Raw genomic sequence first — 57,671 nt, 5'->3', positions numbered from 1 at the left:
CGTTTGAAGAGCTTGTCCATCGCAAGGAAGAATTTGACCTTGATCCCCCTGCGCTTCAGGTCCGGCATCATCAGTTCGACCATGTTGGCCCCGCCGCAGAACCCCCCGACGATGATCTCTTCGCCGGGTTCGATCAGCGCCTCGATCTCGTCGCAGTAGATTTTCGCCATCGGTTTGAGATAGCGCCGATACCGCTCCCCCCGGAACTGCCAAGAGGTGCGCATCGCGTAGATCGGGTTGTGCTTGGTGATGGTGCGCCCGAAGGTGTTGATCGTCATCTCGTCATGGGTGCCGATGAACACCTTGGGCGCTGGCTGCACCGTGTTGCGGGCGATGATGAGGCCCATGGGGCCGACCCGTTCGCCACGCCACCCCGAGGTCGCCTCGCGCACATGGCGCAAAAGCTTGCCTTCGCCCTTGCGCGGCGGCACCGGCTGCTCGGCCAGCACCTTGACCAGCGGGCCGAAGCGCGGGGCTTCGAACAGGATGTTGGGCGGGATCGGTCGCCCGAGGCGCTTTTCCAGAGTGGCAAGGAAATCCATGGCCGACAGGCTGTCGCCGCCATCGTCGAAGAAATCGGCCTCGTCATGCGGCGGGCGCACCGAAAGCGTTTCGGCCCAGACCGCCTCGACCGTCGCGGCGAGGCCGGTGCGTGGGGCGCGATCCTCGGCCGTCTCGCGCGCCATGCCCGCGACCGCGCGACGGTCGACTTTGCCCGAGGGCAGACGCGGCATGTCCGCCAGTCGCGCGATCCGGCGCGGCATCTCGAATTCGGCCAGCACGCGCGCGAGCGATGTCAGGATGTCGTCCTCCGACAACGCGTCGTCGGCCACGACCGCCAGACCGACCTGTTCCCCGAGGCTCGGATGGGGCAGGGCGAAGGCGACGGCGTCGCTTACGCCCTCGATGGCCTTGGCGGCCCGCTCCACCGGAACCGGGCTTATCTTTTCGCCGCCCCGGTTGATGATCTCCTTCACCCGCCCGGTGAGGAACAGGTAACCCTCCGCGTCGATCCGGCCCAGATCGCCGGTTCGCAGCCAGTCGCCGTGGCGCGGCGTTTCCGTGTCGCCCTCATATTCCGCCATGACCGTTGCGCCGCGCACGCAGACCTCGCCCTCGCGTCCCGTCGGCAGGATCGCGCCGTGGGCGTCGATAATCGCGATATCGGGGCCCGCGACGGGGCCGACCGACAGCGGTTTGCGCGTGCCCGGTGGCAGCGGGTTGGCGGTGATCTGGCCGGCGGTTTCGGTCATGCCATACATCTGGATCACCGGCAGGCCGAGCCGGTCTTCGGCCTTTTGCCGCAGGTCTTCGGGCAGGTCGGCGGACACCATGCGGATGAACCGGAGCGTCTCGCCAAGCCCCTGCGCGTCGTCGTCGGACAGGTCGTCCATCAGGTGAGCGAGCGCGGTCGGCACCAGTTGCAGCCACGTGCCGCCCGCTTGCGTCGCGTCGGTGACCGCCGGGGCCGACAGGTCGCGGGCCAGCACCACCTCGCCCCCCGCCATGAGCGGGGCGGCGAGCAGATCGACGACCGCACCGATATGGAACATGGGCAGGGCATGGATGGCCCGGTCCGAGGGGCCGAGGCCCAGATGCGCGATGATATTGCGGGCCGAGGCGACCATTTGGTCTGCCGTCAGCGGCACCCGTTTCGGCAGGCCCGTGCTGCCCGACGTTTGCAGGACGAGGCCGGGTTTGCGTGCCGACCGCGCCGGTCCTGCCGCCTCGCCGGTCAGGGCCGGGGCGCGACCATCCCAGTCATGGAACGCAACGCCCTCGGGCAGCAGTTCGGCGAGCACGCGCCCCGCTTCACCGCCCGCAATCACCGCATCCGCCCCCGCCGCCGCGATCTGTTCGGCAAGCTGGGCGGGCTGCGCACCGGGGTTCAGCGGCATCAGGTTCACGGCATCGACAAGGGACAGCAGCAAGACGGCGGTGCCCGCTTCGTTCGGCAGAAGGGTCGCGACGCGGTGGGACGGGCCGATACCTTTCGCAGCCAGCGCACGCCGCCAGGCCGAGACCGCGTCCATGACGTCCTGCCGGGTCCAGACCGCACCATCGGCGGCATGAAGTGCAGGCCGCGTGGGATCGTCTTCGAACGCCGCGAATACCGCACCGCTCAAGGTCAGGTCCTGTGGCTGTCTTTCGCCGTCCATACCGCACTCCCGCTCCCATCCGACATAGCCCAGACCGGTGCGGATGGGAAAGGGTCAGGTCGGCCTGTGGTTGGCAAGGAAATGCGCCATCGCCTCGACGGCGAGACCCATGTCGGCGGGGCTGGCGAATTCGTCGGGCACATGGCTGACGCCGCCCCGGCAGCGCAGAAACAGCATCGCGATGGGGCAGAGGTCGGCCATGGCCGAGGCGTCGTGTGTGGCGCCCGAGGCCAGTTCGACCCCGGCACCGCCCGCCGCCATCACCGCATCCGACAGGCCCGAGCGCATGTCCGGGTCGCAGGGTTGCGCGGTCTGGCGGTAGGTCTTGCGCATGTCGAGGGTCAGGCCCCAGCGCGCCGCGATCTCATGCGCCTTGCGGGTCAGGAGCTGTCCGGCCGCTTCGCGCTGGGCATCGTCGGGCGACCGGATTTCCAGCGTGAGCCGCGCCTCGTTCGGCACCGCGTTGACCACGTTGGGCGCGATGTCCAACTGGCCGACCGTTACCCGCAGATCCGCCTCTTCCCGGCCAAGGTGATGGGCGAGCGAGATCAGGTCCGCCGCCCCGACGAGCGCATCGGCGCGCGATTTCATCGGAAGGGTGCCCGCATGTCCGGTTTCACCGTAGAAGGCCACCGCGTGCCGCTCGATCCCGCAGATCGCGGTGACCAAACCCAACGCCTCGCCGCTTTGTTCCAGCACGGGGCCTTGTTCGATATGGGCCTCCAGATAGCCGACCGCCTGATCGGGGTCGCGCGCCAGCGCGCCGATGCCGTCGGGGTCGAGGTCGAAACACTCCATCGCGGTCCAGAGCGTCGTGCCCGTCCGATCTTCAAGCGTCAGGACATCGGGGTCGAAACGGCCCGCCAGCGCGCGTGGGCCGATGAGAGCGGTGGGAAACCGCACGCCCTCTTCATCCGCGAAGGCGAGGACTTCGACGGCGAAGGGCAGGGTGCGCCCGGTCTCGGCAAGATTCTGAACGGCAAGGCAGGCCAGCGCGACGCCCATGATTCCGTCATAGGCGCCGCCGTGGCGCACGCTATCCTGATGCGAGCCCATATAAAACGTGCCGGGCCCGTCGCCTTCTCGCCGACCGATCAGCGTTCCGGCGGCGTCGAGGGTGGGGGTCAAGCCGGCGGCCTCCATCCACCCCCTGATCTCGGCCAGCGCGGCGCGGTGCTCGGGGGTGAAGGGCAGGCGCGTGACCCCCGGTCCGGGTTCCGAACAGGCGGCGATCCGGCCCAGACGTTCGGCGGCGAGTGCGCCCCAATCAGTCAAGGGTCCGCTCCGGGTCGTTCAACGTGGGCACCTGCCGCGCCCAGAACGCGTAGTCGCCCGAGGTGGCCCGCGCATGCAGCTCCCTGAGCGCGGGGAGGGGGTCTTCCGAGTGATCGATCCTGAGCGTCAGCGGTGCGCGGTCCGGACCCACGATCAGAAGAGCCGCGGAGAAGAGCCCGCGCGCATCGCTGCCCGCGTCCTGCGCGGCGAACAGCGCGGCGATCAGGCGCTCGGCAAGGGCGCCGGATGTGCCGAGGTAGGCATCGACCATCGCGGGCACCACGGCGTGCGAGGCCAGCAGGTTGCCCGCCGCCACCCCGCCGTCGAACACCTGATCGTCGACCTTGGGGGAGTTGGAGGCACCCGAGAACACCGCGCCCGGCCCGCTGACGCCAAGGGCGGAAAGCTGACGGAACTCGCGCCCGCGATCTTCGGTCGTAATCCGGCTGACCACGTCCCGCGCGCTTTCGCCCGCCTTCATCCCGTCCAGCACGGCCTCGCCCCAAAGCGTCGAGGGCGACGCGCCCTGACTTGCCGACAGTCCGACCCCCGCACGCCCGCGCAACACCCAGCCCCCGACGCAGAGCGATCCGGTTGCGGCCGCGCCGCCGATAAGGCCGGAGTCGGGATCGCGGGCGAGAATGGAAAAGGTCATGTGATCTCCCTGTCACCGCACAATTATCATGAAAAATTGACCGATGCAATTTATCATGATAATTTGAGTCGCAATAACGAAAGAAAATTCCGTCCAACAGCCAACATGGGAGCCTTCTTATGACCCTTCTGACCTGGACCCGCCGGGGCCTTTTCGCCGCGGCCGCCAGCGCGGCGCTTGCCACCGGGATGGGCCTCGCGCCCGCGCCGCTCGCCGCCCAGACGCCGCCCGGCGTCCTGATCGTCGGCCAGATCGCCGAGCCAAAGGCGCTCGACCCCGCCGCCGTCACCGCACAGAACGATTTCCGTATCGTCGTGAACATCTACGAGGGGCTGGTGCAGTACAAGTCCGGCACGCTCGAGGTCGAGCCGAGCCTCGCCGAAAGCTGGGAGGTGTCGGAGGACGGCACCGAATACACCTTCATGCTGCAGGAAGGCGTCAGTTTCCATGACGGCACGCCGTTCAATGCCGAGGCGGTGAAGTTCAACTTCGACCGGATGCTGGACGAAGAGCACCCCTATCACGACACCGGGCCGTTCCCGCTCGCCTTCTTCTTCTCGGCGGTCGAGAACGTGGAGGTGGTCGACGATCTGACGGTGAAATTCACCCTGAACGAACCCTATGCGCCGTTCCTGTCGAACCTCGCTTATCCGACCGGCTTGCTGGTGTCGCCCACGGCGGTCGCGGAAAGCGGCGCCGATTACGGGCGCAACCCGGTCGGCACCGGGCCGTTCCAGTTCGTCGAATGGAAATCGAACGAGCGTGTGGTGGTCGAAAAGTATCCCGATTACTGGGGTGAGCCCGCAGGCACCGATGCCGTTGTCTTCCGCCCGATCACCGATGCCAACACCCGCGTGGCCGAGATGCTGTCGGGCGGGATCGACGTGATGGTCGAAGTGCCGCCCACCGCCTTGTCGGAATTCCAGAACGACGACTACAACATCGTCGAACAGGCCGGGCCGCACGTCTGGTTCCTGATCCTGAATGCCAAGGAAGGCCCCTTCGCCACCAAGGAAGTGCGGCAGGCCGCCAACTACGCGATCAACAAGGAAGCTCTGGTGAACGACGTGCTCGAAGGCACCGCCGACGTCGCCGCCGGTCCGACCCCGCCCGCCTTCGCATGGGCCTATAACGACGAGCTGGACCCCTATCCCTACGACCCCGAGAAAGCCAAAGCGCTTCTGGAAGAGAGCGGGGTGGAGGATCTGTCGCTCACCTTCTACGTGACCGAAGGTGGTTCGGGTATGCTCGACCCGATCCCGATGGGCACCGCCATTCAGGCCGACCTCAACGCCGTTGGCTTCGACGTGAAGATCGAGACCTACGAGTGGAACACTTTCCTGGGCGAAGTGAACCCGGGGCTGGAAGGCAAGGCTGACATGGCCGAGATGGCGTGGATGACGAACGACCCCGACACGCTCCCGTTCCTCGCGCTGCGCACCGAGGCGTTCCCGGATCAGGGCGGGTTCAATTCCGGGTACTATTCGAACCCCGAAGTCGACGATCTGCTCGCACAGGCGCGCGTCGCCACGGATCAGGAGGAGCGCGCGGCGCTCTACAAGGAAATGCAGGCCATCGTGCAGGACGATGCCCCGTGGGTTTTCGTCGCGAACTGGAAGCAGAACGCGGTCACCTCGAACCGCGTCGAGAACCTGATCCTCGAGCCGTCCTTTCTCTTGCAGCTCGAAGATGTGGTGAAGAACTGATCTTCACCTGAACAGGGCGGGACCGATCCTCCCCGGTCCCGCCCGACCCTTTCGCCAAACCTCAGACACATGGCCCGCGCTGGGCGCATGAGCGGAGGCCGCCATGGGCAGCTATATCCTCAAGCGACTGATTTCGGCGATCCCGGTGCTGCTTGGCATCACGATCATCGTGTTTCTCATCATGGCCATGATCCCCGGCGACCCGGCCACCGCCATTCTGGGCAGCTACGCGACGCCCGAAAACGTGGCTAAGATCAACCGTGACCTCGGGTTGGATAAGCCCCTGATATCGCGGTATTTCATCTGGCTCGGCAACATGCTGACGGGCGACTTCGGACGCTCGTTCAGCCTGAACCGCCCGGTGATCGACGAAATTCTCGAACGTTTCAACGCGACCCTCATTCTGGCCGGGACGGCCTGGGTGCTCTGTTCGCTTCTGGGCATCCTCGCCGGCGTCGTTTCGGCCTCGCGCCAATACGGCTTCGCGGACAAGGCGATCACCTTCGTCGTGCTGATCGGCATTTCCGTGCCCAGTTTCTTCCTCGGCATGATGATGATCCTCACCTTTGCGGTGAACCTGCGCTGGCTGCCCGCCTCCGGCATGTTCGCGATCTACGGCGGGGGCGATCTGCCCGACCTTCTGCGTCACCTCGTCATGCCCGCCATCGCGCTGGCCGTCGTCGCCACCGGGGTCGTCGCGCGGCTCAGCCGGTCGGCCATGCTCGAAGTGCTCAGGCAGGACTACATCCGAACGGCGCGCGCCAAGGGGGTCGGCGAGCGACGGGTGCTTTACGGTCACGCGCTGCGCGCCGCGATGGTCAGTATCATCCCCGTGCTCGGCATTCAGGCGGGCTTCGTTCTGTCCGGTTCGGTCTTCATCGAGATCGTGTTCCAGTGGCCCGGCGTGGGCCGGATGCTGGTGGACGCGATCCTGACCCGTGACATCCTTCTGGTGCAGGGTGGCGTCGTCTTCGTCGCGGCCTGCTACGTCTTTTTCAACATCTGCGTGGACGTGGCCCAGTCCATCCTCGACCCGAGGATCAAGACATGACGTTTCTGAAGCTTCTCTTTCGCAACCGTCTGGCCGCGCTGGGCGCGGTGGTTCTGGGGATCATCCTGCTCCTGGTCATCGTGACGCCGATCCTGCCGCTTCAGGATCCGGACGTGACCAACACCGCCGACCGCTTCATGACCCCGTTCTCGGACGGGCACCTTCTGGGCACCGACCATCTGGGGCGCGATCTGCTGTCGCGTCTGCTTTACGGCACGCGCGTGTCCTTGGCCGTGGGCATCTTCGCTGCCCTGATTGCGGGCACCATCGGTTCGGCCATCGGGATCGTCGCGGGCTATTTCGGCGGGCGCACCGACAACATCATCATGCGCGGCGTCGATATGTTGATGGCGTTTCCCTATATCCTCCTCGCGCTCGCGATCGTCGCCGCCCTCGGCCCCGGTCTGTTCAACGCGCTGATTGCCGTGGCCGCCGTGAACATCCCGTTCTTCGCGCGCAACATCCGCGGTGTGACCGTTTCGCTCGCCGGGCGGGAGTTCATTGACGCCGCGCGCCTTGCCGGTATGGGGCACACGCGCATCATCCTGACCGAGCTTCTGCCGAACGTGCTGTCGACCATCGTGATCGCCATGTCCACGACCGTGGGCTGGATGATCCTCGAGACCGCCGGGCTGTCGTTCCTCGGTCTCGGCAGCCAGCCGCCGCAGGCCGATCTCGGCTCGATGCTGGGCGAGGCGCGCTCGCAGCTCATCACCGATCCGCATACCTCGATCATCCCCGGCATCATGATTTTCCTGATCGTCATGTCGATCAACCTGTTGGGCGACGGGGTGCGCGATGCGCTCGACCCCCGCCTTCGGTCCGGGGCGCTGACGCGGCCGCGCGCGCAGACGCTCGTGAACCGGGGCGGCGACGTGCCCGCCGACGACCGGAAGGGCATCCTGAACCTGCAACGCCTGTCCACCCAGTTCCACATCGGGCCGCGCGTCTACAAGGCGGTGAACGAGGTGTCGCTCCACGTGAACCCCGGCGAATGTCTGGGCGTGATCGGCGAATCCGGCTCCGGCAAGTCGGTCACCGCCCTTTCGGTCATGGGGCTGGTCCCGTCGCCGCCGGGTGTCGTGACGGGCGGGGCGGTGCGCTATGAAGGCGAGGATCTGCTCGACATGCCGTTCGAGAAGCTGCGCCAGAAGCGCGGGGACAATGTCGCCTATATCTTTCAAGACCCGCTTTCCACGCTGCACCCGCTCTACCGCGTGGGGGACCAATTGAAAGAGGCGATCAGCGTGCACCACAAGGTGTCGGACAAGGAGCTGGACCGCCGCGCGGTCGAGTTGCTGAAATCCGTGCGCATTCCGAACCCGGAAAGCCGGATCAGGAACTACCCGCATGAAATGTCGGGCGGAATGCGACAGCGGGTCGGCATCGCCATGGCGCTCGCTAACGATCCCGAGGTCATCATCGCGGATGAACCGACAACCGCACTCGACGTGACCGTGCAGGCGCAGATCCTGTCGCTGCTGGACGATCTCAGGCGGGAACGCGGCCTTGCCATCGTGTTCATCACGCACGACTTCGGCGTGGTCGCGCAGCTTTGCGACCGGGTGGCGGTGATGTATGGCGGCCGGATCGTCGAAGAGGGGACGACCACAGACATCCTCGACAAACCCGCCCATCCCTATACCGCGCGGCTCATGGCCTGCGTGCCGGAACTGGGCGGCGGCAAACGCGAACTGGCCGCGATCCCGGGCCTGCCGCCCATCGTGTCGGACCTGCCGCCGGGCTGCGCCTTCGCACCGCGCTGCGACAAGGCGACCGAGGCCTGCACGCAAGGCAAGATCGCGCTTGAAGGTGGCACCCACAAGGTGCGCTGCATCCATCCCGAGGAGGAGGTCGCATGACCGCTGCACTCAAAGTCGACAACCTCGCCAAGACGTTTTCCATCTCCGGTGGCCTGTTCGGCGGGCAGCACCCCGGCGTGCGCGCGATCCGGCCGATGTCGTTCGAGGTGCAGACCGGCGAAACCCTTGGCATCGTGGGGGAATCCGGCTGCGGCAAGTCCACGCTCGCGCGGATGCTGGTGGGGCTGCTGGAGCCGAGCGAGGGGACCATCGAGATCGAAGGCAAGGCATTGGACAATGCCGACCCGGCGGCCTTCGGGCGGCTCATTCAGTACATGTTTCAGGATCCGGTGTCCTCGCTCAACCCGCGCAAGACGATCAAGCAGATCATGGAAGCGCCGCTGAAACGCCTGCACGGCATGAACCGGGCCGAGCGCGATGCACGGATCGACGAGATTTTCGACAGCGTCAATCTGCGCCCCGAATTCCTCGAACGCTATCCGCACGAATTTTCCGGCGGTCAGGCGCAGCGCATCGGCATCGCGCGGGCACTGGCGGCAAGCCCCCGGATCATCATTCTGGACGAACCCGTCTCGGCGCTCGACGTGTCGGTGCAGGCGCAGGTCTTGAACCTCATGCGCCGCCTCAAGAGCGAGTTCAACCTGACCTACCTGTTCATTTCGCACGATCTGGCGGTGGTGGAGGCCGTGTCGGACCGCATCGTCGTGCTTTACTTCGGCGCGGTGGTCGAGATCGGGCGGGCGGAAGAGGTGTTCTCGAACCCGCGCCACCCCTATACCAAGCTGCTCGCCGACAGCGCGCCGGTCGTGGGCCGCCCGCTCACCGCGCCCGAACAGAAGGACAGCGAACTGCCCGATCCGCTGAATCCGCCGCCGGGCTGCGCTTTCGCTACCCGCTGCCCGCGCGCGACCGAGGTTTGCCGCGAACGTGACCCCGCGCTAGAACAAGTCGGAGATGACCAGTTTGCCGCCTGCTTCCACCCCCTCTAAGGACGCCGCGCGCCTGAGCCGCCCGGCGCAGGTGGCCGAGGCGATCAAGACCTTCATCGTGAAGGAAGGGTTGCAGCCCGGTGATCGGCTGCCGTCCGAGCCGGAACTGATCGAGCGGTTCGGCATGGCCAAGGGCACGATCCGCGAAGCTCTGCGCCTGCTGGATGCGCAGGGCCTTGTGAAATCGCGCACCGGGCCGGGCGGAGGCACCTTCGTTCACGAACCCTCGCCCGAACGGGCCGAGGCACTGCTTGCGAATTATTTCTACTTCAAGGATCTGACGATTTCGGACATCTACCAGATCCGCCGCGTGCTCGAACCCGAGCTTGTGGCCGATCTGGCGGGCAATCTGAACCCCTGTGTTCTTGGCGAACTGCGCACCATCCTCGCCTCGTATTCCGAACCCGCGACGACGGATGACGAAGAACGGGACCAGCACATCGCGACGCTGCGGTTCCACAAGCTTCTGGCCGATCAAAGCACCAACCCGCTCCTGTCGTTCCTCATCGGCTTCATGCTGTCGATCCTGACCGACATCACGGTCTATCGAAAGCTCTACACCCCCATCAACCACGACCTGTGGTCGCGCGGCGTCGATTATCAGACCCGCCTGCTCGACGCGCTGGATCAGGGCGACGGCAAGGCCGCGCGCGCGATCATGAAGGCGCATATGCAGACCGCAGGCCCGCTCATGGAAGGGCAGGAGGCCTATTCGCTGAAACGGTTCCTGACCGACTGATCCGCCCGGCCAAACTTGCATTGCGCCTGCCGGATATGGGCCTATACCTCACGCCATGCGTATCCCTTCGCTCCGGCATAACCTGTTCACTTCGGGCCTTCTTGCGTTGGGCGGAGCGGCGGGTTTCCTGTTTCAGTGGATCGGAACGCCGCTGCCCTTCATGCTGGGCAGTCTCATCATGGCCGCCGCCGGAGCGATGGCCTTCGGTGACAGGTTTCCCCAAGGCTACAGCTATCCGCTCCCGTTCCGGCAATTGTTTGTCGGTGTGATCGGGGTGATGATCGGTGCACAGGTGTCGCCCGACCTTTTGACGCTCGCGCCGAAGCTTCTTGTGAGCATTCCGGCGATCCTGCTTTTCGTCGTCCTCGCACACAGCGCGAACTACCTGATCTTCCGAAAGGTCGGGAAGCTGGACCGGGCGACGGCCTATTACTCCGGCTCACCGGGTGGTCTGCTGGAATCCATCGCCTTCGGCGAGGATGCGGGGGCCGACATCCGCGTCCTGACCATCCTGCAATTCCTTCGGATCATCGTGGTCGTCGCGGTCCTGCCCTTCGCGATCTCGATCTACGAAGGGGAGCCGGTCGGCTCCGCCGCGGGCCTCACCACATCCGCCGATCCCGCGATCTGGCTCGACGTGGTGCTCGTCATGCTGTTCTCCGTGGCGGGCGTCTGGCTGGGCGGCAAGGTCAAGCTTCCGGCCTCGCAACTTGCCGGGCCGCTGTTCCTCGTCGGTGTGGCGACGGCGACCGGCATCGTCGATCTCAACATTCCGGGCTGGCTGGTCGCCTCGGCGCAGGTCGTCGTCGGCATCAGCCTTGGCCTGCGCTTCGTCGGCATCACCCGCCGGATGATGATCTCGGGTCTGGGCCTGTCGCTTCTGTCCGGGGCGTCGATGCTGGGGATCGGCGCGATCCTTTCCCTGATCGTCGCGCGGCTCACCGATTTCAGCCTCGAGACGCTCATCATCAGTTTCGCCCCCGGCGGCGTCACCGAGATGAGCCTGATCGCGCTGTCGCTGGCGGCCAATCCGACCTTCGTGACGCTTCACCACCTCGTGCGGATCGTGGCGACGGTGGTGGAACTGGCCGTCGTGCGAAAGATGAACTGGTTCGCGCCCTGACTACTTGTTGGCGTCGATCCAGCGGCTCATCAGCCCCGCATCGCGAAAACACTCGTCCGGGATCGCGCGGCGTTTGATCCGCGCCAGCTTCTCGGCAAAGGCGACCTGACGCGACGTGGCGACGCCCTGCGTGGCGCTGCGCTGGCGGTTGCGGTCGATCCAGCTCGACAAAGCCTGCCGCGTTTCAAGGCTGGCACGCGGGATCGGCATGTCCAGCTTGCGCGCGATGGCACGGGCATAGCCCAACTGTTTGTCGGTCGGGGGCAGGGGATTGGTCTCATACATGGCACGTTCTCCCATCAGATGAGAACAAATATAGAACATGAGTGTTCTATTTCAAAGAACAAACGCTTCAACTGGCCGTGATGTTGCACAATTTGTGGGGGTGGCCCGGAATTTCGCCACAACATTGTCCGATTTGGTGCCTAACCACGGGGCATGTCGACGGACCGAACATCGGTGCCACGCACCCCCCGGCTGCTCGCCCCGTTCGAAGGGTTTCGCGGGCTGGCGGCGCTGTCCGTGTGCCTTTACCACCTGCACCATGTGCCGGGGCTGTCCACGCTTACCGCGCGCCTGCCGGGGTTCTTCGGCTCCGGCTGGGTGTTCGTGGACGTGTTTTTCGTGCTGTCCGGCTGGGTGATCGCCCATGTCTATGCCGACCGGATCGCAGAGGGGAACGCCACGTTGCGCGCGTTCTTCGCGGCCCGCGTGGCCCGGCTCTGGCCGCTGCACATGGTCGTGCTTCTGGTCTGGTTCGCAATCGCGCCCGTTCTCTTCGGTGCGGCGGGGGCGGGTGCCTATGCGGATTGTCTGCCCCAACTCGCGACATTGAGTTTCACGTGGGGGCCGCTGGCCTGCGCGGCGCCGGTGCCGCCGGCCTGGTCGATCAGCGCCGAAAAGGTCGCCTATCTCGCGTTTCCGCTTCTGGTCGCTGCCGGACTGCTGCGCTCGACGCGCGGTGCGCTCGTGCTGATCGCGGTCGGGGTCGGCGGCTATCTGGCGATGCAGGCCCTCTGGGGCGGCTTCCACGTCTATGACGGGCGCGCACCGCTGCGTGCGCTGTCGGGGTTCTTCATCGGGGCCGGTCTCTGGCGGTGCCTGCGCGACGCCCCCTTGGCCGACCGCACTGCGACGCGATTTCAGTGGATCGCCGCGGCGGGTCTGATCGGCGGTATCGCCCTGAACCTGCCGCCGCTCTTTCTGCTCGGCGCGAGCGTGCTTCTGATCGTCGGCGTCGCTATGGGGCACGGGCCGTTGGCGCGGTTTCTGTCGACCCGCCCGCTCCTGACCCTCGGACGTCTGAGTTTCGGGCTTTACCTTTGGCACTGGTTTGCGATCATGGCGCTGGCCAGACTGGGCGATGCGGCGACGCTGCCCTTGGCCCTGATCGCGGTCGTGGTCGTCTGTGTCGTCGCCGACCTGTCCTACCGCGCGGTCGAAATGCCGGCCCGGCACGCATTGCGGCGGGGCCTGTCCGGAAGCGGCGCACCCAAACGCGCCATGGTGGAGTGACCATGCAGATCGTCTACGACGGAGACTGCCCTTTCTGTTCGCGCTATGTCGCGATGGTCCGTCTGCGCGAAGCGGCCGGGCCTGTCGAACTGATCGACGCACGCAGCGATCACCCGGCGGCGCGCCGCGTGACGCAAGCGGGCTTCGATCTGGACGAGGGCATGGCGCTGATCGACGGCGACACGATCCACTTCGGGGACGAGGTGGTGCATCGGCTGGCGCTCATGAGCACGGGGTCCGGCGCGTTCAATAGGCTGAACGCGCATATCTTCCGCTCGCCGCGCGTGGCGCGGATGCTCTATCCGGTGATGAAAGCGGGCCGAAACGCGACGCTCACCCTGATGGGGCGGCGCAAGATCGGGGGCTGACCCCGATCAGTGCGAACAGACCTTGGGGCGGGTCCAGTCGACCGGCTTGAAGGTCAGGAATTTCCGCGCCGCGATCCCATGGGAGAGGTAGGTGTTCGTCCAGCCCGATGCGGTCGAGACGGGCCCGGACGCCGTCGCGACCGTCACCTCCAGCCCCGGGGTCAGCGCCAGCATCCGGTCCAACTCATAGCGCACAAGGTCATATCCCGGTGCGATGTAGCGCGCATCGAACTGCGGGCTGTTGGATGCGATCGGGGTCACGAGGTCGGACTGATAGGACGCGCCGAAGGGCAGAACCCCGTGGAACAGATGATTGGTCTCGCCCCCTTCTGTGTGAAGGTTCGAGAACATGGCCACCGAGCTTTCGGTCTTGAGACCCAGATAGGGGCTCCACCCGTTCGCGAAGTACAGAAGCGGAATAAGCACCAGCCAGCCTGCGCGATAGCCCTGTTTGCGCCCGCCGTCGCGCGGCATGAACAGGATCAGGAAGGCATAGAACCCCAGCGCGTAGACGGCGAAGAACGGCATGAAGGCGCGGTCTTCGGGGATCAGGCGGTCGGGGGCGGAGAGCGCGCCCATCGCGGCCACGTAGGCCAGCACGAACAGCACCAGCGCACCGCGCCCGATTTTCAGCGCGGTGTCCCGGCTGCCGGTCCAGCGGGCCAGGGCGTCATGGGCGTTGGTGAACACCTCTTTCGGCAGGAACAGCGCGTAGAGCACCAGAACGATGGTCGAGAAATCCTTGTAATAGGCATATCCGGTGAAACCGATGATGATGTGGAACGGGACGCCGATCAGGATGCCGATGGTCTTGAGCCGCGGAATGAACAGGGCGACCATGGCGATGCCTTCGATGATGAAGGTCGCGTAGATCGCGCCATAGTGCCCGAACCCCCAGTCGCCCAGCCCGACACCCGTGGTCAGCGCCTTGTACAGCACGACCGCGCAGCTCACCGCCGGGTCGAGGAAGTCGATGTTGATCTTGTGGTAGATGCCGAAGAAATACATCGCCGGCAGGATCAGTCGCCCCGCCGAGGCGATGCGGTGAAAGAACGCCTCGCGCCCCTCCGGCCCGGTGGGGCGCAGGTAGAAGAGCGCACCCAGAACGACGAGCGAGAACGCGAACGAGGTCGTCTGGTTGTTCGACGCCACGGGCGAATTGAGGATGTAGGTCGCGCTCCACGCGAAGGCGTTGATCGCGAGGATGCCCCACAGACGCGGCATGACTATGCCTGCGACGCTCAAGCCCATGAACACCGCGTGGATCGCGGCGGGCAGGGGCGTGCCGCCCATTGTCAGGCCCCAGATCTGGAAGAAATAGATCGACGACAGCAGCGTGACGAGGCCAAGCCGGTCCATCGGCTGCGCGGCGATGCGCGGAAGCGTGAACGGTTTGACTTGACCTGCGCCGACTTGTTCCATCTCAGCCCCAATGCCACTTGAAAGAACCACTGTTTCCACGTCGGCATAAATGGAAAATGCGGTGAAATGTGGGCGGGACTGTCCGGGTTTTGCGACGAAAGCGCGGGTTTCGGATCAGAGCCGCGCCAGCCGACCCGGTGTGCCGGGGGCCAGCGCCACATCCGACAGCCGCGCCATGTGCCACGCAAGGACGAGGTTCGACGACAAGACGGGCATGGAAAGCCGGGTTTCGAGGTCGTCGATGATCCCGAGCGTGCGAAGGTTCGTGCAGGACATGAACAGCGCGTCGACGCCGCCGGGTTCGACCAGCCGTTCGGCGGCGGCTATGATCGACGCCGGCGCGATCCGGGCGACCTTGGCTTCGGTCGACACGTTGAAACTTCCGAACAGAGGTGTCTCGACACCCCCTTCTGCGAGCACCTTGCAGATCCGATCCGACACTTCCGCAAGGTAGGGCGACAGAAAGGCGATGCGCCGGACCCCAAGCGCCGCGCAGGCGGCGAGAAGCGCCGAGACGGGTTCGGTGACGGCCCGCGTCTGTGCCCCGCCCGAGACGAGGGCGGCCACCTGCGCGCGCCCGATCTGGGCCGTGCCGGATGTGCAGCCATAACCGACCGCTGCGAAGCGGGTCCATGGGCAGAGAAGCTCGGCACTCGCCCCCAGATCGCCCTCCATCGCCGCCAGCGTCTCGGGCGTCACGTCCGCGCCCGACCGGATGCGGGTGAATTGCAGTTCGACCTCCGGCCCGAACAGCCTGCGGAAATCCTGCTCCACGGTTTCGTCGGATTGCAGGACGATCAGGCCAAGCTGGGTCGGAAACACCTCGACCGGCTCGTATGGGAAGACCCGGAAACTCATGGGTCGACCTGTGGTATCGCGTGGCCGACCGGCATGGTCAGCCAGTCCGCGCCATCCTCGGTGACGACGATGTTTTCCTCGTGAACCATGATGCCCGTCTGCGTTTCGACCACGGGTTCCAGCGTCAGCACCATGCCGGGGACGAGCGGCGTGTGGTCGGCGGGGATGAGCGACGGGGGTTCGGTGAGTTGCATCCCAAGCCCGTGGCCCAACCGGCCCTTCACGGAGGTGTCGCCGCCGGTCAGGACCAGGTTCATCGCGGCATAGACCTCGGCGGGTGTCGCGCCCGGTCGGGCGGCTTCGAACCCGGCATGGGTCGCGTCGATCAGGCGGGCATGGGCGCTTTGCACGTCGTCCGATGGCGCGCCAATCGAGAAATTCCTGTCGAAGTCGCAGAAATACCCGTCCCACACCGCGCCCGTATCGAGCATCAGGACGCAGCCCTCTTCGAGCGGTGCGTTGGTGGCGGGCGAGATCACGTCGCCATAGCCGCCCGGCGCGGCCGCGCCAGCCAGATAGGGCACCCAATCCGCGCCTTCGTCGAGCAGGAGCGACTGGAACGAACGAAAGACGGTGGACAGGGGAATGCCCGCACCGGCGATGTCGTTCACCCGCGCGAATGCGGCCTCGGCGATCCCGCAGGTCCACCTGATCTTGGCGATCTCGGCCTTGGATTTGACCATCCGCGCCGAACGAAGGATCGCGGCATCGTCACAGAACACCCGGTCGGGCAGGCGGTCGCGCAGCGTCGTCCAGTCCTGAAGCGGCATACGCAGATGCGTTTCCGGGCCGGACGGCACGCCGATCCTGCCGCGTTTCGGGGCGACCTCGGCCAATGTGTCGGCCAGAAGGGAAACGCCGTCGTCGGTATAATCCGGCGACACCCAGGTCCGGATGTCGTCGATCCAGGTTTGCCGCATCAGATGCGCCCCGATTTCCGGGATCACCGCGATGGGCTTGCCGGAGGCCGGGACCACGAGGAACCAGGGGCGGGTGGGGCTTTCCCAGAACCGCGTGAGAAACCCGGTGAGGTATCGCACCTCGGGTTCGGTGGTCAGAAGCAGCGCCGAAAGGTCGTGTTCGGCCATGCGCGACTGGATATTCGTCAGCCGTTCGGAATACTCGGTTTCGGGGAAGCCGCGCGGGTGGGTCATGCTGTTTCCGACAGGATGGTAAGTATACTGGCTTTCTGGGTGGTCCCGACCTCATCCGGCAGGCCCGCGACCAGCGCGGCAAGGCCAGCCGCGCCGGACGGGGTCGAGGGCAATCCCGCCGCCTCGACCAGGTCGCATCCGGCCTGCGCCTCGCTTTCGGTGATCGTCACGAACCAGTCCGCGTCGCGGGCAAGGCCCTTCAACGCGATGAGCGAGGGCATCTTGCAGTCGAGCCGCCCCATGATCGACACCGGCCCTTGGCTTTCGGTGGGCGCGCCCGCCTCGATGGAGCCGATCAGCGCCGGGGCGGCCTCAGGCTCGACGACCAGGATCACGGGGTCATCGCCCCAGATGCGCCGCGCATGTGCCGCCGCCGCGCCCGCCAGACCGCCGACGCCGGCCTGTAGCAGGATGTGGCTGGGCGACTCCGGCAATTGGCTGGCGGCCTCGGCCATGAGGATCAGGTAACCCTCCATTAGGGTTCTGGGCATTTCGGTGTAGCCCGGCCATGAGCTGTCCGACAGAAGCGTAAGGCCCTCGTCCGCCGCCTCGGCCTCGGCCGTCGCCATGCTTTCCTCATAGGTCGCCCCGGCGCGCCGCACCTCGGCCCCCTCGGCGCGAAGGCGTTCCGCGAAGCTTTCGGGCACTGTGTCCGCCAGATAGATGCGTGACGTCGCGCCGAACGCGGCGGCCCCGGCGGCCACCGACAGACCGTGATTTCCCGCGCTGGCGGCCACGTATGTGCGCCCCGCGGCCCGCCCTTCGGCGGCATCGCAGGCGATGACATGCGCCGCGCCCAACGCCTTGAAGCTGCCCAGCCCCATGCGCGCGCGTTCATCCTTGACGAAGACGCGCGCCACACCGGCCGCATCGGCAAGGTCCGCGCTTGGCAGAAGCGGCGTTATCCGGTGGCGCGGGCAGCGCGCCACACGGGCCAAGGCCGGGTCGGCATCGTCCAGCGGAAAGGGAATGTCGGCGAGGGCCGGGTGATCCAGCCCCGCGCCACGATAGGGGTTTCGAACCGCCCGCACCTAGCCGAAGACGGCGGTCAGAGCGCCGTCCACCGCTTCCGTGATCGCGTCGATATCGGCGGGCGTGGCGATCAGGGCGGGCGAGAAGCACAGGACGTTGTTCAGGCCCGGAACAGACCGGTTGGACGCCCCGATGATGACACCGCGCTCGGCGCAGCCCGCGACGACCTTGCCGATGTCGGCCTCGCTCACCGGCTCTTTCGTGCCCCGGTCCCGAACCAGCTCCAGGCCCTGAAACAGGCCTAGTCCGCGCACGTCGCCGATCACCTCGTGTTTCGCTTCGAGGGCCTTGAGGTTGGCAATCAGCCGCTCGCCCATCTTTTCGGCGTTCTCAACCAGCCCTTCGTCCTCGATGATCCGCATGTTTTCCAGCGCCGCCGCCGGGCCGCCGGTGCAGCCTCCGAAGGTCGAGATGTCGCGGAAATGGTCGAGCGGGTCGGAAGGGTCGGACTTGAACAGGTCGAACACCTTTTCGGTGGTGACGCAGCAGGCGATTGCGGCGTACCCCGAGGCCACGCCCTTCGCCATCGTCACGAAATCCGGTTCGATCCCGTAATGCTGGTAGCCGAACCATTTGCCGGTCCGGCCCATGCCGCAGACCACCTCGTCGATATGCAGGAGCACGTCGTATTTGCGGCAGATCTCCTGCACCCGGTCCCAGTAGCCGGGGGGCGGGGTGATGACGCCGCCGCCCGCCGTGATCGGCTCGAGGCAGAGCGCCCCCACGGTGTCCGGGCCTTCGCGCAGGATCACCTCTTCGATCGCGTCGGCGGCCTTATGTCCGTATGCCTCGCCCGAGAGATCCCCCCATCCCTGATCGGCGGCGCGGTATTCCATACAATGCGGCACGCGCACGAAATCGGGCGTGAGCGGTCCGTATTGCATCACACGCTCGTCCTGACCGCCCGCGCTCATCGTGCCGATGGTGCCGCCGTGATAGTCGCGGTCGCGGTAGAGGATCTTGGTCTTCTTGCCGCCATAGCGTTTGTGCGCGATCTGGCGCACCATCTTGAACGCCTTCTCGTTCGCTTCGGAACCGGAGTTGCAGTAGTAGACCCGGCTCATCCCCGGCATTTTCTCGATCAGCTTTTCGGCGAAAATGGCGCCCGGGATCGTCCCGGCGGCGCCCGCGAAATAGTTCATTTTCACAAGCTGTTCGCGCACGGCATCGGCGATGGTTTCACGCCCGTAGCCGACGTTCACGGTCCAGACCGCACCCGAAACGGCATCGATGAACTCGCGCCCGTGCTGGTCCCAGACGCGAATGCCCTTGCCTTCGACGATGATACGCGGCTCGCCCGTCTCGAACGGTTTGTGCTGGACGAGGTGGTGCCAGACATGCGCCTTGTCGGCCTCGACCACATGGGAAATGTCGTTGTCGGTATAGCCGTCCACGGGGACCTCCTGTCGGGTTTTGTCTTTTTGATCAAAAAAACCCTATGAGCGGCGTCGGGCGATGTAAATGGACGACTTGCTCTGCGGGCCCGCCGCTATAGGGTGGCCCTCACAAAAGGAGATCGCCATGTCCGAGATCATGCCCGAGGGCCACGCCGTTCTGCGCACCGTCGCCATGCCCGCCGATGTCAACAGCGCGGGCGACATCTTCGGCGGCTGGGTTCTGAGCCAGATGGACATCGCGGGCGGCATCATCGCGGGCGAGAGGGCGTCGGGCCGGGTCGCCACCGTGGCCGTCGAGGCCATGAAGTTCATCCGCCCGGTCAAGATCGGTGACATTCTGTGCATCTATGGCGAAGTGGCGCGGGTCGGCACCACATCGGTCGCGGTCCGGCTGGACGCCTGGGTCGTGCGCGGGCAGGGCAAGACGAACGAGAAGGTGACCGAGGGCATCTTCACCTTCGTCGGGCTCGATCACGAGGGAAACAAGCGACCGATTGACAACAGTTGAGATCGCTTTGCGCCTTGGCGCGCGCGAACAATTGCACGGGCGGCAGAGGTTGCACAGAGTGCGGCCAACGAACGCCACAGGAATTGTCATGTTCTTTCGTCCGCTGCGCCTGTTCGGCGTCTGTCTTCCGAAACTGATCTTCGCTCTGGTCTTCGTCGCGCTCTGGATCGCGCAGCCGGCACGGTCGCAGAACGTGTTCCACTTCGGAAACCACATTCCCAGCTTTCACGGCGGCTACTACATCAACGGTATCCCGTCCTCGGCGTTCATCGACACGGGGGAAAACCGGTTCCAGAAGGCCGGGCGCACCTTCGGCCAGTCCATCGGCGGGGTCGAAGGGGTGGCGAACGATCTGGCCGACATCGGCCTGTTTCCGTTCCGCGAGCCGCTTCTGTTCGGGGCGGCGGCGCTGGGCGTCGGTGTGCTGGCGGCGAACGACTATGCCATCACGTCCTATTACAAGGACAACGTCGAACCGCTGTTCGCGGGCTTCAACCTGCCGCCCATCGTGCCGCGCACACGCACGAGCCCTCTGCGGTTCCTGTCCGTCGAAGATCAGTATCTGGTCGCGGGGATCGGCGCGACCTACGCCTATGGCATCGCCTTCAACGACGAACGCGCGCAGGTGGCGGCGCTCTTGTCGACCAAGGCCGTCGCCTATTCCTATCTCGTGTCGCAGGTGCTTTTGAAACCCGTGTTCGGGCGGGTCCGCCCGTCGCGCGATCTGTCGTCCTACGGCGGGCCGGTCGACGTCATCGACCGCAGCGGGCGCAGTCCGAACCCCTATAACTGGGGCAATGCCGTGCCCGTGTCGCTGACGCCCTCGAACTTTGGCACCTCGTTCCCCAGCTTCCACTACACCGCCTATTTCTCGGTCGCGCGGGTCTATTCCGGGGTCTACGATAATTCATGGGTGCCCTATGTCGTGGCGGGGGCGCTGCTGGCCTCGAACATCCGCAGCCACAACCACTGGGTCAGCGACATGGCGGCGGGCGCCCTGATCGGAACGGTGATCGGCCAGTCGATCCTGAACAACTACGCCGAACGGCGCGGCGGGCTGAACACGACCTTCACGCCGATCGTGTCGTCGTCCGGGATCGGTGCGCAGTTCTCCATGACCTTCTGACCGCCTACGCGGGAAGAACATACCCTGAACACCTTTTCCTCGCTCTGAGGCTGAGATAGGCTCACGGCCATGAGCAGCCATGACGACTCCCCAGCCATGTCCGGACCCCGCCCAAGCCTGAGCCAGATGGCCATGGCCGCGCGCCCGTCGCCCTATCTGGACGAACTGAACCCGGCGCAGCGCGAGGCGGTCGAGGCGCTCGACGGGCCTGTCCTCATGCTCGCGGGCGCGGGGACCGGCAAGACCAAGGCGCTGACCGCGCGGATCGCGCATCTGCTGAACACGCACACCGCCCGGCCGAACGAAATCCTAGCCGTGACCTTCACCAACAAGGCCGCGCGCGAGATGAAGGACCGCGTGGGCCGCCATCTGGGCGAGGCGGTCGAGGGGATGCCGTGGCTGGGCACCTTCCACGCGATCTGCGTGAAACTCCTGCGCCGTCATGCGGAACTTGTGGGTCTGAAGTCGAACTTCACCATTCTCGACACGGACGACCAGATCCGGCTGATGAAGCAACTCATCGCCGCCGAGAATATCGACGAAAAACGCTGGCCCGCGCGGCTTCTGGCCGGGATCATCGACAACTGGAAGAACCGGGCGATCACGCCGGACAAGATCCCGGCGGCGGATCATGCGCTGTTCAACAACCGGGGCGGCGAGCTTTACGCCGCCTATCAGGCCCGGCTGAAGACGCTGAACGCCGTCGATTTCGGCGACCTGCTGCTCCACATGGTCACGATCTTTCGTGAGCATGAGGACGTGCTGGCGCAGTATCAACGCTGGTGCCGCTACATCCTCGTGGACGAGTATCAGGACACGAACGTCGCGCAGTATCTGTGGCTTCGGCTCTTGGCGCAGGGACATCGGAACATCTGTTGCGTGGGCGACGACGACCAGTCGATCTATGGCTGGCGCGGGGCCGAGGTGGGCAACATCCTGCGGTTCGAAAAGGATTTTCCCGGCGCCAAGGTGATCCGGCTTGAGCAGAACTACCGCTCGACCGGCCATATTCTCGATGCGGCGAATGCGGTCATCGCGGGGAATGCGGAGCGGCTTGGCAAGAGTCTGTTCATGATGGGACCCGAAGGCCACAGGGTCCGTCTCATAGGGCATTGGGACGGAGAAGAAGAAGCTCGGTGGGTTAGTGAGGCAATTGTAGATCACCATAAAGGTCGATCATACGAGGCTCAGAACCGGTTCAATCCGCGATCCCGTGATTTTTCACAAGAGTTGGAACGTAGGGCGAAAGCGGGTCTTGGGCGGATAACTCGGCAAGAATTCGTCCGTAGGGCGTTCGAGAGTGGGCGAGCATACCGCGATTTGAAAACCCGAAATCTAGTGCTCCATCTCCTGAAAGATGAACCTTTCGCAGAGAACATGTACAAGTCGGTACTCGCCAGCCCCTTCGACCGTTTCAATCTTAACGAAATCGCCATCCTCGTGCGCGCCTCGCACCAGATGCGCGCCTTCGAGGATCGGTTCCTCACCATCGGTCTTCCCTACCGGGTCATCGGCGGCCCCCGCTTTTACGAGCGGATGGAGATCCGCGATGCCATGGCCTATTTCCGGCTCGCCGTCAGCCCGGACGACGATCTGGCGTTCGAGCGGATCGTGAACACCCCGCGCCGGGGCTTGGGCGACAAGGCGGTGCAGACGATCCAGCGCATCGCCCGCAGCCGGAACATTCCGCTGGTCGATGCGGCGGGCGTCTGTGTCGAGCAGGGCGAGATCAAGGGGAAGGGCGGCAAGGGGCTTGCCGACCTCGTGTCCGGCATCTTCCGCTGGCATAGTCAGGTGCGTGACGAGGCGGATACCCACGTCGAACTGGCCGAGATGATCCTGGAGGAATCCGGCTACACCGAGATGTGGCAGAACGACAAGACGCCCGAAGCGCCCGGTCGGCTCGAAAACCTCAAGGAACTGGTCAAGGCGCTGGAGGAATTCGACAATCTTCAGGGCTTTCTCGAACACGTCGCGCTCATCATGGACAATTCGTCGGGCGAGGAGGAAGAGAAGGTCACGATCATGACGCTCCACGCCGCGAAGGGGTTGGAATACCCCGCCGTGTTCCTGCCGGGGTGGGAGGACGGGCTGTTCCCGTCGCAACGCTCGATGGATGAGACCGGTCTCAAGGGGCTGGAGGAGGAGCGGCGGCTGGCCTATGTCGGCATCACACGGGCCGAGGAACTGTGCACGATTTCCTTCGCCGCGAACCGCCGCGTCTTCGGGCAATGGCAAAGCCAGATGCCCTCGCGTTTCATCGACGAACTGCCCGAAGATCATGTCGAGGTGCTGACGCCACCGGGCCTGTACGGCGGCGGCTACGGCGCGACGGCGAGCTTCGGCTCCGGCTCGTCTCTGGAAGAAAAGGCAGCGCGCGCAGATGCTTACAACTCGCCGGGCTGGAAGCGGATGCAGGCGCGCGGGGCCGAGCGTCACATGCACTCGCCCAATGAATCCCGCAATCTGACGATCAACGCGACCGCCGTGTCGTCCTTTACGCAGGGCGACCGGGTGTTCCACCAGAAATTCGGCTACGGCTATGTCATGGGGATCGAGGGCGACAAGCTCGACATCGAATTCGAGCACGCCGGATCGAAAAAGGTCGTCGCGAAGTTCATCGTTCCGGCCGATCGCGCGGGCGACGACGTCCCGTTCTGAGAATCGCGCCACGCGCCCCCGGCGACCGTCAGGCTTTCCACCGTTAGGACTTGTGACAAAGCGGCCGAAATGCGGCCCTTTCGCCCCATTCCAAGACTGAGGGTACGGTTTTCGTCACCCTTCACGGCTTTTGTGACGACTTCGACGCATATGGTCAGGTTTGCCTTACCAAAAAGCCGCCCGCGACCCTTTTCAGTCCCAGATTCTCCCAAACCTACCGGTAATCCATACCCACGCACGGCATCGGGGGATGCGTCGTGTGGGATCGAGAACGATTATCAAAAGGGGCGCCAGAAGGCGTCGAGCTGCCAATGGCCACGATTAGGGCTGTCAACACAGAGATTGCGAAAGCAACCGGCTCGAACATTAATTCGAGCGGGGACGAGTCGGATTTCGACCTTCCCCTCACCGACATGACCGATCTGGTCATCTACACGCCGCTTCTGGATTTCGACCCGTATCTGTTCGAACTGGGCGAGACGCATACGCTGACCTGGAACGACGGCGACGGTGCACATACGATGTACAACGCCGAGGTCGTGCGCTCGGACCTGAAGTGGGGCACCGCCAATCAGGGTGCCGTGGTCTTTGAAGGCACCGACACCGACGGCAATGCGACGCAGGTCCTCTGGACCCCCGACCTGAACGTGCACGAGTGGTATGCAAACACGCAGGCCGACGGCAAGCATCCGATGTTCTGGAACACGGATCAGCACCCTTCGACCTATGGCTATGTCTGTTTCGCCGCCGAAACCCGGATCGAAACCGATCGCGGACTGGTCCGTATCGACGAGATCGCGGTGGGCGACCGGGTCGCGACCCTCGACCACGGCTATCAAGAGGTGCGCTGGGTCGGTCACAGCCGCACGCGCGCCACGGGCGACGCGGCGCCGATCAAGTTCGAAGCCGGGGCGATGGGCCCGCACAAGACGCTTCGCCTGTCGCCCAACCACCGTGTCGTGCTGCGCGATCAGAAGATGAAGCAGGCCCTCGGTCGCGCCCAGGTGCTCGTCGCCGCCAAGGCTCTGGACGGTCGTCCGGGCATCAGCCGGGACGAGGGCGGCATGGTCGATTATTACAAAACACGCTTTTCGACCAGCATGAGGTGATCTTCGCCGAAGGGCTGGCCTGCGAGTCGCTCTATCTCGGTCAGGAAACACGCAAAATTCTGGATGCGGGCGAAACCGATCCGCGTGCGCAATACCCGGACCTCGACACGGTTCGTGGCATCCAGCACACGAAATCCGCCCGCCCGTTCATGGATGTGGGCCATGCCCGCGCCTATTTCGGCGCGCTCGACGCCTGCGAACCGGCCTGATCGGAAAAAGACACCCCCGGATAAAAGAAACGGTGACGCTCGGGAGGAGGTGAGCGCCACCGTTCTTTTGGCAATTGGCCTCAGGGAGGAGGAGAGGCCGTTTGCTTCGGTCGGGGTTGCCCCCGTATGTGTGCCCGTCAACCTCAGGGAGGAGGAAGAGGTCTTCAGGCTACGGTTGCCCCAGGGAGGAGGAGAGGGGCGTCCGATCTGTTAGCCGGTGGCACCCGGGAGGAGGTGGGCGCCACCGGCGATCCAGAACTTCCCGGGAGGAGGTGGGAAGGTCCGTATTGGGGACCCGGGCGCGTCAGGGAGGAGGAAGACGCTGGCCGGGTCATCGGGGAAACCTCAGGGAGGAGGAAGAGGTTCCCTCGAAACTCGTTATTTCTTTCCGTAGGCCGCTTCGCGGGCCAGGAACGGGATTTCGGCGCGGCTGATGCCGAGGTCTGCGAGGTCGCGACCGTCGAGCGCCTGAAGTTCGTTCAGCGTGGTGCGATACACCTTGCGCTGGGCGCGGGCTTCGCCGAAGGCTTTGAAAAGCGAGGACACGCGGTCGAGAAGGCCGTGGTCAGCGTGGCGGATGTCAGTTGCGTATGCCATTGTCGTCGTCTCTTTCTTTCGTCTGCGCCGCTGCTCCGGCGCCGTCTGTCTGGCGAAGCTGTATGCCTCGCTGCGTTGAGTTGAATTTGGGGTATTTGCTGCACCTGCACAATCCGGCGAATGGTCAATGCCGCTATGCAGCAATTGCATACGTAAGACTGACCTACTCAGTTAACCCTAGGTAAAGATGGGGGGATTACGGGCCGGGCAGGGGTGCCCCCTTGAGAAACAGGGCAGAATGGGCATCTATGCCCCGACTGTATAAGGAGAAAATGATGGCGCTCACACGTGATCGGGTGATGTCGGTTCTTGCCACCGTTTCCATGCCGGACAAGGGCGATCTGGCGTCCCGGGACATGATCCGGGCCCTCACCATCGACGGCGGGCACGTCAGTTTCATCATCGAAGCGCCCAGTCCCGAAGCGGCGGGGGCGATGGAACCCCAGCGCAAGGCGGCGGAATCGGCCATCGCCGCGCTCGACGGGGTCGAGAAGGTGACCGTGATTCTCACCGCCCATGGCGGGGCGCGGCCGCAGCCCAAGAAAGAAGCGCCGAACCTGCGCGTCGGCGGCCACCCGACCCCGCAGGCCGGGCCACAGGCGATTGCGGGCGTCAAGCGCGTGATCGCCGTGGCGTCGGGCAAGGGGGGCGTCGGCAAATCCACGGTTTCGTCGAACCTCGCCGTCGCGCTTGCCGCGGCCGGGCGAAAGGTCGGCTTGCTGGACGCGGATATTCTCGGCCCCTCGCAGGCGCTCATGATGGGTGTGACGGAAAAGCCGACGTCGTCGGATGGCAAACAACTCGACCCGCTGGTCGCCCACGGGGTCAAGGTCATGTCGGTCGGCGCCATCGTCGACCCCGATCAGGCGGTCGTCTGGCGCGGCCCGATGCTGATGGGCACGCTTCAGCAATTCGCGTTTCAGGTGAACTGGGGCGATCTCGACGTTCTGATCGTCGATTTGCCGCCCGGCACCGGCGACGTGCAACTGACGCTCGCGCAGAAGGTGGTGATGACCGGTGCGCTCGTCGTTTCGACGCCGCAGGACGTGGCGCTTCTGGACGCGCACAAGGCCATCGACATGTTCGGCAAGGTGAGCGTCCCGATTCTGGGGCTGATCGAGAATATGTCCTCTTACGTCTGTCCGAACTGCGGGCACGAGGCGCATCTGTTCGGCGAAGGCGGGGTCGCTAATGAGGCGCAGAAGATCGGCGCGCCGCTTCTGGCCCAGCTGCCCCTGTCGCTCGACGTGCGGCTGGCCGGGGATGCGGGCAAGCCCGTCGCCCTGACCGAAGGTGCGGTGGGCGAGGCCTATCGCGCCTTAGCGGCGGACCTGATCCAGCGCGGAATCGGTTGACCGGACGGGTCGGGGCGGGTTCCCTATCTGGGGGAGGCGCGCATGTCGAAAGTCCGGACCTGCCTTTGGTATGACGGCAACGGCCATGAGGCCGCGGCCTTTTATGTCTCGCTCATTCCCGGCTCCGACGTGACGGGCGAAATGGGTCGCACGCAATCCGGCGCGCCGCTCATGGTGAATTTCCATCTCGCGGGCGTGCCCTATCAGGCGCTGAACGGCGGGCCGACGTTCACGGCCAGCCCGGCGGCGTCGATCGCGGTCACCACCGAAGATCAGGATGAAACCGACCGCCTCTGGGCCGCGCTCACGTCGGATGGCGGGGCGGAAAGCCGCTGCGCCTGGTGCGTGGACAGGTTCGGCATCAGTTGGCAGATCGTGCCCAAGGACCTTCCGCGTTATGTCGGTGGACCTGACCCCGAAGGCGCACGCCGCGCCACCGAGGCGATGATGGGCATGACCAAGATCGACATCGCCGCACTCAGGGCCGCCTACGAGGGCTGACTGGCCCGGCCATGGTATTTCATGGTCCCGATGCTGAAATCGGCAGGTCGGACGGGATTTCATGGTACTCACGCCAAATCACCGACGTGGGATGTTCGATTTCTGCAATTTTTGGCCGATTCACCCTTGATTCGAGGCTGAATTCTCGGCATCAGACTGCCGGTTCCCGGGATTTCGTGGTGCGGGACGCGGAAAAACCCGAAAAAATCTCAAAAAAATCGCCCTGACTACATTTGGTGTTCGCGCTTTCGTGAACTCGCTAAATCCGGGGTTTTGTTCTCTCTTTGATCTACGAAATCTTGCGTTTCGCAGGTCCGCGAAACAACATCTGGTGGCGTGGTTCCATAAAAAGGGGTTGTTTCCCATGTAATCCCATGGCATCCCTAACTCATCGAAGAGACGGGAACATAACGGGGCGACAAAGAACCCCTGAAACATCTCCCAAGTCAGGTTTCATACAGGCACCCCGCCTCTTCGGAATTGAGAGATCCGACGCGTACGCGAGCAGACATCCCCCCAGGTGGCGCACGCGATCGGGCGAACCCAGAGATGGGACGAGGGCGGCGGATTGGGCAGTGGCAGCAGCTCAATCCGTCGTTTTCGTTTCTGGCGGACGAAGACGGCGAAGGGCAGATAGGAGCCGCGGACAGTGGCCGAAGTGTTTCTGAACGGTGGGCGTCACAAGGTTGACGCGAAAGGGCGGGTCTCGATCCCGTCCGGTTTCCGTTCGGTCCTGTCCGACTGCGATCCCAACTGGACCGAAGGTCTTCCCCCTCAGTTCTATATCGTTTTCGGTGACACGCGCCGCGATTACCTCGAATGTTTCACGGTCGAGGCGATGGACGAGGTCATCACCAAGATCAAGGCGATGCCGCGCGGGTCGAAGAACCGCAAGATCCTTGAATTCGTCTACTTCCAGGGCTCGCAGAAGATGTCGGTCGACGACACGGGCCGGATCGTTCTGTCGCAGAAGCTGCGCGACCGGATCGGCCTGACCGGCGAGGCCGAGTTCGTGGCCGCGGGCGACACTTTCCAGATCTGGCATCCCGACAAGTTCGCCGAGTTCGCCGAGGATCAGACTTCGGCGCTCGAAGAGCTGCCGCCCGACATGGATGTGGCCGAGCTTCTCGACGGGATCGATCTATGATGGTCGCTGCCGCCGCCAGACCCAGCCCGCATATCCCGGTCCTCCTCAGACCTCTGCTCGAAACGGTCGCGCCGGTGTCGGGTGTCTGGATCGACGGCACCTTCGGGGCGGGGAGTTATGCGCGCGGGCTGGTCGAAGCGGGGGCGGAGACCGTGATCGGCATCGACCGCGACCCGCTGGCGCATGAGATGGCCGAGGGCTGGCTGGCGGACTACGACGGACGTATCCGGCTGGAGCGGGGCACGTTTTCGGACATGGACGAAATCGCGGGCGACCCGGTCGACGGTGTCGTGCTCGACCTTGGCGTCTCCTCGATGCAACTCGACCTCGCGGAGCGCGGATTCTCCTTCATGCGCGACGGGCCGCTCGACATGCGCATGAGCCAAGAGGGGCCGACCGCCGCGGACCTCGTGAACGAGGCGTCGGAAGAAGAGCTCGCCGACATTCTCTATCATTACGGGGAAGAGCGCGCCTCGCGCCGCATCGCCCGTCAGATCGTCCGCGCGCGCGAGGCGGAAAGCTTCAAGACCACCGCGCAACTTGCGGAAACCGTTGAGAAATGCCTGCCTCGCCCGAAGCCGGGTCAAAGCCATCCGGCGACCCGCAGCTTTCAGGCCATCCGCATCGCGGTGAACGACGAATTCGGGCAACTGGCCGAGGGGCTGGAGGCTGCCGAGCGCGCGTTGAAGCCCGGCGGCAAGCTGGCCGTCGTCACCTTTCATTCGCTCGAAGACCGGGTCGTGAAACGCTTCCTGCAACTCGCCGCCTCCACGGGTGGGGGCGGTTCGCGTTATGCGCCCGCCGCCGAGGATCACACCCCGCGCTTCGACCTGACGCCGCGCCGCGCCATCGCGCCGGATGAGGAGGAGCTGGCCGAAAACCCCCGCGCGCGCTCGTCGCGGCTGCGTGTCGCGACCCGCACCGACGCGCCCGCCGAGCGCACCGACCGTTCCAAACTGGGCCTTCCTGCGCCCGCGTTCCGAGGCTGAGACATGATGCGTTCCGCTTTCTACGTCCTTGCCACACTGGCCGTCATGGGTCTGGGCTATTGGGCCTATGTCGAGAACTACAAGACCCAGCACGCGCTGGACGAGGTCGAAGATCTGCAACGCGAAATCGGGCAGATGCGCGAAAAGCTGGTCGTTCTGCGGGCCGAATGGGCCTATCTCAACCGGCCAGACCGCCTGCGCGATCTGGCCGAGATGAACTATGACCGCCTTGGGCTTCTGCCCCTGATGCCGGAGCAGTTCGGCAAGGTCGATCAGATCGCCTATCCGCAGGAAGACGCGTTCCCCTTCCTGTCCTCGGACGATTCGATCGACGTGCAGGGCAACCTCGTCGGCACCATCGATCCCTCGCCCGAGGGGGAGGATTTCCCATGACCCGCGTGCCGCTGCGCCCCTTGGCGCGCATCCTCGAAGCCCGCGCGCACGGCGGCGATCCCGATGCCATCGAGCGCGAGAACAAGCAGCGTCGGCATGAGGAAATGCGCGACCGGGCCCGGCTGCGGGCCGAAGGCCGCCTTTTGGTGCTGGCCGCGATGTTCTTTTGCGCCTTCGTGACCGTTGGGGTGAGGATGGGGATGCTTTCGTCCTCGGTCCCGTCCGAACCGCGCGCCTATGCGCCGGGCGCGCAGATTTCGCAGACCCGCGCCGATATCGTCGACCGGCAGGGCCGGCTGATGGCGACGAATTTCGTCACCCACGCGCTGTATGCCGAGCCGCCTAATATGGTCGAGCCCGCGCACGCGGCGGCGGAACTGGCCAGAATTTTTCCCGATCTGGAAGAGGACAAGCTGCTCGCGCTTTTCACCGGGCCGCGCAAATTCCTGTGGATCAAGCCGCAGATCAGCCCGGAGCAGAAGCAGGCGGTGCACGACATCGGCGAGCCGGGGCTGCTGTTCGGCCCGCGCGAGATGCGCCTCTACCCGAACGGCCCGGTCGCCGCGCATGTCATGGGCGGCGCACGTTATGGCGAACAGGCGGTGCAGGCCGCCGAACTGATCGGCGTCGCGGGCATCGAAAGCGCGTTCAACGACCGTCTGTCCGACCCGGCCCGCGCGGGCGAGCCGCTGATGCTGACGCTCGACCTGACCATTCAGGCGGCGGTGGAGCGTGTGCTGGCGGGCGGTATGACCGTGATGAATGCCAAGGGCGCGGCGGCGATCCTGATGGACGCGCATACCGGCGAGATCATCTCGCTCGCCTCGCTGCCCGATTTCGACCCGAACGACCGCCCCAGCCCGCTGACGACGGGGTTCGACCCCTCCGAAAGCCCGCTTTTCAACCGGGCGGTACAGGGCGTTTATGAACTCGGCTCGACCTTCAAGATCTTCGCGGCCGCTCAGGCGCTCGAGATGGGTCTGGTGAACCCGAACACCATGATCAACACGCGCGGGCCGATCAGGTGGGGCAAGCACCGGATCAATGATTTCCACGACTACGGTGCGGAACTGACGGTCAGTGACGTGATCGTGCGCAGTTCGAACATCGGAACGGCGCGGCTTGCCCAACAGATCGGGGCCGCGAACCAGCGCGAATTCCTCGACCGACTGGGCTTCACCAAGCCGACCGCGATCCAGTTGACCGAAGCGTCGGGGAGCCAGCCCTTGCTGCCCTCGAACTGGTCGGAACTGTCGACCATGACGATCTCCTACGGTCACGGCCTGTCGGCCTCGCCGCTCCACCTTGCCACCGCCTATGCCTCGCTTCTGAACGGCGGCACGCGCGTCACGCCGACGCTGGTGCGCACCGGGCCGGTCGCGCCCGGCCCGCGCGTGGTGAGCGAACGGACATCGGCGGTCGCGCGCGACATGCTGCGGCAGGTGGTGGCGTCCGACCACGGCACGGCGTCCTTTGCCGAGGTCGCGGGCTATCAGGTCGGCGGCAAGACCGGGACCGCCGACAAGCCCAAGCCGCGCGGGGGCTATTACGACGACAAGGTCATCGCGACCTTCGCCAGCGTGTTTCCCACGAACGATCCGAAATACATCCTGATCGTCACGCTGGACGAGCCGGTGGTGACGATCCTGAACGAGGCGCGGCGCACGGCGGGCTTCACCGCCGTTCCGGTCGCCGCCGAGATCATACGCCGCGTCGCGCCGCTTCTGGGTCTCAAGCCCGAGATTGAACAGCCCGGCCCGTTGGGTGTAACACTCACGGCGAACTGACGCCGCATCCGGGGGGATCATGGCACCGCAGAAAACGCTACCGCTCTCGGCACTCGGTCTTCGGGCCAAGGGTGGGCAGGACGTTGAAATCACAGGGCTTTCCGTAGACAGCCGGACCGTCAAGCCGGGGCATCTTTTTGCCGCGCTGCCGGGGTCCAAGCTGCACGGCGGGGAATTCATCCAATACGCCCTGCGCATGGAAGCCGGCGCGATCCTGACCGACCGCGAAGGCGCGCGGATCGCCGCCGACGAACTGGCCGCGTCCAAGGCCGCGCTTATCGTGACCGAAGACCCGCGCGCCGCGTTGGCCTATGCCGCGGCCCTCTGGTTCGGGGCGCAGCCCGAAGTGATGGTCGCCGTCACCGGCACCAACGGCAAGACCTCGGTCGCGAGCTTCACGCGCCAGATCTGGACGGAACTGGGCCTGATGGCCGCCAACATCGGCACCACCGGGGTCGAAGGCGCCTTTGCCGCGCCGTCGCCCCACACCACGCCGGAACCGATCACGCTGCACCGCCTGCTGGCCGAGATGTCCGGGGCCGGGGTTACGCACGCGGCGATGGAGGCATCCTCCCACGGGCTCGACCAGCGACGGCTCGAAGGCGTGCATCTGGCGGCAGCGGGGTTCACGAATTTCACGCAGGATCACCTCGACTACCACGCCAGTTTCGATGACTACTTCCGCGCCAAGGCCCGGCTGTTCAACCGGGTGCTGCCCGATGACGGTGTGGCGGTGCTGAACGTCGACGACCCGCGCGGTCGCGAGTTGGAAGAGATCGCGCAGGAGCGCGGGCAGGAGGTCATATCCATCGGGCGGACCGAGGATTGCACCCTGCAATTGACCTCGCAACGCTATCACATGACCGGCCAGCAGATCCGCTTTCTCTACAACGGGCGCCCGCAGACCGTGCAGCTTGACCTGATCGGCGGGTTTCAGGCGGAAAACGTGCTTGTCGCCGCGGGCCTCGCCATCGCGTCGGGCAGCGACCCGGATGAGGTGTTCGCCACTTTCCCGGCGCTCACCACGGTCCGGGGCCGGATGCAACTGGCCGCCAAGCGCGACAACGGTGCCGCGATCTTCGTGGACTACGCGCATACACCCGACGCACTCGCCACCGCGCTCGAAGCCCTGCGCCCGCATGTCATGGGCAAGCTCGTGGTCGTGTTCGGCGCGGGCGGCGACCGGGACACCACGAAGCGCAAGCTGATGGGCAAGGCGGCGGCGGATTATGCCGATGTGGTGATCGTCACCGACGACAATCCCCGCACCGAAGACCCGGCCGCGATCCGGGCGATGGTGCTGGAGGGCTGCCCCGACGCCAACGAATACGGCGACCGGGCCGAGGCGATCCTGCGCGGCGTCGACATGCTCGACCCCGGCGACGCGCTTCTGATCGCGGGCAAGGGACACGAGACCGGGCAGATCGTCGGTGACGACGTGTTGCCCTTCGACGATGCCGAACAGGCCAGCGTGGCCGTCGCGGCGTTGGAAGGGCGTCTCGCATGAACCTGTGGACCGCCGCCGAGGCGGCTGCCGCCACCGGGGGCAATGCCACGACCGACTGGACCGTGTCTGGGGTTTCGATCGACACCCGGACTTTGCAGCCCGGCGACCTGTTCGTGGCGCTGGCGGACGTGCGCGACGGGCATGACTTCGTGAAGGATGCACTCGCCAAGGGGGCAGGGGCCGCGATGGTCTCGCGCATCCCCGAGGGCGTGCGCACCACCGATCCTCTGCTGGTGGTGGACGACGTGCTGCCCGCGCTCGAACGTCTGGGTGCGGCTGGACGGGCGCGCACGCAGGCGCGGGTGGTGGCGATCACCGGGTCGGTCGGCAAGACCTCGACCAAGGAAATGCTGGCCACCGTGCTTGACCGTCAGGCCCGCTGTCATGCGGCCGAAGCGAGCTACAACAACCACTGGGGCGTGCCGCTGACGCTGGCCCGGATGCCGCGCGAGACGGATTTCGCCGTGATCGAGATCGGGATGAACCATCCCGGCGAGATCGCGCCGCTGACCCGCCTGGCCCGCCCGCATGTCGCGCTCATCACCACCGTCGCCGCCGTCCACCTGGAAGCGTTCGAGAATGTCGAAGGCATCGCACGGGAAAAGGCCGCGATCTTCGAGGGGTTGGAGCCTGCGGGTGTCGCGATCCTGCCGGGTGAGATCGACACCACCACGATCCTTCTGGCCGAGGCCGACAAGCGCGCGGGCCGGGTCGAGACTTTCGGGCTGGGCGCGGCCAATACGCTGCAACTCACCCACCTCGACCTGACAGACACCGCGACCGTGGCCCAGATCGAGGTGGGCGAGGTCACGCATTTGGTGCGTCTCGCCACGCCGGGGCGCCACTTCGCGATGAACGCGGTGGCGGTGCTCGGCGCGGTGCGTGCGCTGGGAGGAGACGTGACGCTGGCCGCCCGCGATCTGACCTTCTGGACCCCGCCCGCCGGGCGCGGCACCCGTGAATTCGTCCAACTCGACCCGGTCGAGCGCGAAGGAGTCACGCTGATCGACGATGCCTTCAACGCGAACCCCACGTCGATGGCCGCCGCGCTCGAGGTGCTGGCCGCCACCAAGCCCGCCCACGGACACGGCCGCATCGCGCGCGGTCGGCGGGTCGCCGTGCTGGGCGATATGCTGGAACTGGGGCCGGACGAGGCCGCGCTTCACGCGGGCCTTGCCGACCTCGACCACCTCGACGCGGTCGATCAGGTGCATTGCGCCGGGCCGCTGATGCATCACCTCTGGGCGGCGCTGCCCGCCGAAAAACAGGGGCGCTGGTCTGAAAAGGCCGAGGATCTGGCCGCCGAAGCCCACAACCTCATCGACGCCGGCGATGTTCTGCTGGTGAAGGGCTCGAAGGGCAGCCGCGTCTCGCGCGTGGTTGACGCCATCCGAAAACTGGGCCATCCGCAAGACGCTTAAGAACAAGGGACGCGAGACATGCTTTACTGGTTGGCCGAACTGTCCGACGGTGGCGACTTTTTCAACCTGTTTCGCTACATCACGTTTCGCGCGGGCGCGGCGTTCTTCACGGCGCTGATCTTCGGATTCCTGTTCGGTCGCCCGCTCATCAACCTGTTGAAACGCCGTCAGAAAAACGGCCAGCCGATCCGCGCGGACGGGCCCGAGGGGCATGTGCTGACCAAGGCCGGGACGCCAACGATGGGCGGGGCGCTTATTCTCGGCGCGATCACGGTCTCGACGCTGCTCTGGGCGCGGCTCGACAACGGTTTCGTACTCGTCGTGCTCGGCGTGACGCTGAGTTACGGGCTGATCGGGTTCGCCGACGACTATTCCAAGATCGCCAAGAACGACAATTATTCGGGCCTGTCGGGCAAGTTGCGCCTGACGCTTGAAGGGATCATTGCGCTGGCGGCGTCCTACGTCATCATGACGCTGCATCCGGCGGAACTGACCGGCCAGCTTGCCTTTCCGGTGTTCAAGGATCTGCTTCTGAACCTCGGCCTGTTCTTCCTGCCGGTGGCGGCCTTCGTCATGGTCGGCGCGGCCAATGCCGTGAACCTGACCGACGGTCTGGACGGGCTGGCGATCATGCCGGTGATGATCGCTGCGGGCACGCTGGGGGCCATCGCCTATGCCGTGGGCCGGGTCGATTTCACTGAGTATCTCGACGTGCACTACGTGCCCGGCACCGGGGAGTTGCTGGTCTTCGCGGCGGGGCTGATCGGCGGCGGACTGGGCTTTCTGTGGTACAACGCGCCGCCCGCCGCGGTCTTCATGGGCGACACCGGATCGCTCGCGCTCGGTGGCGCGCTTGGGGCCATCGCCGTGTCGATGAAGCACGAACTGGTGCTTGGCATCGTCGGCGGCCTCTTCGTGGTCGAGGCGCTTTCGGTCATCATTCAGGTGCTCTATTTCAAGCGCACCGGCAAACGGGTGTTCCTGATGGCGCCGATCCATCACCATTTCGAAAAACGCGGCTGGGCCGAACCCCAGATCGTCATCCGGTTCTGGATCATCTCGCTGATCCTCGCGCTGGTGGGGCTGGCGACGCTGAAGCTGCGCTAGGAGACCAGACGCAGGGGCGGGGCGGTTCGCATCGCGTCCGCGTGCGGCTCGACCAATCCGGTATCGACCAGGGGCTTCAGGTTCTTCTGATGCCGCCGGATTAGTTCCTTGACGAGCGGACCTTTTTCTATGATCGGGCGCGCGGGCCGTGACACCCCGTCTCCAAGGAGGAGGAGCGCGTCCTGCGCGGTCTGCTCCAACACATCACGCGCCTCGGCTTCGATCAGAAGCGTTTCGGCATAGGCTCCATCGGCACGGACGATCTCATGTGTTCCGAGGAAGAGATGGCAATAAGTCACCTCGGCCACGCCCTTGAGCCGGTCCACGCCCGGAAGCCCGACGAGTTTCTTGGCCGGGACGAGGATTTCGGTGCAGCCGAACATGCGACCGGCGATGCGCGAGGCCACGAACATGCGGTGATGCGGCGACACGATCAGGTCGCGCTCGGGCATTCCGGTGCCGAACGCGCCGCGCTTGAACCGCACCGGCGCATTGCGTTTGCGCCGCATGGCGTTGTCGAGTGGGAGCGTCTTGTGCCCGACCCAGAGGACGGGCCGCGGACCATGATCCAGCGTGACGACCAGATCGCCCACCGCGATGGTTTCGACGGGGCACGGGCCGGTGGGCGTGTCGATGGACGTGCCGGCCGCGAAGCACACCGCGACGTTGTTGTTCTGATCGAGGTCGATCTTGACGTCGTCGCCCGCCGGGTCCCAGTCGAGCCCTCGGGTCTGGACCGACGTGATGCCCGGCATATCCCCGGCGCCGTCGTCGAACGCCATGAAATAGCGGTCGCTGCCACCGCCGAGAGGCGTGGCCACGATGAACGCGACCTGCGAGGTGCCGTCGTCACCGACGAGGTTCCGTGTCGCGCCACCGTCGTATGTGACGGTGACCGGGTTCGACGTGCTCGAAGGCGTAACGATCTGGATAGAATACTCGACGCCGTCGATGAACAGCCGTCCGGCATCGGCGTCCTGCGTTTCGTTGATCTCCGTGATCTGGGTGGCGGAGTTGTTGTTCTCGTCGTCGGTATAGGTCGCGTTGTCGACGTAACCGATGATGTCGCCGTCACCGCCCGGAGCCGTGGTGAAGGTCCGGTTTTCGCCGAGGCTCGACAGCTCGACGAGATCGTAAAGCGGCGTATTGCTCGCACCCATTCGTCACTCCGCAGCACTGGAAACACAAAATACGCCTCTGAGTGTTGCGAAAAAGATTGGTTCCCAGACGGCTGAAATGTGGAATTTCCGGGAACATCGTTGCGAATTTTCGCGAAAACCTACGTGGCGGTCGGGGCCACTGGTCAACCCTCTCGGGCCGCGTTACCAAGATCGCGTCACGAAGGAGCGTTCCATGATCCCCGTCCACGGATACGAAGGCGAAAAGGTCGCCGTGCTGGGCCTTGGCCGATCCGGGCTCGCCACCGCGCGGGCGCTGGCGGCTGGGGGGGCGATCCCGTTGTGTTGGGACGACGGGGCCGAGGCGCGGGCGCGGGCCGAAGCGGCGGGGCTGACCCTGCACGATCTCGGCCGCCGCGAGGCGTTCGAAGGTGTCGCCGCGCTCATCACCAGCCCCGGTATCCCGCATCTGTATCCCGAGACGAACAAACACATCGCGCGGGCCTACAAGGCAGGCATCCCGGTCGATAACGACATCGGGCTGTTCTTCCGCTCGCTCGGGTCGGGCGCCTGGGACGAGATGGACCAGCCGCCGCGCGTGGTCGCCGTCACCGGATCGAACGGGAAATCCACGACCTCGGCGCTGATCCATCACATCCTGAACGTGGCCGGGAAACCCGCGCAGCTTGCGGGCAACATCGGGCGCGGGGTGCTCGACATTGAACCGCCGATCGACGGCGAGGTGATCGTGCTGGAACTGTCCAGCTATCAGACCGATCTTGCGCGCGCCCTGACCCCCGACGTTGCGGTGTTCACGAACCTGTCGCCGGACCATCTTGACCGTCATGGCGGGCCGGGGGGCTACTTCGCCGCCAAACGCCGCCTGTTCGCCGAGGGCGGACCGGACCGCGCCGTGGTCGGCGTGGACGAGCCGGAGGGGCTGTTCCTCGCCGGTCAACTGGCGATGGGGCCGGGCGACGACCGGGTGATCCGCGTGTCGGTCGACGAGAAGCTCACCGGGCCGGGCTGGCTGGTCTATGCCCGCAAGGGGTTCCTGTCGGAGACGCGCAAGGGCAAGCAGGTCGGGTCCATCGACCTGCGCACCATCGCGAGCTTGCCGGGCACGCATAACCATCAGAATGCCTGCTGTGCCTATGCGGTCTGCCGCACGCTGGGTCTGTCGCCCAAGGTCATCGAACAGGCGTTCCATTCCTTCGCGGGCCTGCCGCACCGTTCGCAACTGGTGGCCGAGGCGGGGGGCGTGCGCTACGTGAACGACTCCAAGGCGACCAATGTGGATGCCGCCCTGATGGCGCTGCTCGCCTTCAGGAACATCCGTTGGATCGTCGGCGGCCTTCAGAAAGAGGGCGGCCTGTCGGGGCTGGCCGAGGGCCTTCCCAACGTCGCCAAAGCCTATGTCATCGGGCGCGAGGCGGAAGCCTTCGCGCGTGACCTCGGCGCGGTGGAGGCGCAGGTCTGCACGACGATGGAGGCCGCCGTCGCCGCCGCCATGGCCGACGCGCAGTCCGGCGACACCGTGCTGCTCGCCCCGGCGGCGGCGAGTTTCGATCAGTACGACAGTTTCGAAAAGCGGGGCGAGGATTTCATCGCCCGCGTGAAAGCCGCGCTTGACTGAAGAACGGCAACGAACCGGCTTCGGGATTTCGCTCAAGATCGGTGCGGTGCTGTGCTTCACGATCATGGGCGCGCTCATCAAGGGCACCGAGGGGCGCGTGCCGACCGGCGAGGTCGTGTTCTTCCGTTCGTTCTTCGCCATTCCGATCATGATCGGCTGGCTGGCCTATGTCGGCCAGTTGCACGAAGGGGTGCGCACGTCGCGGCCCTTCGGGCATATGTGGCGCGGTTTCATCGGCACGACCGCGATGGGCCTGATGTTCACCGCGCTTACGCTCCTGCCGCTGCCCGAGGTGACGGCGCTGCAATACGCGACGCCCTTGTTCATCACCATTCTGGCGGCCATCCTTTTGGGCGAGCGGATCCGGCTCTTTCGCATGTCGGCGGTTCTGATCGGCCTCGTCGGGGTGCTGGTCGTGCTCTATCCACGGCTGAGCGGGTTTGGCGAGGCGGGCGGGGCCGAATCCCTCGGCGCGCTCATCATGATCGTATCCGCCGTCGCGGCGGCCCTTGCGCAGGTGCAGGTGCGCCGGTTGGTGGCGACCGAGCGTCCGGCCACGGTCGCGCTGTATTTCTCGTTCTCATCGACCCTCTACGCGCTTCTCACGCTGCCGTTCGGCTGGGTCATCCCCGGTGGCATGGATGCCGCGCTGCTCATCCTGACCGGGCTTGTCGGCGGGGTCGGGCAGGGGATGCTGTCGTCGTCCTACCGCTATGCCCCCGCCAGCGTGATCGCCCCCTTCGACTATGCCTCGATCTTCTTCGCCACGGCCCTTGGCATGATCTTCTTCGACGAGGTGCCAACGCACACGACGCTGCTCGGGGCCGCCATCGTGATCGCGGCGGGCATCCTCATCATCTGGCGCGAACGCAAGCTGGGCATGAACCGCGCGGCATCGCGGCGGGCAAAGCAGCCGCCATTTTGAGCCGTTCGCGCGCGCGCCGGACCTATGCAGCACAGGCTTTTGGCGCTAGAGTGACGACAGACCCGGAAAACCGGGCACCTTGAGGCAGTATCGGGCGGTTCATCATGACCGAGATGGTTTATGGCGTCGCACCACGTCAGGCGAAGGATCCGATCCTTCCCCGCTGGTGGCGTACGATCGACAAATGGTCGGTTTCCTGCATTCTCTTGCTGTTCGCGATCGGCATTCTGCTGGGCCTCGCGGCCTCGCCGCCGCTGGCGCAGCGCAACGGGCTGGACCCGTTCTATTACGTCGAACGACAGCTCATGTTCGGCTTTCTCGCCTTCATCGTGATGTTCGCGACCACCATGATGTCGCCGCAGATGGTGCGGCGGCTGGGTGTGCTCGGGTTTCTCGCGGCCTTCGCCGCCATCGTGGCGCTGCCGTTCTTCGGCACCGATTTCGGCAAGGGCGCGGTGCGCTGGTATTCGCTGGGCTTCGCCTCGTTCCAGCCGTCGGAATTCATGAAGCCGGTCTATGTCGTGGTGATCGCATGGCTCATGTCGGCCAGTCAGGAAATTCAGGGCCCGCCGGGCAAGACCATGTCGCTGGTCCTGACGCTCGTCATCGTGGGCTTTCTGGCGATGCAGCCTGACTTCGGCCAGTCCGCGCTGATCCTGTTCGGCTGGGGGGTCATGTATTTCCTCGCCGGTGCGCCCTACATCCTGATCGTCGGGGCGGCAGCCGTGGTGGTCGCCGCAGGCTTCGTGTTCTACGAAAACTCGCAGCACTTCGCGCGCCGGATCGACGGGTTCCTAAACCCCGAGGTCGATCCGACCACCCAGCTTGGCTATGCCACCAACGCGATCCGCGAAGGCGGGTTCTTCGGTGTCGGCGTGGGTGAGGGGCAGGTGAAATGGTCGCTGCCCGACGCGCATACCGATTTCATCATCGCCGTCGCCGCCGAGGAATACGGCCTCGTCCTCGTCATGCTCATCATCGCGCTCTATGCCACCGTCGTCGTCCGCTCGTTCCTGCGTCTCATCAACGAACGCGACCCCTTCATCCGGCTCGCGGGCACCGGTCTGGCGGCCATGTTCGGCGTTCAGGCGCTCATCAACATGGGTGTGGCCGTCCGCCTCTTGCCCGCAAAGGGCATGACGCTACCTTTCGTGAGCTACGGGGGCTCGTCGCTGATCGCGACGGGGATCGCCGCAGGGATGCTGATCGCATTCACGCGGACCCGCCCCCAGGGCAAGATCGAAGACTTCCTCAGGCAGAGAGGCCACGGATGACGGACAAGACACCGCTGCTGGTGATCGCAGCGGGCGGGACGGGCGGACATATGTTCCCCGCGCAGGCACTGGCCGAAACCATGCTGGCGCGCGGGTGGCGTGTGAAACTTTCAACGGATGCACGGGGCGCGCGCTACGCGGGCGGATTCCCCGATGCGGTGCAGATCGAAGAGCGTGCCTCGGCCACCTTCGCACGCGGCGGGGCCTTGGCGAAACTCGCCGTGCCGTTCCGCGTCGTGGGCGGCATTCTGGGGGCTTTGGTACGTACACTTACGGATCGGCCCGATGTGGTGGTCGGATTCGGCGGATACCCCAGTATTCCTGCACTTGCGGCGGCCACGGTTCTTCGTGTGCCGCGCATGATTCACGAGCAGAACGGGGTGATGGGCAAGGTCAACGCGATCTTCTCGAAACGCGTGAACGTGCTCGCCTGCGGAACCTGGCCGACCCGGCCGATCCCCGAGGGCGTCGAAGCCGTCCATGTCGGGAACCCGGTGCGCGGGGCGGTGCTGGAACGCGCGGGGGCGGGCTATATCCCGCCCGGCGATTACCCGATGTCTGTGCTGGTCATCGGCGGCTCGCAAGGTGCGCGCGCATTGTCGGACAACGTGCCCGCCGCGCTCGCCGCGCTCCCCGATCATATCCGCGAACAACTCACTGTTTCGCATCAGGCGCGCGAAGAGGACGAGGCGCGGGTGCGCGACTTCTACGACGCGCAGGGTATCCGCGCCGAAGTGCAGCCGTTCTTTTCCGACGTTCCGCGCCGGATCGCGGAAAGCCAGCTTGTCATCAGCCGCTCCGGCGCCTCCTCGGTCGCCGACATTTCGGTCATCGGGCGCCCCGCGATCCTGATCCCCTATCCGTTCGCCACCGGCGACCACCAGACCGCCAACGCGCAGGGTCTGGTCGACGCGGGCGGCGCGATCCGTATCCCGGAAAGCAAGCTGGAACCCGCCATGTTGTCGGAACAGGTGGCCAGCGTGCTGGACAATCCCGAGGCGGCCATGCAGATGGCGCGGGCCAGTCTGTCGACGGGCAAACCCGAGGCTGCCGAGAGCCTCGCGCGGTTGGTGGAACTGCTGGCTGACGGGCAGGGTTCTGTCCGGACACAGGCGGCCTGAACGCCGCCGCGCACAACGAGAAAGGGACAGGCGATGAACGCAGCGGCGACGAAACTCCCCACCGAGATGGGGGCGATCCACTTCGTCGGGATCGGCGGAATCGGCATGTCGGGCATCGCCGAAGTGCTTCTGAACCACGGCTACCGGGTGCAGGGCTCCGACCTGAAAGCCTCGCCGATCACCGAACGCCTCGCCTCGCTGGGCGCCGAGATTTTCATCGGTCAGCGTGCCGAGAACCTCGAAAACGCCGAGGTCGTCGTGATTTCCTCCGCCATCAAGCCGGGCAACCCGGAACTCGACACCGCGCGCGCCCGTGGTCTGCCTGTCGTGCGCCGGGCCGAGATGCTGGCCGAACTCATGCGGCTCAAGTCGAACATCGCGGTGGCGGGCACTCACGGCAAGACGACGACCACGACGCTGGTCGCGGAACTGCTGGTGGCGGGCGGCATCGACCCGACCGTCATCAACGGCGGTATCATCCACGCCTACGGCTCGAACGCCCGGATGGGGCAGGGCGAGTGGATGGTGGTCGAGGCGGACGAAAGCGACGGCACCTTCAACCGCCTGCCCGCGACCATCGCCATCGTCACGAACATCGACCCCGAACATATGGATCACTGGGGCACCGAAGAGGCGCTGCACAAGGGGTTTTACGACTTCGTGTCGAACATCCCGTTCTACGGTCTGGCCGTGTGCTGCACCGACGACGCCGACGTGCAGACGCTGGTGGGCAAGATCACCGACCGGCGCGTCGTGACCTTCGGCTTCAACGCGCAGGCCGACGTGCGGGCGGTGAACCTGACCTATGACGCCGGGATCGCGCATTTCGACATCGTGCTGCCCGACGGGCGGATTGACGGCTGCACCCTACCGATGCCGGGCGATCACAACGTGTCCAACGCGCTCGCCGCCGTCGCGGTGTCGCGTCACCTCGGCATGAAATTCGCCGAAATCCGCGAGGCGCTGGCCAAGTTCGGGGGCGTCAACCGCCGGTTTACCCGCGTCGGCATGTGGAACGACGTTCCGATCATCGACGACTACGGCCACCACCCGGTCGAAATCGCCGCCGTTCTGAAAGCCGCGCGCCAAGCCGTGAAGGGCCGGGTGATCGCCGTGCACCAGCCGCACCGTTATTCGCGCCTGCACAGCCTGTTCGACGACTTCTGCACCTGTTTCAACGAGGCCGATGTGGTCGGCATTTCCGAAGTCTACGCGGCGGGCGAAGATCCGATCCCCGGCGCGACCCGTGACGATCTGGTCCGGGGGCTCACCGCCCACGGCCACCGCCATGCCTATGCGGTCGATACCGAAGAAGATCTCGCCGCCCTCGTGCGGGCCGAGGCCGAGCCGGGCGATATCGTCGTCTGCCTCGGGGCCGGGACGATCAGCACATGGGCGCGGGGGCTGGAGGCCAAGCTTACGAAGGTTCCCGCCTAGCCCCTGTGCAGCGGCGCGGCCCCCGGTCCGCCCCCGCAATGACAGCATACGACCGCCCACAATTTTCGGAGTTTCGCATGACCCGTATCGACCCAGCCCCCACCGTCACGCTCGCCAACGGTGTCGAGATGCCGCAACTGGGCCTTGGCACATGGCCGATGACCGATGCCGAAGCCGCGAAAGCCGTCGCGACGGCCATCGAGACCGGCTACCGCCTGATCGACACGGCCGAGAACTACAAGAACGAAACCGGCGTCGGGCAGGGCATCCGCGATGCGGGCGTCGCGCGCGACGAGGTCTTCCTCACCACCAAGATGAACAAGCAATGGCACAGCGTCGACGGGGCGCGGCGGGCCTGCGAGGCGAGCCTCGAACGGCTCGGTCTGGACTACATCGACCTGTTCCTGATCCACTGGCCGAACCCGGACCAAGGCACATATGTCGAGGCTTTCGAGGGGCTGACGAGGCTCCTCGACGCGGGCCTCGTGCGTGCCATCGGCACCTCGAACTTCCTGCCGCATCACCTGAACGACCTTTTCGCGGCGGGCTTCGTGCCGCATGTGAACCAGATCCAGCTCGACCCCTATCACCTGCGTCCCGACATCACGGCGATCCATGCCCAAAAGGGGATCGTGACCGAAAGCTGGTCGCCCATCGGTCGCGCGGGCGAGATGCTCGCGGACCCCGCGATCACCCGGATCGCCGAGGCGCATGGCAAGACAGCGGCACAGATCGTGCTGCGCTGGCAGGTCCAGTCGGGCTTCGTTCCAGCCCCGAAGTCGGCGGACCCAGAGCGGCAGGCCCAGAACCTCGACGTTTTCGGCTTCGCCCTGACCGAGTCGGACATGGCGGCATTGAGCGGGCTCGACCGCCCCGACCCGGACATGCTGGACGCCAACAGCTTCGGGCATTGACCGCCAGACCTTGACCCGGCTTTGCGAAAAGCGGACCCTGCGCGCCACATCAGGGAGGATGCCATGACGATCGAGGCCAAGCCCCGCGTGCGGGAACTGTCGCGCTACGATTTTCCCGACCTGCACGAGCTTCTGACGCATTACAGCGGCGGCAAACCCGTGCCGGACGGGGCCGAAGGCGAGGCGATCCTTTATGAAATCCTCGCCATGCCGGGCACCTCGCTGTTCGGTGCGGAATGCGAAGGGCGGATCGTATCGACCGCGATGCTGTCGATCCTGCCGAATCTGACCTTCGGCGGCCGTCCCCTTGCGCGGATCGAGAACGTGGTGACGCTTCCCGATTTCCGCGCCCGTGGTTTCGCCGCCGCCGTCATGCAAAAGGCGATCGACAAGGCCAAGTCCAAGAACTGCGCGGATATATCGCTGCTTTCGCCCAAGTCCCTGAATGCCGAAGGTTTTTATCGCAAGCTGGGCTTCAAGGACGACACAATCGGCCTGCACCTGTCCATCGGCTGACTTGCCCCCGAAAGACGCTGACGGCATCGTCGTCTGGCGATGACGGACACGACGGACACTCTTCCCAAACGATTGGGCACCGGGCTTCTGACGGCCTACGGGGTCGGCATCATGGTCGGCGCCGGCATCTACGTGCTGGTCGGCCATGCGGCGGGCGAGGCCGGGGTCTGGGCGCCGCTCGCGTTTCTGCTGGCCGGGATCGTCGCCGTGCCTTCGGCACTGTCCTTCGCCGAGCTGTCGTCGCGCATTCCCGAAGCCGCGGGCGACAGCGCCTATGTCGAGTATGGTCTGCGCGCCCATTGGCTCGCGGTGCTGGTCGGCCTCATCAACATCGCCGCAGGGATCATCGGCGGCGCGGCGGTCCTGCGCGGCGGGGTCGGATACCTCACCGCGCTTGTGCCGGTCGATCCGCTCATGGCCATCGTCGCGCTCGGCGGGCTGCTGACACTGATCGCCGTGCTCGGCGTGGTCGAAAGCCTGTCCTTCGCGGCGATCCTGACGGCGGTCGAGGTCGGGGGCCTCGCACTGGTCGTCTGGGCAGGGTTCACGGCGGCCCCGACATCGGACTGGGCCGCGCCGACGGCGATCCATCTGCCGGGGGTCATGGCCGCGTCGATCTTCGCGTTTTTCGCCTTTCTCGGTTTCGACGACCTAGTGAACATGGCCGAAGAGGCGCGTGAGCCTGCGCGCCAGATGCCGCGCGCGATCCTGTGGTCGCTTGCGATCACTTCGGTGCTCTACGCCCTCGTCACGCTCGCCGCCGTCCGCGCCGTCCCGCTCGAGGCTCTGTCGGGGTCCGAGCGCCCCCTTGCACTGGTCTGGACCGCCGCCACCGGGCAGCACGCCGTCTTTTTGTCCTCCATCGCCGTCGCGGCGGCGCTGAACGGCGTGCTCGCGCAAGTGGTCATGGCATCGCGCGTGTTCTTCGGTCTCGGGCGACGCTCGCGCGGCCTTGCGATCTTTCACCGGGCCAATCCCCGGTTCGGCACCCCGGTTCTCGCCACCATCGTCACGGGTGCGGCCACCATCGCGGCGGCGGCCATGCTGCCGGTCGCGCTTCTTGCCGAATACACGACCCTCGCCCTGCTCGTCGTCTTTACCATCGTGAACGCCGCCCTGATCGGGGTGAAGCGGCAGAAAACCCCGTCACCGTTCTCGGTGCCGGTGATCGTGCCGTGGCTTGGCATCCTCGGCGCGCTCGCGCTTTTCGTGGCCAACGTGCAGGCGTTTCTGCCCTGAGTGGGGGCCGAAACATTGGCCCGCTATCGCCCCAGTTTTGCCCGGTTCCGCGAACAGACTGCCCGGATCGCATGAATTCGACAGGAGCCCTGCCATGACCGTTTCCCTGATCTCCGGATGCCTCTGGGTGCTCGCTGCCTCGCTGATCGCGTTCCTGCCGATCCGGCAGCAGATCATCCCCGGTGCGATCCTCGGCCTGTCCGCCTTCGCGCTTCTGGGCTGGATCGGCTACCAGAACGGCTGGATCTGGACGGCCGTCGGCGTCTTCGCCTTCGTTTCGCTGTTTCGCAACGGGTTCAAGGCGATCCCGGCCATGATGCGCGGCGAAAAGCTGGAAATCCCCGACCACATCTGACCGGGGGCGAAACCCTCGCGGGGGCGGGGATCGCCGGTTTCGTGCCATTGGTCCGAGCGGCTATGGCGCTGCCCCCACACGGGCCGGATTGCGCCAAAGCGCAATGCGAAACCTTGCCCCGGCCTGATCCGCGCGCTACCCGGTGGCCATGACACGTACGCTTCCCGAAACCCGCGGCACCCTGACCGAAAACCGCGACCTCGCCTCGCTCACATGGATGCGCGTGGGCGGACCTGCGGATTGGCTGTTCCAGCCAGCGGACGAAGACGACCTCGCCGCCTTTCTGCGCGACCTCGACCCGTCCGTTCCGGTGTTTCCCATGGGCGTCGGCTCGAACCTGATCGTGCGCGATGGCGGTATTCGCGGCGTGGTGGTGCGCCTTGGCCGCGGTTTCAACGGGATCGACATCCAGGGCACCACGGTGATCGCAGGCGCCGCCGCGCTTGACGCGCATGTGGCGCGCAAGGCGGCCGAGGCGGGCGTCGACCTGACCTTCCTGCGCACGATCCCCGGCACGATCGGCGGTGCGGTGCGCATGAACGCGGGATGCTACGGCAGCTACACGGCGGACGTGTTCCGGTCGGCGCGTGCTATCACCCGGTCGGGCGAGGTGGTGACGCTCGCGTCCGAGGATCTGAACTTCCGCTACCGCCAGAGCGACGTGCCCGAGGGCATGATCCTGACCTCGGCCACGCTTCGCGGCGGCGAGGGCGCGCCGGAGGAGCTTGCCGCGCGGATGGAGGCGCAGCTTGCCAAACGCGACGAAACCCAGCCGAGCAAGGACCGCACCGCAGGCTCGACGTTCCGTAATCCGGCGGGCTTTTCCTCGACGGGACGCGAAGACGACACGCACGAGTTGAAGGCGTGGAAGGTGATCGACGACGCCGGGATGCGCGGGGCCGTGATCGGCGGTGCGCAAATGAACATGAAACACTCGAATTTCCTGACCAACACCGGCGGGGCCACCGCGCAGGACCTTGAATCTTTGGGAGAAGAGGTTCGGAAAAAGGTTTACGAAACCAGCGGCCTGACGCTAGAGTGGGAAATCATGCGGGTCGGAGAACCCGCTTCTAAATAAAAGCAGATCAGAACGGTCGCAAAAGACCGTCACGAGAGGCAGACCTTGGGCAGTGCGAGCAGGCAAAGCCCCAAAGTCGTGGTATTGAAGGGTGGTCCTTCCGCAGAGCGGGAGGTGTCGCTCAGTTCAGGGCGTGAATGTGCCGCCGCGCTGCGGGGTGAAGGATACGAGGTGGTCGAGCTGGATGCCGGCCCCGACCTTTGCGCGCGCCTGTCCGAGATCGCCCCCGACGTCGTTTTCAACGCCCTGCATGGCCAGTTCGGCGAAGATGGCCGGGTTCAGGGCCTGCTCGAATGGCTCAGGATTCCCTACACCCATTCCGGCGTCCTGTCCTCGGCCCTCGCCATGGACAAGGAGCGCTCGAAAGAGGTGTTCAGCCAGGCCGGGCTGCCCATCGCCGAAAGCCGTCTGGCCAGCAAGGACGAGATCGAGGGGCGTCACGTGATGGAGCCGCCCTATGTGGTGAAGCCCTATAACGAAGGGTCGTCCGTGGGGGTCTATATCGTGGCCGAGGGGGCGAACACGCCGCCGAAACTGGCCGTCGACATGCCCGACACGCTGATGGTGGAAAAATACGTGCCCGGTCGCGAACTGACCGTCACCGTCATGGGCGACCGCGCGCTGGCCGTGACCGAGATCGTGACCGACGGGTGGTATGACTACGACGCCAAATACAAGCCCGGCGGGTCGCGCCACGAGGTGCCGGCCAAGTTGCCCGACCAGATCACGGCGGCCTGTCTGGACTATGCCGTGCGCGCCCATGACGCGCTGGGATGTCGTGGCGTGTCGCGGTCCGATTTCCGCTGGGATGAGGACAAAGGGCTCGACGGTCTGATCCTGCTCGAACAGAACACCCAGCCGGGGATGACGCCCACGTCGCTGACGCCCGAACAGGCGGCGACCGTTGGGATCACCTTCGGCGCGCTCGTGCGCTGGATGGTGGAGGACGCCTCATGCAATCGCTGATCGCGAACCGGGGCGCGACGCACACGCAATCGGTGAAACGTGATCCGGCGCCGTCGCGCTGGGCCTATCGCATTCATCGCATCTGGCTGACCCCGGTCTACCGCGCGATGCTGCGGGTCGGTCTGCCGAGCTTCATCCTGCTGTTCGCGGCGGGCTGGTACATCTCGAACCCCACCAACCGCTTCGCCATCGTCGAGACCGTCAGCGAAATCCGCCGTTCGGTCGAAACGCGCCCCGAGTTTGCGGTGAAGCTCATGGCGGTCGAGGGGGCCTCGCCCGTGCTCGACCACGCGATCCGCGACATCGTGGCGGTCGAGTTCCCGGTGTCCTCTTTCGACCTCGATCTCGAAGCCCTTCAGGCCCAGATCTCCGCCTTCGACGTGGTGCAGGACGTGGCCCTGCGCATCCGTCCCGGCGGGGTGCTCGAGGTCGCGGTGACCGAGCGGACGCCGGTCATCATCTGGCGCCATGCGAGCGGGATCGACATGCTGGACGCCACCGGCCACCGCGTCGCCTCGCTCAAGGATCGCGGGTCGCGCCCCGATCTGCCGCTTATCGTCGGCCCCGGCGCGGGCGCGGCGGTCGCCGAGGCGCGGGGCATCCTTGAGGCGGCAGGCCCCATCGCGCCCCGCCTGCGCGGCCTCGTCCGGGTGGGCGAACGGCGCTGGGACCTCGTGCTCGAACCCGATCAGCGCATCATGCTGCCGGAAATCGCCCCCATCGCCGCGCTGGAACAGGTGCTCGCGCTCGACGAAGCGCAGGACGTTCTGGCGCGTGACCTGACCCATATCGACATGCGCAACCCCGCGCGTCCGACGCTTCGCATGACCCAGCCAGCGGTCGAGGAGCTTCGACGCATCCGGAGCCTCGACAACGGAGAACGATAAATGACGGAGCTCTACGAACAGCAGCGTGCCATGCGCGCCATGCGAAAGACCGCGATGCAGCGCGGCGTGATCGCGATCCTCGACATCGGGACGTCGAAGATCGGATGTCTCGTGCTCAGGTTCGACGGCAACGACAGGGTCGCGGCGAACGACGGGGTCGGATCGCTGGCCGGACAGTCGGGCTTCCGCGTGATCGGCGCCGCCACGACCCGCTCGCGCGGGGTCCGCTTCGGCGAGATCGACGCGATGCAGGAAACCGAACGCGCGATCCGCACCGCCATTCAGGCCGCGCAGAAGATGGCCAACATGCGGGTCGACCACGTGATCGTCACCTTCTCGGGCGCCAATCCCCGCAGCTACGGCGTGGCGGGCGAGGTGGACGTGGCGGGCACCGCCGTCACCGAGGACGATATCGCCCGCGTCATGGCCTCCTGCGACGTGCCGGATTTCGGCGAGGGGCGGGAGGTGATCCATGCCCAGCCGGTGAACTTCGCGCTCGACCACCGCTCGGGCCTCTCCGACCCGCGCGAACAGGTCGGCAAGACGCTCGCCGTCGACATGCACCTGCTGACCATCGACGCGGCCACGGTGCGCAATGTGGCCTATTGCATCAAACGCTGCGATCTGGAGCTCGCCGGGCTGGCCTCGTCCAGCTACACCGCCGGCCTCGCCTCGCTGGTCGAGGACGAGCAGGAGCTTGGGGCGGCCTGCATCGATATGGGCGGCGGGTCGACCGGGGTGTCGATCTTCATGAAGAAACACATGATCTACGCCGACAGCGTGCGGCTGGGCGGCGATCACGTGACCTCGGATATCTCCAAGGGGCTTCAGATCCCGATGGCGACCGCCGAGCGGATCAAGACCTTCTATGGCGGCGTTTTCGCCACCGGCATGGACGACCGCGAGATGATCGAGATCGGCGGCGACACCGGCGATTGGGAGCACGACCGGCGCACCGTGAGCCGGTCGGAACTCATCGGCATCATGAAGCCGCGGGTCGAGGAAATTCTCGAAGAGGTGCGTGCGCGTCTGGATGCCGCCGGGTTCGATCATCTGCCCAGCCAGCAGATCGTGCTGACGGGCGGGGCGAGCCAGATCCCCGGCCTCGACACCCTCGCACCGCGTATCCTGGGCCAGCAGGTGCGCATCGGGCGCCCGCTCAGGGTGCAGGGGCTGCCGCAGGCCGCGACCGGCGCGGCCTTCGCCAGCGCCGTGGGCCTGTGCCTGTTCGCGGCCTCGCCGCAGGACGAATGGTGGGATTTCGACATTCCCGCCGAAAGCTATCCGGCCCGCTCGCTCCGCTGGGCGGTCAAATGGTTCAAGGACAACTGGTGAGGAGGCCGGACCCCTACGAAAGCCCCTGAGGGTCAGGCGAGTTACCGCCGCCTTCCACGGAATCCCCTTGATTGCCGCGCCCACCAATGGTGCAGTCGCACGAGCGGTGGGGCGTGGACCGGGGGTGAGTCCGTCGACAAGACACCAGATATGCCCCGAGACGCGAAATCTCGCCGCTAAAGCCCGGTAATCCACCGGATTTAGGGGCTTTTTTGTGTTTTTTGCGTGACCTGTGTCATGGATACGGTTAAGCTGATGGGAAATAGGCAGATAACCGGCACAGATCGGAAAGAGCCCGGCCAAAACCGGGACTGAACTGGACAGGCCAACGGATAAGACAGGTCTCAGGACGACAAGTCGAAAAGGACAGGCGGAAAGATCATGACATTGAACCTCACCATGCCGGGTCAGGACGACCTCAAGCCCCGCATCACCGTATTTGGCGTCGGTGGCGCTGGCGGCAATGCGGTCAACAACATGATCGACAAGGCGCTGGAAGGGGTCGAATTCGTCGTGGCGAATACCGACGCACAGGCGCTGGCACAGTCGAAATCGCAGGCCCGCATCCAGATGGGCGTGAAGGTGACCGAGGGTCTCGGCGCGGGCGCGCGGGCCACGGTCGGCGCAGCGGCGGCGGAAGAGTCGATCGAACAGATCGTCGATCACCTCGCAGGCGCGCATATGTGCTTCATCACCGCCGGGATGGGCGGCGGCACCGGCACCGGCGCGGCCCCGATCATCGCGCAGGCCGCGCGTGAGCTTGGCGTTCTGACCGTCGGCGTCGTGACCAAGCCGTTCCAGTTCGAAGGCGCCAAGCGGATGCGTCAGGCCGAGGACGGCGTGGACGCGCTGCAAAAGATGGTCGACACGCTCATCATCATTCCGAACCAGAACCTGTTCCGCCTCGCCAACGAAAAGACCACGTTCACCGAAGCCTTCTCGATGGCCGACGACGTGCTTTATCAGGGCGTCAAGGGCGTGACCGACCTCATGGTGCGTCCGGGTCTCATCAACCTCGACTTCGCCGACGTGCGCGCGGTGATGGACGAGATGGGCAAAGCCATGATGGGCACCGGCGAAGCCGAGGGCGATGATCGCGCCATTCAGGCGGCCGAAAAGGCTATAGCGAACCCGCTGCTCGACGAGATCAGCCTCAAGGGTGCCCGGGGCGTTCTCATCAACATCACCGGCGGCTACGACCTGACGCTCTTCGAACTCGACGAAGCGGCGAACCGTATCCGTGAAGAGGTGGACCCGGACGCCAACATCATCGTTGGCTCCACGCTGGACACGGACATGGAAGGCCAGATGCGCGTCTCCGTGGTCGCCACCGGCATCGACGCCACCGAATCCCACGCCGACATTCCGCTGCCGCGCCGCTCGCTGGCCGAGCCGCTGCATTCTCCGGCCGAGGTCGAGCATTCCTTCGGCCACGACGCGCCGAGCTTCCAGCACGGCCAGCCGGAAACCGCCGCCGATCAGGGGTATGAGCAGGACTATTCCAGCGAATACTCGACCGACGGCAACGAACCGCAGGCGTCGTTCTTCGACGAAGAGATCGACCCGACCGCCGCAGCCGCGGAAGAGCAGGTCGAGAACATCTTCCCGGCCGAAGAGGCTGGCGACGATGTGCCGGCCCCCGTGTTCCAATCCTCGCAGCGCGCCGAACCGGCTCCGCAGCCCGCGCCGCAGCCGCGCCCGCAGGCCCGTCCGCAAGAAGGCGTGTCGCAGTTCGTGGCACCCAAGTCGCCGCAGCCCGGTCAGCCTTCGGCCGATACGCTCGCACGGCTCGAAGCGGCCGTGACCCGCTCGCGCAGCGGCGAAGGCCGGGCCGCACCGCAGCCGCCGCAGGGTGGTGGGGGCGATCGTCCGCGCTTCGGGATCAACTCGCTCATCAACCGGATGACCGGGGGTGCCGAGCAAGCCTCGCAACAGGAACCGCGCCATGAGCCGCAGGCCCGCCCGGCGCGTGAGCCCGAGCAGCAGGCCGACCCGGATCAGGAACGGGTGGAAATCCCCGCCTTCCTGCGCCGTCAGGCCAACTGAGCATCAGGATACCTCGCAAAGGGGCCGGCCTTCGGGTCGGCCTTTTTCGTTTCATGGCTTAAGGTTGAGGGCGCAGCTTCACGCAACACCTGAACCCGGATACAATATCTGGAGACCCTGTGGATAACTTTGACCACATCGGGTGTTTTTCGCCGCCAAACCATTTTGCCCGGAAAATTTATGTGCTAGGAAAAGTCCCAACGCGAGACCGGGATCTGCAATCCGGTGAATCAGTTGCGATGGGGTAGGCGGGGGATATGCACGAACAGCGACAGGGCAGGACGGTGGCACGGCTCCTCAAGGGCGCGACCACACTGGCGCTGGTTGTCACGCTGGCCGGTTGTTCGGGCACGGGCCTGGGCACGGCGTTCAGCAACCTCTTCGGGGACGACCGCGAAACGAAACCGATCGAGGATTACACGGCCGAGCAGATCTATGCCCGCGCCGAATACGATCTCGAAAACAACGATTACGACGAAGCCGCCAAGTGGTTCGGCGAAGTCGAGCGGGTTTACCCTTACACCCAACTCGCCAAGCGCGCCCTCATCATGCAGGCCTTCGCGCACCATAAGGATGGCGAATACGAACTGGCCCGCGCCGCCGCGCAGCGGTTCGTCGACTTCTATCCGGGGGATGAGGACGCAGGGTATGCGACCTATCTTCTCGCCCTCAGCTACTACGACCAGATCGAAGACGTGGGGCGCGATCAGGGCCTGACCTATCAGGCGCTGCAAGCCCTGCGCGACGTGATCGAACTGTATCCGGACACGGAATACGCGCGTTCCGCGATCCTCAAGTTCGACCTTGCCTATGACCATCTCGCCGCGAAAGAGATGGAAATCGGCCGCTACTACCTCAAGCGCAAGCATTACGCCGCTGCCGTGAACCGGTTCCGCGTGGTGGTGGAGCAGTTCCAGACCACGACCCAGACGCCCGAGGCGCTGCACCGACTGGTGGAAAGCTACGTTTCGCTCGGTCTGTCGGACGAGGCGGAAACGGCGGGCGCGATCCTCGGCTACAACTACCAGTCGACCGAATGGTATCAGGACAGCTACAACCTGCTGACCAAGAACGGGCTGAAACCGCAGTCCAAGGGCAACAACTGGCTCTCCGCGATCTACCGCCAGATGGTCAGGGGTGAGTGGCTCTAGCCCCAACCGCCTATGCTCGTCAGCCTCGACATCCGGGACATGCTTATCATCGACCGGCTGGAGCTTGAGTTCCGGCCGGGTCTGAACGTGTTGACCGGTGAGACCGGGGCGGGCAAATCCATCCTTCTCGACAGTCTCGGCTTCGTACTCGGCTGGCGCGGGCGTGCCGATCTGGTGCGGCAGGGCGCGGACGAGGGCGAGGTGACGGCGGTCTTCGCCCTGCCTGACGATCACGCGGCCCACGCGGTGCTGGACGAGGCGGGGATTCCGCGCTCCGACGAGTTGATCCTGCGACGTGTGAACCGGACGGGCGGAACCAAAAGCGCGTGGATCAACGACCGCCGCGCCTCTGGCGACGTGCTGCGGGCGCTGTCCGATACGCTGGTGGAGCTTCACGGCCAGCAGGACGACAAGGGCCTGCTCAACCCGCGCACCCACCGGCTTCTGCTCGACCAATTCGGCGGGTTGGACGCGCAGGTGGCCGAGGTCCGGGCCGCGTGGCGGGCGTTGTCGGATGCGGGCAAGGCTTTGTCGGCGTCCGAGGCCCGGCTGGCGGCGGCGCGGGAGGAAGAGGACTTTCTGCGCCACGCGGCGGGCGAGCTGGAAAAGCTTGACCCCCAACCCGGCGAGGATGCGGACCTCGACGCGCGTCGCCGCATGATGCAGGCAGGCCAGCGGATCGGCGAGGATGTGACACGCGCCGCCGAGGCGCTCGGGCCGGGCGAGGGGGCCGAGGGCCGCATGGGCGACGCCCTGCGCTGGCTTGAAGGCGTGGCCGACAAGGCGGGCGAGGCGCTCGATCCCGCGATCGAGGCGCTGAACCGCGCGCTCGTGGAACTGGGCGAGGCGACGCAGGGGGTGGAACAGGCGCTCGACGCGCTCGCCTTCGATCCCGGTGAATTGGAGCGGGTCGAAGAACGGCTGTTCGCGATCCGGGCGCTCGCGCGCAAGCACGCGGTCGCGCCGGACGATCTTGGGGCCTTCGCGGGCGAGATCCGCGACAAACTGGCCGCGCTGGACAAGGGCGAGGGCGACATAGCCGACCTGCGCAAGGCGCTGTCCGTCGCCCGCGCGGCCTATGACACGGCCGCAGGGGCACTCAGCGACGCACGGGCCGAGGCCGCGACACGTCTGGATGCCGCCATGTCGGCAGAACTCGCGCCGCTCAAGATGGAACGCGCGGTGTTCACGACCGAGATTTCGGAGACGGACCCCGGCCCTGAGGGGCGCGATGCCGTGACCTTCACGGTCGCGACCAACCCCGGCGCGCCGTCCGGCCCGCTGAACAAGATCGCATCCGGCGGCGAATTGAGCCGCTTTCTGCTGGCGCTGAAGGTGTGCCTCACGAAAGAGGCCGAGGGGCTGACCATGATCTTCGACGAGATCGACAGGGGCGTTGGCGGGGCGACGGCCGATGCGGTCGGACGGCGGTTGAAACGCCTTGCCGACGAGGGCGGTCAGGTGCTTGTCGTGACCCATTCCCCGCAGGTCGCGGCCCTTGGTGCCCATCACTGGCGGGTGGCGAAGGCCGTCGAGGGCGACGTGACGCTCTCGCGGGTCACGCCGCTGGATGCCGGCGATCGTGTGGATGAAATCGCGCGCATGATCTCGGGCGATGTCATCACCGAAGAGGCGCGCGCCGCCGCCAAGAGCCTTTTGGGCTAAAATGTTCGATTACTGATCTGAAGCTTTCACATTTCGAACTTTTCCGGCTGTGGATGTTCGAAAAGTGCAATCTTCCTTTCACTCGCGATTGCGCCGGGTGACCCAGTGCCAGATCGGTTTGACGTCGAACCACGCAACGGCCGCGCCCAAGGGGATCATCCAGAACCCCAGAACGGGCAGAAAGCCGAAGACGCCACCGATCATCAGAAGCACCCCGAACAACAGACGCACGCCGGGCGGCAAACGGCGATGCGCCCAGTCGAGCGTGCCGTCCCAGATCCACTTGATGCGGTCGGTCGTCAGCCGCGAACCACCTTGCCCGGGTTCAGGATGCCCTTCGGGTCCAGCGCGGTCTTGATGTCTGTCATCACGTCCCATGCGTCGCCGTGCTGCGCCTCCATATACGCAAGCTTGCCCTTCCCGATCCCGTGCTCGCCGGTCACGGTCCCGCCAAGGCGTAGCGCCCTTTCGTTCATCCGGGCGGCCAGCGATTTGGCCGCTTCCAGTTCGGCGGGTTGGGCCGGGTCAACGAGCAGGATGGCATGGAAGTTCCCGTCCCCGACATGGCCCAGGATCGGGCCGTCGATGATCGAAGCGGCGATATCGGCCTGCGTTTCCTCGACCGCCTGCGCAAGATGCGAGATCGGCACGCAGACATCGGTGACGACGGCGGTCGCGCCGGGTTTCAGGCCCAGACAGGCCCAATAGGCATGGTGACGCATCGTCCAGAGCGCCGAGCGATCCTCGGGCTTGGTCGCGACCTCGACCCCCGAGGCCCCGAAATCCGCGACGATTTCGCCGAACCGTTCGGCGTCCTCGGCGACACTTGCCTGCGAGCCGTGGAATTCGACGAACAGATGCGGCGTCTCGCGCACCTCGCTCCCGGAATAGGCGTTCACGGCACGCACGGCATCGGCATCCAGAAACTCGATCCGGGCCAGCGGAAGACCCATCTGGATTACCGCCACGACCGCCTCGACCGCATCGTTCATCCGGTCGAAAGCGCAGATGCCCGCCGAAATCGCCTCCGGTTGCCCGTTCAGGCGCAGGGTGAGTTCGGTGATGATCCCCAGCGTCCCTTCGGACCCCAGAAACAGGCCCGTCAGGTCATAGCCGGACGACGATTTGCGCGCCCGCGTGCCGGTTCGGATCACGCGCCCGTCCGCCAGCACGACCTCGAGCGCGAGCACGTTGTCGCGCATGGTCCCATAGCGCACGGTGGTGGTGCCGGAGGCCCGCGTGGCGGCCATGCCCCCGACGCTCGCGTTGGCGCCGGGATCGACCGAGAAGAACAGGCCCGTGGCGCGCAACTCGCGGTTCAGTTCCTCACGTGTGAGGCCCGGTTGCACGACCACGTCCATGTCGCCCTGATTGATCGTCAGGATGTCCGCCATCCGTGAAAAATCCAATGTCACGCCGCCCCGGATCGCGCTCGTATGCCCTTCGAGAGAGGTGCCGGCGCCATAGGCGATCACCGGCACGCCATGCGCATGGCAGATCGACAGGATGCGCGACACGTCTTCGGTGGATTGCGGATAGGCGACGGCATCGGGCGGGGCGAGCGCGAAATGCGTCTCGGAGCCGCCATGAGCGTCCAGATCGGACTTGGACCGGCTCAAGCGATCCCCTAGAACGGTCGCAAGCTCGGAAAATGCGGCATCGAAGGCCATGCCCTTACCCCCATTGAAGTCCGGCCCAAGTTATAGAAACGCCCAAATGAAAAAAAGGCGGGGGCGAGGATGGAAACACAGTGTCGTTGAGAAAAGCGGTAAAGCGGCAATTCTCCGCCGCCAATGATTACCGCGCCCGCTCACTCGCACTGATCCGCGAAAAGGGGCCGGGGCAGGCGCAGTTCTGGGTCATCGCGCTCATCATCGGGATCGCGGCCGGGTTCGCCGCCTTGTTCTTCCGTCTTGGCATCGAACGATTGCAGGCCTTCCTTTATGGCACCGATGACGTGGCGCATCTGCACAGTTTCGCGGAAACCCTGCCGTGGTTTCTGATCCTCGTCCTGCCCGCCGCCGGGGGGCTGATCGTCGGTTTCATCCTGAACTGGACGACCAACGACGGGCGCGTGCGCTCGGTCGCGGACGTGATCGAGGGTGCGGCCATGTGGGAAGGGCGGGTCGAGAAACGCGCAGGCCTCGGCTCGGCCCTCGCCTCGTTCATCACGCTCTCGGCGGGCGGGTCGTCGGGGCGCGAAGGGCCTGTCGTTCACCTTGCCGCCGTCATGGCCACCTGGGTTTCGGTCCGGATCGAGGCGAGCGGGGTCACGGCGCGCGAGATCCTCGGATGTGCGGTCGCCGCTGCGGTTTCGGCCAGCTT

General features: G+C 65.6%; 52 protein-coding genes (2 of these 52 cut by a window edge). 39 read left to right on the top strand and 13 right to left on the bottom strand.

Annotation, left to right across the window (positions count from 1 at the left end; all coding sequences use genetic code 11):
• The 3 genes in view from HOY44_RS02275 to HOY44_RS02265 are tightly spaced (at most 54 nt apart) and all read right to left on the bottom strand, a layout consistent with a single transcriptional unit that may run on beyond the window.
• Positions 1-2,159, bottom strand: the 5' portion of a protein-coding gene (locus HOY44_RS02275; protein ID WP_287432782.1) for a non-ribosomal peptide synthetase. 658 nt of this gene lie to the left of the window's left edge; 2,159 of the gene's 2,817 nt are visible here — the first part of the coding sequence; its start codon is at positions 2,157-2,159; its stop codon lies beyond the left edge, outside the window.
• Between the two features lie 54 nt (positions 2,160-2,213).
• Positions 2,214-3,434 (bottom strand): M20 family metallo-hydrolase, encoded by a 1,221-nt coding sequence (locus HOY44_RS02270; protein ID WP_287432781.1) that lies wholly within the window; start codon positions 3,432-3,434, stop codon positions 2,214-2,216.
• Positions 3,427-4,089, bottom strand: a complete 663-nt coding sequence (locus HOY44_RS02265; protein WP_287432779.1) for a DUF1028 domain-containing protein — start codon at positions 4,087-4,089, stop codon at positions 3,427-3,429. Before HOY44_RS02265 ends, HOY44_RS02270 begins: the two co-directional genes overlap by 8 nt.
• Before the next feature lie 119 nt (positions 4,090-4,208).
• Here HOY44_RS02265 and HOY44_RS02260 point away from each other — a divergent pair, with 119 nt between their 5' ends.
• The 6 genes from HOY44_RS02260 to HOY44_RS02235 all read left to right on the top strand — a co-directional run bounded on the left by HOY44_RS02260 (position 4,209) and on the right by HOY44_RS02235 (position 11,520).
• Positions 4,209-5,795: an ABC transporter substrate-binding protein gene (locus tag HOY44_RS02260; RefSeq protein ID WP_287432777.1), complete on the top strand. Its 1,587-nt coding sequence runs from the start codon at positions 4,209-4,211 to the stop codon at positions 5,793-5,795.
• A gap of 103 nt (positions 5,796-5,898) precedes the next feature.
• Complete coding sequence (locus HOY44_RS02255) at positions 5,899-6,846, top strand: ABC transporter permease (protein WP_008335306.1); 948 nt, start codon at positions 5,899-5,901, stop codon at positions 6,844-6,846.
• On the top strand, positions 6,843-8,708 hold the full coding sequence (locus HOY44_RS02250) for a dipeptide/oligopeptide/nickel ABC transporter permease/ATP-binding protein (RefSeq protein WP_287432775.1): 1,866 nt from the start codon (positions 6,843-6,845) through the stop codon (positions 8,706-8,708). The genes HOY44_RS02255 and HOY44_RS02250 overlap by 4 nt, the downstream gene beginning before the upstream one ends.
• Positions 8,705-9,658 (top strand): ABC transporter ATP-binding protein, encoded by a 954-nt coding sequence (locus HOY44_RS02245; RefSeq protein ID WP_287432774.1) that lies wholly within the window; start codon positions 8,705-8,707, stop codon positions 9,656-9,658. The genes HOY44_RS02250 and HOY44_RS02245 overlap by 4 nt, the downstream gene beginning before the upstream one ends.
• Entirely contained in the window at positions 9,633-10,397 is a 765-nt protein-coding gene (locus HOY44_RS02240; RefSeq protein WP_287432773.1) for a FadR/GntR family transcriptional regulator, read from the top strand. The genes HOY44_RS02245 and HOY44_RS02240 overlap by 26 nt, the downstream gene beginning before the upstream one ends.
• A 55-nt stretch (positions 10,398-10,452) precedes the next feature.
• On the top strand, positions 10,453-11,520 hold the full coding sequence (locus HOY44_RS02235) for an AbrB family transcriptional regulator (protein WP_008335291.1): 1,068 nt from the start codon (positions 10,453-10,455) through the stop codon (positions 11,518-11,520).
• Here the strand turns inward: HOY44_RS02235 and HOY44_RS02230 are convergent, their stop codons facing one another.
• A complete protein-coding gene (locus tag HOY44_RS02230) occupies positions 11,521-11,805 on the bottom strand; it encodes a hypothetical protein (protein ID WP_008335290.1) in 285 nt (94 codons plus the stop codon).
• Between the two features lie 174 nt (positions 11,806-11,979).
• Between HOY44_RS02230 and HOY44_RS02225 the strand changes: the two genes are divergently transcribed.
• Positions 11,980-13,035 (top strand): acyltransferase family protein, encoded by a 1,056-nt coding sequence (locus HOY44_RS02225; protein WP_287432771.1) that lies wholly within the window; start codon positions 11,980-11,982, stop codon positions 13,033-13,035.
• 2 nt (positions 13,036-13,037) lie between these two features.
• Positions 13,038-13,403: a thiol-disulfide oxidoreductase DCC family protein gene (locus HOY44_RS02220; protein ID WP_287432770.1), complete on the top strand. Its 366-nt coding sequence runs from the start codon at positions 13,038-13,040 to the stop codon at positions 13,401-13,403.
• 6 nt (positions 13,404-13,409) lie between these two features.
• Here the strand turns inward: HOY44_RS02220 and HOY44_RS02215 are convergent, their stop codons facing one another.
• The 5 genes from HOY44_RS02215 to HOY44_RS02195 all read right to left on the bottom strand — a co-directional run bounded on the left by HOY44_RS02215 (position 13,410) and on the right by HOY44_RS02195 (position 19,263).
• Complete coding sequence (locus HOY44_RS02215; protein WP_287432769.1) at positions 13,410-14,825, bottom strand: hypothetical protein; 1,416 nt, start codon at positions 14,823-14,825, stop codon at positions 13,410-13,412.
• 114 nt (positions 14,826-14,939) lie between these two features.
• Complete coding sequence (locus HOY44_RS02210) at positions 14,940-15,683, bottom strand: maleate cis-trans isomerase family protein (RefSeq protein ID WP_287432768.1); 744 nt, start codon at positions 15,681-15,683, stop codon at positions 14,940-14,942.
• The gene (locus tag HOY44_RS02205) at positions 15,680-16,837 is read right to left on the bottom strand and encodes a M24 family metallopeptidase (protein ID WP_287432767.1); all 1,158 of its coding nucleotides are present in this window, start codon (positions 16,835-16,837) and stop codon (positions 15,680-15,682) included. Before HOY44_RS02205 ends, HOY44_RS02210 begins: the two co-directional genes overlap by 4 nt.
• Positions 16,834-17,868: a pyridoxal-phosphate dependent enzyme gene (locus tag HOY44_RS02200; RefSeq protein WP_287432766.1), complete on the bottom strand. Its 1,035-nt coding sequence runs from the start codon at positions 17,866-17,868 to the stop codon at positions 16,834-16,836. The genes HOY44_RS02205 and HOY44_RS02200 overlap by 4 nt, the downstream gene beginning before the upstream one ends.
• Positions 17,869-19,263, bottom strand: coding sequence for an aminotransferase family protein (locus HOY44_RS02195; RefSeq protein WP_287432765.1), 1,395 nt, complete (start codon positions 19,261-19,263; stop codon positions 17,869-17,871).
• A gap of 127 nt (positions 19,264-19,390) precedes the next feature.
• Here HOY44_RS02195 and HOY44_RS02190 point away from each other — a divergent pair, with 127 nt between their 5' ends.
• The 5 genes from HOY44_RS02190 to HOY44_RS02170 all read left to right on the top strand — a co-directional run bounded on the left by HOY44_RS02190 (position 19,391) and on the right by HOY44_RS02170 (position 24,879).
• Positions 19,391-19,774 carry an acyl-CoA thioesterase gene (locus HOY44_RS02190; RefSeq protein WP_287432764.1) on the top strand — a complete coding sequence of 128 codons (384 nt, stop codon included), beginning with the start codon at positions 19,391-19,393 and terminating at the stop codon, positions 19,772-19,774.
• A gap of 88 nt (positions 19,775-19,862) precedes the next feature.
• On the top strand, positions 19,863-20,900 hold the full coding sequence (locus HOY44_RS02185; RefSeq protein ID WP_287432763.1) for a phosphatase PAP2 family protein: 1,038 nt from the start codon (positions 19,863-19,865) through the stop codon (positions 20,898-20,900).
• A 69-nt stretch (positions 20,901-20,969) separates the two neighbouring features.
• Complete coding sequence (locus tag HOY44_RS02180) at positions 20,970-23,561, top strand: ATP-dependent helicase (RefSeq protein WP_287432762.1); 2,592 nt, start codon at positions 20,970-20,972, stop codon at positions 23,559-23,561.
• Positions 23,562-23,872: 311 nt separating this feature from the next.
• Positions 23,873-24,670, top strand: a complete 798-nt coding sequence (locus tag HOY44_RS02175; protein WP_287432761.1) for a Hint domain-containing protein — start codon at positions 23,873-23,875, stop codon at positions 24,668-24,670.
• Entirely contained in the window at positions 24,667-24,879 is a 213-nt protein-coding gene (locus HOY44_RS02170; protein WP_287432760.1) for a hypothetical protein, read from the top strand. The genes HOY44_RS02175 and HOY44_RS02170 overlap by 4 nt, the downstream gene beginning before the upstream one ends.
• 378 nt (positions 24,880-25,257) lie before the next feature.
• Here the strand turns inward: HOY44_RS02170 and HOY44_RS02165 are convergent, their stop codons facing one another.
• Positions 25,258-25,476, bottom strand: a complete 219-nt coding sequence (locus HOY44_RS02165) for a DUF1127 domain-containing protein (protein WP_040885351.1) — start codon at positions 25,474-25,476, stop codon at positions 25,258-25,260.
• A gap of 275 nt (positions 25,477-25,751) precedes the next feature.
• Here HOY44_RS02165 and HOY44_RS02160 point away from each other — a divergent pair, with 275 nt between their 5' ends.
• The 9 genes from HOY44_RS02160 to mraY all read left to right on the top strand — a co-directional run bounded on the left by HOY44_RS02160 (position 25,752) and on the right by mraY (position 35,683).
• The gene (locus HOY44_RS02160; protein ID WP_287432759.1) at positions 25,752-26,831 is read left to right on the top strand and encodes an Mrp/NBP35 family ATP-binding protein; all 1,080 of its coding nucleotides are present in this window, start codon (positions 25,752-25,754) and stop codon (positions 26,829-26,831) included.
• A gap of 42 nt (positions 26,832-26,873) precedes the next feature.
• Positions 26,874-27,332: a VOC family protein gene (locus HOY44_RS02155; RefSeq protein WP_287432757.1), complete on the top strand. Its 459-nt coding sequence runs from the start codon at positions 26,874-26,876 to the stop codon at positions 27,330-27,332.
• Between the two features lie 649 nt (positions 27,333-27,981).
• Positions 27,982-28,479, top strand: coding sequence for a division/cell wall cluster transcriptional repressor MraZ (gene mraZ / locus HOY44_RS02150; RefSeq protein WP_008327718.1), 498 nt, complete (start codon positions 27,982-27,984; stop codon positions 28,477-28,479).
• The gene (gene rsmH, locus HOY44_RS02145; RefSeq protein ID WP_287434717.1) at positions 28,479-29,468 is read left to right on the top strand and encodes a 16S rRNA (cytosine(1402)-N(4))-methyltransferase RsmH; all 990 of its coding nucleotides are present in this window, start codon (positions 28,479-28,481) and stop codon (positions 29,466-29,468) included. The genes mraZ and rsmH overlap by 1 nt, the downstream gene beginning before the upstream one ends.
• 6 nt (positions 29,469-29,474) lie before the next feature.
• Positions 29,475-29,861, top strand: a complete 387-nt coding sequence (ftsL, locus tag HOY44_RS02140) for a cell division protein FtsL (protein WP_040885354.1) — start codon at positions 29,475-29,477, stop codon at positions 29,859-29,861.
• On the top strand, positions 29,858-31,648 hold the full coding sequence (locus tag HOY44_RS02135; protein WP_008327721.1) for a peptidoglycan D,D-transpeptidase FtsI family protein: 1,791 nt from the start codon (positions 29,858-29,860) through the stop codon (positions 31,646-31,648). Before ftsL ends, HOY44_RS02135 begins: the two co-directional genes overlap by 4 nt.
• Before the next feature lie 19 nt (positions 31,649-31,667).
• Positions 31,668-33,155 (top strand): UDP-N-acetylmuramoyl-L-alanyl-D-glutamate--2,6-diaminopimelate ligase, encoded by a 1,488-nt coding sequence (locus HOY44_RS02130; RefSeq protein WP_287432755.1) that lies wholly within the window; start codon positions 31,668-31,670, stop codon positions 33,153-33,155.
• On the top strand, positions 33,152-34,576 hold the full coding sequence (locus tag HOY44_RS02125) for a UDP-N-acetylmuramoyl-tripeptide--D-alanyl-D-alanine ligase (RefSeq protein ID WP_287432753.1): 1,425 nt from the start codon (positions 33,152-33,154) through the stop codon (positions 34,574-34,576). Before HOY44_RS02130 ends, HOY44_RS02125 begins: the two co-directional genes overlap by 4 nt.
• An 18-nt stretch (positions 34,577-34,594) precedes the next feature.
• Entirely contained in the window at positions 34,595-35,683 is a 1,089-nt protein-coding gene (gene mraY, locus HOY44_RS02120) for a phospho-N-acetylmuramoyl-pentapeptide-transferase (protein WP_138422790.1), read from the top strand.
• Here the strand turns inward: mraY and HOY44_RS02115 are convergent.
• Positions 35,680-36,843 (bottom strand): Hint domain-containing protein, encoded by a 1,164-nt coding sequence (locus HOY44_RS02115; RefSeq protein ID WP_287432751.1) that lies wholly within the window; start codon positions 36,841-36,843, stop codon positions 35,680-35,682. The genes mraY and HOY44_RS02115 overlap by 4 nt on opposite strands.
• Before the next feature lie 193 nt (positions 36,844-37,036).
• Here HOY44_RS02115 and murD point away from each other — a divergent pair, with 193 nt between their 5' ends.
• From murD to recN, 16 genes are all read left to right on the top strand, one after another.
• On the top strand, positions 37,037-38,437 hold the full coding sequence (murD, locus tag HOY44_RS02110) for a UDP-N-acetylmuramoyl-L-alanine--D-glutamate ligase (RefSeq protein WP_287432749.1): 1,401 nt from the start codon (positions 37,037-37,039) through the stop codon (positions 38,435-38,437).
• The gene (locus tag HOY44_RS02105) at positions 38,430-39,362 is read left to right on the top strand and encodes a DMT family transporter (RefSeq protein ID WP_287432748.1); all 933 of its coding nucleotides are present in this window, start codon (positions 38,430-38,432) and stop codon (positions 39,360-39,362) included. Before murD ends, HOY44_RS02105 begins: the two co-directional genes overlap by 8 nt.
• 104 nt (positions 39,363-39,466) lie before the next feature.
• A complete protein-coding gene (ftsW, locus tag HOY44_RS02100) occupies positions 39,467-40,636 on the top strand; it encodes a putative lipid II flippase FtsW (RefSeq protein ID WP_008327741.1) in 1,170 nt (389 codons plus the stop codon).
• Positions 40,633-41,757, top strand: a complete 1,125-nt coding sequence (locus HOY44_RS02095) for a UDP-N-acetylglucosamine--N-acetylmuramyl-(pentapeptide) pyrophosphoryl-undecaprenol N-acetylglucosamine transferase (protein ID WP_287432745.1) — start codon at positions 40,633-40,635, stop codon at positions 41,755-41,757. Before ftsW ends, HOY44_RS02095 begins: the two co-directional genes overlap by 4 nt.
• Positions 41,758-41,790: 33 nt before the next feature.
• A complete protein-coding gene (murC, locus tag HOY44_RS02090) occupies positions 41,791-43,194 on the top strand; it encodes a UDP-N-acetylmuramate--L-alanine ligase (protein WP_008327744.1) in 1,404 nt (467 codons plus the stop codon).
• 77 nt (positions 43,195-43,271) lie between these two features.
• Positions 43,272-44,108 (top strand): aldo/keto reductase, encoded by an 837-nt coding sequence (locus HOY44_RS02085; protein ID WP_287432742.1) that lies wholly within the window; start codon positions 43,272-43,274, stop codon positions 44,106-44,108.
• A gap of 63 nt (positions 44,109-44,171) precedes the next feature.
• Positions 44,172-44,624: a GNAT family N-acetyltransferase gene (locus HOY44_RS02080; RefSeq protein WP_138422796.1), complete on the top strand. Its 453-nt coding sequence runs from the start codon at positions 44,172-44,174 to the stop codon at positions 44,622-44,624.
• Positions 44,625-44,663: 39 nt separating this feature from the next.
• Positions 44,664-45,863, top strand: a complete 1,200-nt coding sequence (locus tag HOY44_RS02075; protein ID WP_287432739.1) for an APC family permease — start codon at positions 44,664-44,666, stop codon at positions 45,861-45,863.
• A gap of 94 nt (positions 45,864-45,957) precedes the next feature.
• Entirely contained in the window at positions 45,958-46,218 is a 261-nt protein-coding gene (locus HOY44_RS02070; RefSeq protein ID WP_287432738.1) for a DUF2484 family protein, read from the top strand.
• A gap of 148 nt (positions 46,219-46,366) precedes the next feature.
• Positions 46,367-47,296, top strand: coding sequence for a UDP-N-acetylmuramate dehydrogenase (murB, locus tag HOY44_RS02065; protein WP_287432736.1), 930 nt, complete (start codon positions 46,367-46,369; stop codon positions 47,294-47,296).
• A 45-nt stretch (positions 47,297-47,341) separates the two neighbouring features.
• Positions 47,342-48,262 carry a D-alanine--D-alanine ligase gene (locus tag HOY44_RS02060; protein WP_050771924.1) on the top strand — a complete coding sequence of 307 codons (921 nt, stop codon included), beginning with the start codon at positions 47,342-47,344 and terminating at the stop codon, positions 48,260-48,262.
• Positions 48,250-49,149, top strand: a complete 900-nt coding sequence (locus HOY44_RS02055) for a cell division protein FtsQ/DivIB (RefSeq protein ID WP_287432734.1) — start codon at positions 48,250-48,252, stop codon at positions 49,147-49,149. Before HOY44_RS02060 ends, HOY44_RS02055 begins: the two co-directional genes overlap by 13 nt.
• On the top strand, positions 49,150-50,484 hold the full coding sequence (gene ftsA / locus HOY44_RS02050) for a cell division protein FtsA (RefSeq protein ID WP_008327760.1): 1,335 nt from the start codon (positions 49,150-49,152) through the stop codon (positions 50,482-50,484). It abuts the gene before it with no gap.
• Between the two features lie 381 nt (positions 50,485-50,865).
• Complete coding sequence (ftsZ, locus tag HOY44_RS02045; protein ID WP_008327766.1) at positions 50,866-52,530, top strand: cell division protein FtsZ; 1,665 nt, start codon at positions 50,866-50,868, stop codon at positions 52,528-52,530.
• 257 nt (positions 52,531-52,787) lie between these two features.
• Entirely contained in the window at positions 52,788-53,681 is an 894-nt protein-coding gene (locus HOY44_RS02040) for an outer membrane protein assembly factor BamD (RefSeq protein WP_008327768.1), read from the top strand.
• Between the two features lie 12 nt (positions 53,682-53,693).
• Positions 53,694-55,346 carry a DNA repair protein RecN gene (recN, locus tag HOY44_RS02035; protein ID WP_287432733.1) on the top strand — a complete coding sequence of 551 codons (1,653 nt, stop codon included), beginning with the start codon at positions 53,694-53,696 and terminating at the stop codon, positions 55,344-55,346.
• Between the two features lie 78 nt (positions 55,347-55,424).
• Here the strand turns inward: recN and HOY44_RS02030 are convergent, their stop codons facing one another.
• Both HOY44_RS02030 and HOY44_RS02025 read right to left on the bottom strand, forming a co-directional pair.
• Positions 55,425-55,550, bottom strand: a complete 126-nt coding sequence (locus HOY44_RS02030; protein ID WP_287432732.1) for a hypothetical protein — start codon at positions 55,548-55,550, stop codon at positions 55,425-55,427.
• Positions 55,551-55,645: 95 nt separating this feature from the next.
• Complete coding sequence (locus HOY44_RS02025) at positions 55,646-57,016, bottom strand: FAD-binding oxidoreductase (RefSeq protein WP_287432730.1); 1,371 nt, start codon at positions 57,014-57,016, stop codon at positions 55,646-55,648.
• 80 nt (positions 57,017-57,096) lie between these two features.
• On the opposite strand from HOY44_RS02025, the gene HOY44_RS02020 reads away from it, so the two are divergent.
• Positions 57,097-57,671, top strand: partial view of a chloride channel protein gene (locus HOY44_RS02020; RefSeq protein WP_502710679.1) — the 5' end (the start) only. 1,108 nt of this gene lie beyond the right edge of the window; the window shows 575 of its 1,683 coding nt (coding positions 1-575); it begins with the start codon at positions 57,097-57,099; its stop codon lies off the right edge, out of view.

This window comes from Maritimibacter sp., from assembly GCF_016774595.1.
Classification (GTDB): Bacteria; Pseudomonadota; Alphaproteobacteria; order Rhodobacterales; family Rhodobacteraceae; genus Maritimibacter; species Maritimibacter alkaliphilus.
The sequence above is the reverse complement of the archived record's forward strand: the minus strand, read 5'-3'. Positions and strand labels throughout refer to the sequence as shown.

Coding starts and splice junctions, on each gene's coding strand:
- HOY44_RS02265 (WP_287432779.1), bottom strand. CDS start 4,089: ATGACCTTTTCCATTCTCGCCCGCGATCCCGACTCCGGCCTTATCGGC.
- HOY44_RS02260 (WP_287432777.1), top strand. CDS start 4,209: ATGACCCTTCTGACCTGGACCCGCCGGGGCCTTTTCGCCGCGGCCGCC.
- HOY44_RS02255 (WP_008335306.1), top strand. CDS start 5,899: ATGGGCAGCTATATCCTCAAGCGACTGATTTCGGCGATCCCGGTGCTG.
- HOY44_RS02250 (WP_287432775.1), top strand. CDS start 6,843: ATGACGTTTCTGAAGCTTCTCTTTCGCAACCGTCTGGCCGCGCTGGGC.
- HOY44_RS02245 (WP_287432774.1), top strand. CDS start 8,705: ATGACCGCTGCACTCAAAGTCGACAACCTCGCCAAGACGTTTTCCATC.
- HOY44_RS02235 (WP_008335291.1), top strand. CDS start 10,453: ATGCGTATCCCTTCGCTCCGGCATAACCTGTTCACTTCGGGCCTTCTT.
- HOY44_RS02230 (WP_008335290.1), bottom strand. CDS start 11,805: ATGTATGAGACCAATCCCCTGCCCCCGACCGACAAACAGTTGGGCTAT.
- HOY44_RS02220 (WP_287432770.1), top strand. CDS start 13,038: ATGCAGATCGTCTACGACGGAGACTGCCCTTTCTGTTCGCGCTATGTC.
- HOY44_RS02215 (WP_287432769.1), bottom strand. CDS start 14,825: ATGGAACAAGTCGGCGCAGGTCAAGTCAAACCGTTCACGCTTCCGCGC.
- HOY44_RS02210 (WP_287432768.1), bottom strand. CDS start 15,683: ATGAGTTTCCGGGTCTTCCCATACGAGCCGGTCGAGGTGTTTCCGACC.
- HOY44_RS02205 (WP_287432767.1), bottom strand. CDS start 16,837: ATGACCCACCCGCGCGGCTTCCCCGAAACCGAGTATTCCGAACGGCTG.
- HOY44_RS02190 (WP_287432764.1), top strand. CDS start 19,391: ATGTCCGAGATCATGCCCGAGGGCCACGCCGTTCTGCGCACCGTCGCC.
- HOY44_RS02185 (WP_287432763.1), top strand. CDS start 19,863: ATGTTCTTTCGTCCGCTGCGCCTGTTCGGCGTCTGTCTTCCGAAACTG.
- HOY44_RS02180 (WP_287432762.1), top strand. CDS start 20,970: ATGAGCAGCCATGACGACTCCCCAGCCATGTCCGGACCCCGCCCAAGC.
- HOY44_RS02175 (WP_287432761.1), top strand. CDS start 23,873: ATGGCCACGATTAGGGCTGTCAACACAGAGATTGCGAAAGCAACCGGC.
- HOY44_RS02165 (WP_040885351.1), bottom strand. CDS start 25,476: ATGGCATACGCAACTGACATCCGCCACGCTGACCACGGCCTTCTCGAC.
- HOY44_RS02160 (WP_287432759.1), top strand. CDS start 25,752: ATGGCGCTCACACGTGATCGGGTGATGTCGGTTCTTGCCACCGTTTCC.
- HOY44_RS02155 (WP_287432757.1), top strand. CDS start 26,874: ATGTCGAAAGTCCGGACCTGCCTTTGGTATGACGGCAACGGCCATGAG.
- rsmH (WP_287434717.1), top strand. CDS start 28,479: ATGGTCGCTGCCGCCGCCAGACCCAGCCCGCATATCCCGGTCCTCCTC.
- ftsL (WP_040885354.1), top strand. CDS start 29,475: ATGCGTTCCGCTTTCTACGTCCTTGCCACACTGGCCGTCATGGGTCTG.
- HOY44_RS02135 (WP_008327721.1), top strand. CDS start 29,858: ATGACCCGCGTGCCGCTGCGCCCCTTGGCGCGCATCCTCGAAGCCCGC.
- HOY44_RS02130 (WP_287432755.1), top strand. CDS start 31,668: ATGGCACCGCAGAAAACGCTACCGCTCTCGGCACTCGGTCTTCGGGCC.
- HOY44_RS02125 (WP_287432753.1), top strand. CDS start 33,152: ATGAACCTGTGGACCGCCGCCGAGGCGGCTGCCGCCACCGGGGGCAAT.
- mraY (WP_138422790.1), top strand. CDS start 34,595: ATGCTTTACTGGTTGGCCGAACTGTCCGACGGTGGCGACTTTTTCAAC.
- HOY44_RS02115 (WP_287432751.1), bottom strand. CDS start 36,843: ATGGGTGCGAGCAATACGCCGCTTTACGATCTCGTCGAGCTGTCGAGC.
- murD (WP_287432749.1), top strand. CDS start 37,037: ATGATCCCCGTCCACGGATACGAAGGCGAAAAGGTCGCCGTGCTGGGC.
- ftsW (WP_008327741.1), top strand. CDS start 39,467: ATGACCGAGATGGTTTATGGCGTCGCACCACGTCAGGCGAAGGATCCG.
- HOY44_RS02095 (WP_287432745.1), top strand. CDS start 40,633: ATGACGGACAAGACACCGCTGCTGGTGATCGCAGCGGGCGGGACGGGC.
- murC (WP_008327744.1), top strand. CDS start 41,791: ATGAACGCAGCGGCGACGAAACTCCCCACCGAGATGGGGGCGATCCAC.
- HOY44_RS02085 (WP_287432742.1), top strand. CDS start 43,272: ATGACCCGTATCGACCCAGCCCCCACCGTCACGCTCGCCAACGGTGTC.
- HOY44_RS02080 (WP_138422796.1), top strand. CDS start 44,172: ATGACGATCGAGGCCAAGCCCCGCGTGCGGGAACTGTCGCGCTACGAT.
- HOY44_RS02075 (WP_287432739.1), top strand. CDS start 44,664: ATGACGGACACGACGGACACTCTTCCCAAACGATTGGGCACCGGGCTT.
- HOY44_RS02070 (WP_287432738.1), top strand. CDS start 45,958: ATGACCGTTTCCCTGATCTCCGGATGCCTCTGGGTGCTCGCTGCCTCG.
- murB (WP_287432736.1), top strand. CDS start 46,367: ATGACACGTACGCTTCCCGAAACCCGCGGCACCCTGACCGAAAACCGC.
- HOY44_RS02055 (WP_287432734.1), top strand. CDS start 48,250: ATGCAATCGCTGATCGCGAACCGGGGCGCGACGCACACGCAATCGGTG.
- ftsA (WP_008327760.1), top strand. CDS start 49,150: ATGACGGAGCTCTACGAACAGCAGCGTGCCATGCGCGCCATGCGAAAG.
- ftsZ (WP_008327766.1), top strand. CDS start 50,866: ATGACATTGAACCTCACCATGCCGGGTCAGGACGACCTCAAGCCCCGC.
- HOY44_RS02040 (WP_008327768.1), top strand. CDS start 52,788: ATGCACGAACAGCGACAGGGCAGGACGGTGGCACGGCTCCTCAAGGGC.
- recN (WP_287432733.1), top strand. CDS start 53,694: ATGCTCGTCAGCCTCGACATCCGGGACATGCTTATCATCGACCGGCTG.
- HOY44_RS02030 (WP_287432732.1), bottom strand. CDS start 55,550: ATGATCGGTGGCGTCTTCGGCTTTCTGCCCGTTCTGGGGTTCTGGATG.
- HOY44_RS02025 (WP_287432730.1), bottom strand. CDS start 57,016: ATGGCCTTCGATGCCGCATTTTCCGAGCTTGCGACCGTTCTAGGGGAT.